We start from the raw sequence: 53,036 nt of genomic DNA, 5'->3' as shown, positions 1-53,036 counted from the left end.
CCTTGATCCACCGACGTGATGTCTGTGGATGACTCTTCCGGAAACGAGGAAGTGCCTTGTGACCTGTGATGATGGGAGTTCTTCAGGCTTCCAGCACGCACGATCGGCAAGGCACTTCCGAGATGCAAGTTTCCCATACGCCGGCGGCGGTCTCCGCTGCGTTCGATGATCCGAATCTGGTCGCGCTGGCCGGGCTGGTTCCGGTGATGCGGCTGGCCGAGCGGTGTGGTCTTTCGCGTCTGGTGGCCCAGAAGGTGAGGCTGACCGGGACAGCGAACGGCGCGGGGGCCGCGGCGGGTGCCAAGGTCAGCAGCATCGTGGCCGGCATGGCGGCGGGGGCGGACAGTATCGACGACCTCCACGTGCTGCGGCACGGTGCGATGCCGGCCCTGTTCCGGGGGATCCGCGCGCCGTCCACGCTGGGCACGTTCCTCCGCGCGTTCACCCACGGCCACGCACTCCAACTCCACGCCGTCCACCGCAGGTTCCTCGCCGGTCTGGCCGCCCACACCCCCCTGCTGCCCGGCTCCGGCACGACGGCGTTCATCGACGTCGACTCCACCCACAAACGGGTCTACGGCCGGGCCAAGCAGGGCGCCGAGTACGGCCGGTTCAAGGGCATCCGCACCATGCACCCCCTGCTCGCCACGATCTGCACCCCACAGTCGCGCCCGGTGATCGCCGCAGTACGGATGCGCCGCGGCAAGGCAGCCGATTCCCGTGGAGCCCCGAAATTCGTCAGCGAGGCACTCGCCACCGCCGCCGAGGCGGGCTGCACCGGCACCCGGATCCTGCGAGCGGACTCGCAGTTCTACAACGGCGGGGTGATCGCCGCCTGCCGCCGGGCCGGAGCCCGCTTTTCGATCACCTGCGGGATGAACCCCTCCATCAAACGGGCCGTCCTGGGCATTCCCGACGGGGCATGGCAGCAGATCACCTACCCCACCGCGGTGCCCGACCCGGAGACCGGCGAACTCATCTCCAACGCCGAAGTCGCCGAGATACCCGCCTACACCGCGTTCACCGGCCGCAAGAAGAGCGAACGGGTCACCGCCCGGCTGATCGTGCGCCGGGTCCGTGACCTGGCCAAACCCGCCGTTGTGGGCGAACAGGGCGAGTTGTTTCCCGTCTGGCGCTACCACCCGTTCTTCACCGACCAGCCCGCCCCGACGCTCCAGGCCGAGCAGGAACACCGTCACCACGCCGTCATCGAGCAGGTCATCGCCGACAGCAAAGCCGGGGCTCTGGCCCACCTTCCGTCCGGAAACTTCAACGCCAACGCCGCCTGGCTCACGCTGTGGGCGATGACCTACAACCTGCTGCGGGCCGCCGGCGCGCTGGCCTCCACGTTCCACGCCAGGGCCACCACCACCACGATCCGCACCCACCTCGTCCACGTTCCGGCCCGGATCGCCCGCTCAGCACGGCGCATCACCCTGCACCTGCCACGCAACTGGCCCTGGCAGCACGCCTGGACACACCTGCTCGACACCGCCCACGGGCCACCCGGCTGACACGAACAGCCCCCGTCCACCCGCCCGCAAGGGCCCGACCGGAACCACACCGTGGAAAAGCTGGGCAAACCAGCGGATACAACCTGCCCATACCCAGCCACCGACCCGAACCGGCCCAGAAACCGATCAGAAGATCACACTCAAACCACTTCGGTGGATCAAGGCTAAGAGGTCGCGCACCGCGAGCAGTTCGACCGCTGCTCCAGAAGCCTCAAGCAGTGGTGCAGCGGCAGAACGCCAGGGATCCGCCCGGTAGGCAGCGAGATCCTCGCTGCCGGGAAAGGATATGAGGTGGGCCTCGACCTGATCGTCCAGAGTGCGCAGTCGACGCTCAAGACGCCCTCCATGCTCAGCAAGGAGAGGCAGGACAGCCCCTTCATAAGCGTCGAAGGCGTCCAAGCCCCCTTCAGGTAGCCGCGCGAGCATCAAGTAGGTGACAGCCATGGCTCCCTCATAGCGCTCTGTAACCGGTGTCTTCTGAGCCCAGCTGGAGTACACACCCTCAACGCCGTCCCAGCGGCCGCCTATCTGCGCGACCTCTTAAACGCATCACCTGCTCAGCACCCGGTCACGGCCTCCCGGAGTGCACCCCGCCCACTCGGTCACCACCCCTCCCTTGCCCTTGTCAGTCACACTCCGTGTCGACCAGGCGCCTGCAGGCCGTGGATCGGGAGCTTGTCCTGAATCGTCGTTGATCTTGGCGGGGCCGCTGGGAAGTGCCAGGCTCAGCGTGGGTCATCGGTTGAGATCTACCACCTCGTCCAGCGTCGGCACGGCGGGGCTCGATCTCGGCGCCACCCACACGGTGCTGCTCGCGTTGATCGTCGTCGGCGCGCTGACCGTGGTGCCGGGCCGGGCACTCCGGGCCTTTCCGAGGGACGAAGGACAAGGGTCGGCACGACCCTCGCACCCGGCGGCCGAGCCGGTCGAATACCCAGTTTCCCCGGGTTCGAGACGCCTGGCGTCTCCATCGTCCGGCCCGGTCCCCCGGGCGTTCTCAGACCCGCGCCTGCGTCGCGAGCATCGCGCGCAGGGCGCGGGTCATGGCGTTGTCCGTGCCGAAGTCCACTCCGGCGGGCACCTCGACGAGGTCGCCGTGCGCCATGACCAGGACGCCGCAGGTCCCGGGGCGGGCCGTGCCGGGGCCGTCCAGCCAGTCCCCGTACGCGCCGGACGTGGTGTCGAGGTGCGTCCTGCTCCTGCGGCTCACCTCCGCCATCAGCTCGTCGACGCCGGTCAGTTCGTCGACGGAGGCGAACGGGACCCTCACCACGGGCTCCTCAACCAGGCGGACGCGGGGCTCCACCTCGCGACCGGACCCCTCGGGCGCCTCGGGCAGTAGTCCCCGGCCGAAACGCGCGTAGTAGAGCAGGCTGTGCGCGGAGTCGATGCCGCCGACGAAGGGGCGGTCGAAGCTGGTCCTGCAGTGGCCGGTGATGTACTCGCGGGGAATCCGCGGGTCCTCCTGCGCCGGCCAGTGGACCTCGCCCGTCTCCCGGTCCCGCCAGGGCACGTAGCGCCGGATGCCGTCGGAGGCGGACAGCGGCATCAGCTCGATCCCGAAGCGGCCGGGGTCCTTGGCCACGATGGAACCGGGCGTCAGCGAGAACACCCCGATGCCCGAGGTGGTCCACAGCTTCTCGTGGTGCTGGAGGAACTCGTACGTCGCCAGCGCCTCCACCCGGGTCTCGGTGGGGAAGCCGGTGAAGCCCATCATCTGGGCGGCGATGCCGTTGCGTGCCAGCTCGGTCAGGACATCGGGGACGACGTCGATCCCGACCCCCTTGTCGATGAGGTCGAGGATCCGCTGGCTGCCGGACTCGTAGCCGAAGGAGATCGCGACGCAGCCGGAGACCGCGAGGAGTTCACCCACGGCACCCTTGGGGAACGTGCGTTCCAACCGCAGTTCGGCGGCCCACCGCAGGTCCAGGGTCGATTCCGCGAGGGCGGCGGCGAGGGTGCCCAGATAGCGGGGAGACATGGCGTCCACCGCGAAGTACAGGGTCCTGCCGTAGCGGCTCGCCTCCCGCAGGTCCTCCAGCACGGCTGCGACGGGGCGTTCACGCGACGGCGAGGTCGGCCGGTCGGTGTTGAGGCCGTAGTCGCAGAAGGTGCACTTGTTCCAGTAGCAGCCCCGGGTCGGGCTGTAGAGAATCACCGGCTCGGGTGCCCAGTATCGCTCCCAGTCCCACACGTCGTACGCCGGTGAGGCGAGCGCCGCCACGCTGCCGTACGCGATGTCGGGGGCCGGCCGGCTCCTGGTCATCACGCCACCGATGGCCTCGAAGGCGTCGCCGCCCCGGACCGCGCCGTTGCCGACCGCGTCGAGGATGCCGATGAGGGCGGTCTCGCCCTCGCCGGGGACGATCAGGTCGGCGTCCTGGAAGACCCGCCACGGGGCCGCGGGGTCCGGGGCGTACTTGGCCACGTCGCCGACCTCGGTGCCGCCGAAGACGATCACCGTGTCGGGTCAGCACGGTCCGGATCAGGCGCGCCATCCTCAGGGCGACGGGCAGCTGGCTGGTGTAGTTGACCGACAGGCCCACCACCGCCCAGGGGCGTTCGCGCAGTTTCGGGACGAACTCGTCGGCGAAGTAGCCCTCGAAGGGGCGGGCCACGGCCGCCGGGACCGCCGAGTCGGACAGGTCCGCCGTACTGCACAGGTTGACGACGGACTTCGCCCGCATAGAGAAGCCGTCCGCCGTACCGGGCGGCATCTCCAGGGCGATCAGGTCCCACCACCGGCTCATCACCGCAACCGCCTGGGCATAGGTCGGGGGGTGGCAGAAGTGCTCGGGGTCCTGGAACACGCCGATCGCGTCGCGGGCCGATGTGGCGGTCAGGCCCTCGGCGGCCAGCGCCTGCCGGTAACGGATCTCGTCGTGCCGACGCGGGGCGGCGGACCTGGCCTCGATCTCGGCGCGGGCGCGGCGGGCGGCGCCGAGAGCGGCGCCGAAGCGCTCGGGGTCGGCGAGGTAGGTGAAGGTGTCGAGGTTGGCGTCTACACAGCCGTACTCGGTGTGGCCGGCCTCGCGGGCGGCACCCACGAGGTACGGGATCGAGTGGTAGGCGGTAGTCGGGTCGGTCACCGGCGGATTGACCAGCAGGTAGGCGGTGTTGCCGGTGCCCCGGCCCGGCCGCCGACCGTGGTCTGACTCCCCTGCGAACTGCGGCCTGCCCAACGGGACGAACACGCTCATTGCTGTGACTCCTGACTGTTTTCCTGCCGTGGATGCGTGGCACGGGCGGCCGGCACGCCGGATGCGGGCCCGCTCTGCGGGGCTTCCTCCGGTACGGAGACCGGTGGGGCGTACTCGGTGCCGGCGCGGTGGTCGCGGAAGGCGCGCTGGGTGAGCGCGCCCAGTACGGACAGGGCGATGGCCGCGCCCGCCACCGGAAAGAACGGGGCCGCGCCGAGGTGGCGGACCCCGAAGCCGGCCACGGCCACGGAGACCGGGAAGGCGCCCATGACGGCCAGCATGACCAAGCTCATGACCCGGCCGATGAGTGCCGGGGGGCCCAGACCTGCAGCATCGTCACCACGACGATGTTCTGCCAGCCGCTTGCCAGCGCGTAGACGCACACGCACACCGCGGCGCCGACCAGGCCCCCGGCGTACGGGACGGCGCCCAGAGCGATGCCCATGACGACCGCGAGGACGGCGAAGAGATAGGCGGGCGACTCCACCGGCAGGCTGCGGGCGGCCACCAGCGAACCGGCCAGACCGCCCAGGCTCAGGCAGGTCAGCAGGACGCCGTAGCCGGTGGCGCCCATGCCCTGGCGGGCCAGTTCGGGCAGGGCCACCTCGATCGTGCCGGCGAAGGCCAGGTTGCAGACGAGGGCCACCACCAAGACAACGTGCAACAGCCTCCCATGGCGAAGCAGTTCGCCGAAGGACGTCTTGCGGGCCGGGGATTCGTCGGCACCCGCGGGCCCGTCCTGCTGCGGCGCCTCCGCGGTCGCGCCGGAGCGTATCCGGGCGAGCACCAGCGCCGACACGAGGAAGGAGGCGGCGTCGACCGTGAGCGCCAGGCCCACGTCGAAGGCGGCCACCAGGGCGCCGCCCGCCGTCGGCCCGAGGAGTCCGCCGACCTGGTTGACCATGGTCGACAGGGCGTTGCCCCGGCCCAGGTCCTTCTTGGGCAGCAGTTCGGGCAGAAGGGTGTACGAGGCGGGGATGAAGATCCCCGAGCAGGCGCCCAGGATGACGGCGATGGGCGCGAGCTGGGCCAGTGTCGGTGTTCCGGCCGAGGCGAGCACCGCGAGGATGCCCACGGCCACGGCCCGCACCAGGTCTGCCACGAGCATCACCCGCCGGCCGCCGATCCGGTCGGCCACCAGGCCGCCCAGCGGAATGGTGACGACGCGGGGGATGCCGTAGCAGGCCAGGACCGTGCCGAGCAGGACGGGACCGCCGTCACCGGAGAGAATCAGCCACGGCAGCGCCACGGCGTAGCAGTAGTCGCCGACCGTGGAGAAGAGCTGCCCGACGAGCAGCAGCCGGAAGCCGCGCACCGACATCGGTCCGCTGGTCAGTGCCTTACGGAACCTCTGTCCGGTGGGTGCCACGTGTCCTCCTCGTGCTGGTGCCGATGCTCAGCCGCCGAGCGGGCGGACGTTCATGTCCAGGAACTCGCGGATCACCGCGGTCACGGTGGTCGGCGGCGGCAGCCCGAGGTTCTTGCGTACGTCGCCTGCGGAGATCTGCCAGGCGGGGGCGGGCACCGGGTCCACCACGGCGTGACCGTCAGCGCGCAGCCGGTCCACGTTTCGGCGGACGGCGGGGCGCTCCCACATCAGGCTGTTCATGCTCGGGAAGAACAACACCGGGCGCTCATGGGCGAGCAGTGCGGAGCTGAGAAGTCCGGAGGCGAGTCCGTTGGCGGCCTGGCCGAGCATGTTGGCCGTGGCGGGCAGGACGACGAACCGCTCCGCCCAGACGGCGGGGGCGACATGGCCGGTCGTCAGTTCGTCCTCGCCGTCGCAGTAGACGTCCCGGCACAGCAGCCGCATGGTGGCGGCCGGGACGAGCACGGCGGCGGAGCGGGTCATGGCCATGCGGATCTCGACGCCGGGTCCGAGGCCGGTACGCAGGGCCATGAGGTACTGCGGAACGGCGAGTACGTTGCCGGAGCCGCACACCCCGATGAGCAGCCGGCGAGGGGAGTCCGGGCCGGTCTCCGCCGTCATCACCGGGCTCCGGCGGGCTCACCGGCCACTTCGCGCAGGCCGCATTGGGCGGCGATGAGATCGAGCCTGTCCTGAACGTTGTACTTGTAGCTGGGGCAGGGCGGATGGCCCTCCTGCCATGCCTTGGGGCAGGCGCCGCCGCAGGTGGGCATGAAGACGCAGCCCTTGCACCAGGTGGTGCCCTCGGCGATCTCGTCGTTCCAGCCGTCGAAGGGGCCCAGCGGCCGGACCGGTTCGGTGCCTGCCCGGTCGATGTGCGTCAGCGCGAGGGTGCGCTCGGCCTCGGGGACGAGGGGGTACTCGCTGCACGAGAAGATGTTGCCGGTGCTGCTGATGATCTCGGACGAGCGGGTCGTGGCGGGGCAGAGGACCTTCCGCGCGGTGGTCGGCATCAGCTGCGTGTGCAGCCCGTGCTCGGCGAGCAGCCGGAGCCACCCCGTCTCGCGTGCGGCGAACTCGTGCTTGGACACCTCGATCGCCGATACGTCGTTTCCCCACGAGTGGACGGGAAAGATCGAGAAGGACACGCGGGGGTGACTGAAACCCAGCTCCGCCATCAGCTCGACATAGCGGGGGATGGCGTCCTGGTTGTGCACATCGAAATTCGTTCGGAACGCGAAATGGGTGGGACCCAGATCCGGTTCGTCGAGTACGGAACGCACGGCGCGCACGATGTTCCAGAAAGATCCGCGGCCGCTTTTCAGTGGCCGGTGTTCATTATGTATATCCGGCGGCCCGTCGATCGTGATCTCGAAATGGGTGACCCCGCAGGAGTGGATGAGCGTGTTGATTTTCTTCGGGGTGAGGAGGGAGCCGTTGGTGACGATCACAGAGGAGTAGGCGACCCCGCGCTCGGCGGCGGCGGCGACGAACCGGGGGGCGAGGTCGCGGATGACCGCGTAGCCCATCATCGGTTCGGCCCCGAACCAGTCGATGCGGGCGCTGCGCGTCTCCGGGGCGGTCACGGCGCGCAGCACGCGGTCGCGGACCCGGCTGCGATGGGTGTGGGACAGCCCGCCTCGGGTGTGCTCCTGGCCGCAGTAGGCGCAGCCCATGTTGCAGTAGGAGGTCGGCAACAGAGCGATGTGCACCGCCGAACGCTCCGCCGACGCCCGCCGGTTGCGGTCGAGTACGGCGGACAGCTCGTCCTCGCCGGCCGGCACGAGTAGCTGGGCCGCGCGCATGGCGCCGGTCCAGGCCGGGGTGAGCGCGCCGGCGTCGCCGGCCTCGAGTGCCCGCGCGGTGGGGAGGTCCACCGCGATGGTGCTCGCGGTGCGGGTGCTATAGGCAAGCCGGACCGGGACGCCGGTGGTGTCGGCATACGCGCGGTCGCTCAGCACCAGGTATCTGCTGACTTGGTCCATCATCACGCTCCACTGGGTGTCCGGGTGCACGGCGGTCCGGCGCATCTTCTCCGGTGGGTCCGGCGGTCGCTGCCGCCGGACCCGCCGGGGCTGGAATCAGCAGAGGACGTTGACCTGGTTGTCCTTCACCTGGCCCTCGACCGCGGCCGACACGGCGTTGAGCCGGGTCTGGATCGAGCCGAGGACCGCGACCTCGTCCGGGCTGAGGGCGTTGAAGACCTCGCGCTCGGACACCGACAGCAGGTCGACCGGGGTGCCGGCGCTGCGCAGCGCGTCGAGGGGTGCTTGCGACATGGGTCACTCCTTCATGGAGACGGTCACGGCCAGGTGCAAACGCAAGGCTGCTCCGGCGCTCCCCGGCTTTCATATCCCTCGATCGACTATGAACCCGGCGGCGTGTGATCCCGCTCAAGGCGTGCTTGTCCGGAGCATGACCCGCAGCTAATCTGACGCCCGGGAGCGCGGAGCTTCTCTGCCGACCCATGCTTCGCTCCCCGAAATGGGGTCAAAGAATTTGACCAGGCGTGAGATTCTGATCGCTTCGCTCGTGGCCGCCGGCTCCTCGAACCGGGACATCGCTGAGGCTCTGTGCATCAGCCCGCACACGGTGGCGGCTCACTTATGCAACATGCTCCGAAGAACGGGCGCATCGAATCGTACGGAAATGATTGCGCGACTGTATGCCCAGGGTGTTCTGGTCCAGGGGATCTGGCCGCCGCTGCCCGCGGACGAGCGGAAGCGGCAGGAGGCCATCGGCGCCCTCGCGGCGGCAGCGGTCGTGGAGTGCTCCATCGGACCGGCCGGCGTCACGCTCGACTGGCCGCACTACGGGAACGAGGTACCGGTAGCCATGCCCTTCGATGCCCTGCACGCACTACGTGAGGCCGGCCACCCGGTGGACCTGCTGGCGGCCGAGCAACGCTCGGTCCTCTCGGGGCTCAGCGAGCACGAGGTCCAGGTCCTCAACTCCGTCAAGGATCGGCTGGAAGCGGTGACCGGCGAGGTGGAGGGACAGGACCTCAAGCTCCTGTGAACGGTGCCGCTCGGTGCGGCGGTTGCCGTGCCACGGTGCCGGACGGAGCCCGGTTCTGCCCCGGGTGCGGCACACCGGTCGTCGTGGGGGCGCCGTCGTCGGACAGCTGCAGAATCGTCACGGCGGTCTTCATCGACCTCGTCGGCTCGACGGTGCTCGCCGAGACCCTGGACCCCGAGGCGCTGCGGCGCACGATGGACCGGTACTACCGGGCCTGCACGACGGCGGTCACCGAACACGGGGGTGTGGTCGAGAAGTTCATCGGCGACGCCGTGATGGCCGTATTCGGGGCGTTCGTCACCCATGAGGACGACGCGCTGCATGCGGTCCGGGCGGCGTGCGCCGTCCGGGAGGCCGTGACGGCCATCGGGACCGGTGCCGGAGGGTCCGGTGCGGGGGTGCCGCTGGACACCCACTGCGGGATCGCTTCGGGAGAGGCCGTGGTGGCGGGGGCACTCGGCGGCGCGGCCAGGGTGGTCGGGGACGTCGTGCACACCGCCGCCCGCCTCCAGTCGCACGCCGAGCCGCACGAGATCCTGATCGGCGAGGAGACGACCCGCCTGGTCGGCGGCCGGATCCGCATGGAGGCCGTCGCACCGATGTGGGTGAAGGGCAAGCGCGAGCCGGTCGCCGCCCGGCGGCGGGCGGATGGTGTACCGGGACGCGTGGACCGCGCTGGCCCAGCAGCTGACTGCTGCCTCCCTGGCCTCCATCGGCGGCGCCGATCCGGGGCAGTTGGTGCAGCGGGCCCGGGCCCTGGAGCTCGGTGTACGCATCCCGCGCGGGCTGGTCACCACCGACCCGGCGGACGCGGCCGGACTGCTCCCCGCAGAGCGGTACGTGCTCAAGGTCCTCGACCGGCATTACGTGGAGCAGGAGCCCGGCCGGCTCGACTGGTACCTGCCGCGGGTCCTGGACCGGGACCGGCTCGCCGGCCTGCCCGGCCTGCCCCGGGGCACACGGTCGCCGACTCCAATCAGACACTGCTGTGCACCTACCTGTCCGCCGTGCTGCTTGCCAGCCTGGTGCTGAACGCCACCCTCGGCTGGTCCTGGGCCGACCCGATCGCCGCGCTCGTCATCGCCGCGATCGCGGTGAAGGAAGGCCGCGACGCCTGGCAGGGCAAGGGCTGCTGCGCACCCACGGCCGCAGCTGTACCGTCCGCGGACGCCATGACAGACACGTGCGGCTGTGGTCCCGGATGCGACTGCTGCATCTGACCACATCTTGGTGTCGCCCGGCAGTGTCCGAACGGGGGCTCGGCCTCGGGGCGCGCCCGGGCGGAGACCGGCAGACAGCCGGCGCCACGGTGGTGTTCAGGTTCGACAAGGAGTTCAGGACCCGTGTGCGTGACGCGTGTTCGTGACTGCCTCCAAGAGCCCGGATCCCTCCGAGAAGGTAAGTGAGGGCGGGATCCCCGCATGCCCCTCGATCTGTACGACCTTACGAGCTGGTCACCATTGGTTGCCGCCAGCTGAAGTAGGTTGACCCACGGACCGACCGAGGGGACAGCAGAGCATGCGGATCGTCATGTACCGCGTAGGCATCCACCGCACCTCCTATCACGTCAACAGCGAGTGCCCAGCCTTGACTGGAAAGCGGGATACCGTCGAGCAGTGGGCGGCCGCACCGGAGGAGGAAGCACGGGAGGAACTGGGCCTTGAACCCTGCTCCCGCTGTACTTCCTGACCGCTCGGCGTTCGTGAAGTTTCGGCGACTCCTCAAAGCTCGTAACGCGATCATGATCGAGCCTTCTTGAGTCTTCTCCAGCAGATGAGACTGCAAGCGAGGGAGGCGAATGCGTTGTGGAGTTCGGTGCGGCGCTCCCAGCGGACGACGAGGCGTTCGAACCGGTGGAGCAGGGCGAAGGTCTGCTCGACGACGTAGCGGAGCTTGCTCAGGCCCTCCAAGTTCGGGGCGCCTCTGCGGGAGATGACCGGGAGGATCCGGCGCTCACGGAGTTCGCGCCGGTTGGGGTCGGAGTCGTAGCCCTTGTCGCCGCCGAACCTCATCTCCAGGGGCAGAAGTTGCCAGGCTATGTCGTTGTGCAGCACGTACAGGATGCCTTGCAGGCACAGCCTGTCCGGCACCGGCCGGGGGCCGGGAGCCTTCTCGGGCGAGGGCGGCAGCAGCGGCTCGATCAGCGCCCACAGGTCATCGTCCACGATCCACAGCCGGGTATGCACACCATCCCGAGCGGCCGAATCATCACACCGGTCACGGCCGACCAGAAACGTTCAACAAGATCGTATGACGAGCTCGAAGCAGGGTCGGCCGACAGCATGACGCCCAGCGCGGACCACGCACAGGAGCTTCATCGAACTGCACAACCGACCTGTTCGCGCGCCGGGCCGGCACGTTGACGAGACTTAGCGAACCGGCCGCTACGAAGTTCGGGGTTGCTCATTCCGGCCAACTACCCCCTGGCCAATACGTCGTTTCCAACCCGTGTTCTGCACGCCGGAACCGTGCTGATCGTGGTTGTTTGGTGACGTGATCAGCAAAGTTCGCGCCCGAGTTCTGCCTGCCTCCCAGCGCCGCTCGCTGGACGAGCTGAGCCATGATCTCGACCTGTCGTCCGGGGACACCACATCCAAGCGCTCAGCCTTCTGGACGATGCTGACGCTGTCGTCGGTCATCGCGGGCGGCGGAGTGCTCACCGACTCGACAGCGACGGTGATCGGAGCAATGATCATCGCCCCCCTGTCCACGCCGATCATGGGCATCGCCCTAGGCTCGGTACAGCGCCGCCGCACCGGATCGGCCAGGGCCGTCCTTTTCGCATGCCTGCTGGTGATCGCGGTCGGGATGGCCATGTCGGTGGCCCTCCCCGGCGACTACGACCTGCTGTCCAACAGTCAGATCTCGTCACGGACCTCGCCGGGTCTGATGGACCTGATCGCCGCGCTGGCCACCGGCTTCGCCGGGGCGGTGGCACTGGCCCGGCGGGATGTAGGCGCCGTGCTCCCCGGGGTCGCGATCGCCATCTCCCTCGTCCCGCCCCTGGTAGTGGTCGGGGTGTGCCTGGGACAGACTTCGGGATGGCTGGCGCTGGGTGCGCTGGTGCTGTTCGTGTCGAATCTCTTCGCCCTGGTCTTCGGGGGCATGGTGATCTTCGCCTCGCTCGGATACGGAGTGGAGGCCGAGAGAGCGGCCCGGCGGCCCGCACGCAGGGCTTACGCCTCCATGACCCTGCTGTTCACCGTCGTATTCGTGCCCCTGACGGCCAACACCGTGGTCACGCTCCTGCTCAACGCCTGGATCGGCCAGACGAAGGACGCGGCGGAACAGTGGCTCGCCGAGGAGCCCGGCGCATCCGTCACGAGCGTCGACGCGAAATCACGCACGATGTACATCCAGGTTCGTGTCCCCGGAGACCTCCCACCGGTGGACTCCCTGCTCGAACGGCTGGAGGGCCGGATCCCGGAGGGCATCCCCGTCGTGGTGGACGCATCACGTGGCCGGCGCATCGACGCCGGAGTCGTGGGTGACTGAGCGGGTGGCTCGGACGGGCCCAGCACCCGCAGGAGCTTCGTCAACTGCACACCTGACGAGCTCGCGCGAGCAGTTGGATTGCAAACAGCTCAACGGTCGTCGGGGGAACGGCTGACCCCGCGGGGTCAGTGGCTGGCCAGTTCGCCGGTGAGGCGGCCGTGGAGGTCGGCACTCAGGCTGTTCAGGCCGATGATCCTGACACGTGCATACTGTCGACCCGGATACCGCCTCTTCTCTTGCCCGGCGCAGTCACACTCCGCATCAGCCGGGCACGGGACTGCCTGAGGACGGATGAGCAGAACGGCACATCGTCGTTGCGGATCGTGTCGCTGTTCGGTCGGTTCATGGGGCGGTCGGCGATGTCTTGAAGAAGCGCTGTGCAGTGGGAGGCGAGCTGTCCCGCGAGGTCGGTCACCGCGTCTTCGGCAACGCCTACGCCATGTCGCCAACCGACCCCAACCCACGATTCCCTGAACTCCGGATTCGCTGCACCTCGGAAGGTGCCGACACTCGCTGCTGACATCAAGGTGCTGGCGCGGTTCGGCCGTGTCCTCGCGGGCTTGCTGTGCCGCTCAAGGAGAGCCGCTGCGTAAATGCCGTCCCGGACCGCGGGTGCTCGCTCGCCACAGCACGCACGGAACAGAGTCGCCAACGGCATTCCCCAGGCGCACGAACCGAAGCCGGTTGTGGCTGGATCTGATGAAGGCAGCTGGCGGTCCACCACTTACCGTCCTAGCATGATCACCCTGCGCGACACCGTTGCGCTTTCACAGATCGGGTTTCCATGCAGTCTCGGCAGCATTCCCTTTCCCGGTTCACGTCCCGGCTCGCCGTCTGCGCGGCGGCGCTCGGGCTCGTGCTATCGGTCACCGGGCCGGCCTTCTCCGCGCCCAGCGCTCCGGGCCCGCCCTCGGCTCCGCCGCTGATGGGCGTCGAGACCGTGAAGACCACACGGACCGTCGCCGACTTTGAACAGGCGAAGATCTTCTGCCCGGACGGGAAGGTCGCCATCAGTGGTGGCGCGGAGGCGACGGCACCGGACTCCGTGTACGACTCCGTCGCCCTGGTCGGGAGCTTCGTGGAGCCCTACCGGGACACGTCGCTGTGGGTCGCCAGTGCCCGGAACTTCGCGGGACAGCCCAGCACGGTGACGATCTGGGCGATCTGCGCCTGGAAGCCCAGCGGCTACGAGGTCGTTCAGGCGCCGCTGAGCCAGGTGCCGGTGGACCAGCCGGTCACGGTGTCCTGCCCGGCGGGCAAGGTCGCGCTCGGCGGCGGCGGCGAGATCCAGGGCGACAGGAGCACCCTCACCAAGTCCTACCCGGCAGCCTTCAACTCGGCCAAGCAGCCCACCCAGTGGGTGGTGGCCGGCACGAAGTCCGCGAACACCACGGTCGGCGTCGTCGCCTCCGCGATGTGCGCCGACCCGATCACCGACGTGACCTGGTCGACGGGCAGGGCAACCTCGAACAGCCCGGCCGGAGGGTTCCTCGTATGCGCGGACGGGCGGCAGGTCGTAGGCGGCGGTGCCTCGGTTGGTGGGCGCGACGCCGCGCTGATCTCGTCAAAGCCCGGCTTCAAGAGTGAGGGTGCCCGCAGCGACGGCTGGTGGGCCCAGGCGGGCAGCTTCTACGAGCCGGTCACCGCGGACGTCTACGTGACGTGCGCCGGCCGGTAGCAGCCGGCAGCGTACGAGGGCCCGCCGACCTGACCGGTCGTGCGGGCCCTCTGCTGCGCCGGGGAGCGGCGCGGGTATCCAGAATGTCGAGCGACGACCACCACCTCGGTGCGGTCCGCGCCGGTGTGCGGACCGCCAGCGGAGGGGGCGGGGTGGCATGAAGGAGGCCGCACCTGCGACTAGCCCGGGATGGGCCGCCTCATCTCCGTGGGGTCGCCGACGGAGGTGTCCGCGGATGGCGACTGCGCTGTGTACATCGATTTTCGCTTTGGGTAATGTCTCGCCCGGTATCGGGATCGGATCGCGCTGTCAGAGCCGTTCGCGGATCGCCAGGCCGGGCTGACGTGGCGCGGTCTGCCGACCGCCGGGCCGGGCGTACCGGTGCCAGGGGGTTTGTCTTGTTAGGTTCTCTTTCCGGCAGAGGGGCGACCCGCCGCTTCCTGCGCAGGACCGGATTGGTGTTGTGTGCCGGTCTGCTGACCGCGACCGGGCTCGGTACGGCTACGACTGCCACGGCCGCTTCTGCGGAGACCAGTTCGGTCCGGCCTCTGTACGCCCTTGGAAACAAGGCGGTTCAGGTGGTGGACCCGGCCACCGGTGCGAGCACCGCGACCATCCCTCTCGGCGTTCGTCCCTGGGATCTGGCGGTGAGTCCTGAGGGCTCCACCGTGTATGCCACGCACCGGCTCGAGGGCACGGTCTCGGTGGTCTCCACCGAGACGGGCACGATCACCGATACCATCGCCGACATCTACCTCCCGTGGGCGGTCGCGGTGTCCCCGGACGGGAGCCAGGTCTACGTAGGCCACTACGTCTCGCAGGGTATCCACGCGATCGCGGTGATCTCGGCCGCGACCAACACCGTCATCGCGGATGTTCCCGCGGGCAACGGGGCCGAGGCCATCGCCTTCACTCCCGACGGCAAACGGGCCTACGTGGCAAACTACTACGCCAACTCGGTCACCGTCATCGACACCGCGGCCCAGGCCGTGACCACGGTCATCGGTCTACCCAACAGCGGACCCAGCAACCTGGCGGTCACCCCCGACGGCTCGGCCGTGTACGTGCCCGCGTACGAGAACAACACCGTCCAGGTCATCTCGACGGCCACCAACACGGTCACCGCCACGATCAACACCGGCGCCCGCCCACGAGGCATGTCCATCTCCCCGGACGGCACGAAGGCGTACACCACCCTGCCCACAGAAGACGCCCTCACGGTGATCGACACCGCCACCAACACCGTCAGCACCACCATCCCCGTCGGCGACAACCCGGTGGAGGTCCTGGCCGATCCGTCGGGCAACGCCGTATACGTCTCGAGCTCCTACTCCCGGTCCGTCTCGGTGATCGACCCGGCCACCAACACCGTCACCAGCACCGGCACCCTCAGCACCGGGTCCGCCGCCCTGCGGACTGCCCAGGCGCCACCGGCCGTGACCTCCATCAGCCCCGCCACCGGAACCCCCGCCGGCGGAAGCACCGTCACCATCACCGGCACGCACCTATCCGGCACCAGCACCGTCTCCTTCGGCACCACCCCGGCCACCGATGTCACCGTCGTCAACGACTTCACCGTCACCGCGACCGTCCCCGCCCACACCGCGGGCGCTGTCGATGTCACCGTCACCACCCCGGGCGGCACCAGTGCCGCCTCACCCGGCGGCCAGTACACCTACCTGGCCCCGCCCGCCGACATCGACGTCGACCTGACCGCGCAGCCGCACCTGGGCATCCTGGTCCCCTACCTCACCTACACCCTCACCGCGCACAACACCGGCCCCGACACCGTCACCTCGGCAACCCTCACCACCACCCTGCCGCCCGGCGCAACCGCCACCCACCTGTCGCCGGGCTGCACCGCCACCGCCTCCACCGTCACCTGCGCCTACGACAAGATCGCCAACGGCGCCGCCCCCAACAAGAGCTTCCGCGTTCCGCTGCACCTGCTCTCCCTGGGCAACATCCAGGCCACCACCACCCGCACCACCTCCGCACCCATCGACCCCGACACCGCCAACGACACCGCGAGCGCGAACTGCACCGTCATCTCCGTCATCCTGGCCACCTGCTCCTAGAACCTGCACGCAGACTCATCCGAAAACCACTGGGGCCTGCATCGCGTCACCCATGGGGGCGAGACGTACTTCAGCAGGGCCGCCGGCCCTGGGCCGACCATGGCGACAGGCCACGAGTACGCGCGTCGGCCACACAGCACGGACGAGCACCAGCTCCGGACAAGTGGAATGCGTCTGCTGCCGACAACCGCCGCCAAGGGTGGCTCGGGCACACCGAGCCACCCTTGGCGGCACGCCGTTCACGACCCCCCGCAGATCTCAGGTCCCGCGGACCCCGGTCGCCGACCGCGCCACCCTGCCCTGCATCCAGACCGTCATCGGCTCAATCAACGCCCACTGCGCGGCCGGCAAGTCGCGCAGATACGGTCCTCGCTCCATGACCGCATCCCTGCATGCGCATGACGAGCGGTCGCCTCGTACGGCGTTCAGTACCACGATCGATCAATCACGAACCGAGGAAGACCGGACTCACCACACCGCAGGCGTCCGTCAACGCGGAACAAGCTCAGCCCGGCTTGTTCGTCGAGGGATTGACTGAAAACAGCAACCGCCCTACGCACAGGCAAAGTTGCCGCATAGAGTGCACCGACGGACCGACTGGCTCGATCTAACTGCCCCGTTCTTATGGGCAGATGCTCTGGTCCGGCCTTACATGGGGGCGCCGGCCAGCGTCTGATGCACAGCATTGCCGCGATTCCTCTCCAGTGCTCATTGAGTGCTGGGTCGAGGGTTCGATCGCCCCACCGAGGGCGTGCACATTCCGACTTGAAAGGTCGGCCGTGGCGCGGGCGTCGCGGCCGCAGTAGGCAGGGGCGGGAACTTGCGGAACAAGGCACTGGTGAAGTCGTACCGGGATCGAACATACGTCTCGACGACGATGGTGCGGCACGGCGGGACGACTGTGGCCTTCGCCATGGACGATATGCGACGGATTCACTACAGCGTGCTCGACCTGGAACAGACGCAGCCTGGCAAGGGGGAGCTGGACGCGGCGTACTGGAACGCCGAGCCGACACTGCTGCGCTTCCCGTCGGAGATCGTGGACCCGTACACGGACGTTCCCGCCGTGTATGGCATGCCAACGGTCAAGTCCGGTGGAACGGCCGAAGTTCGGCCGCAGGACCTGTACGGCGCGGAGACGGATCCGTTCCTGTCGAGCACCGCGCGGCTCACGGCGGCTGTGCCTGTCCAGGTCGTCTCGGACGGCCGGTACATCCTGGTGTTCCGGCAGTCGGTGGCTGCCGGAGAGCAGGGCGCGGTGTACAGGACGTCGGGGAACGGGCTGTCGGGCGATGCCGCCCTGGGAGCCGCGGGGGCGAAGGCCGCAGCGGACGCGTCACTGCTGTGCGACCGGTTCGTGTTGGTCGGATCCGTGCTGAAGCCGGTGGTGCAGTCCCGTTACCAGCGCTCCCGCAGCAAGTACCTCCCGGCGGCGGGCGGCACCGACACGCTCGGGACCCGCGACATGGACGGCAAGCAGTTCTACGAGCCCACCACCGTCCTGTCGTTCGTGCCCAGGCTGACCGGCGGCGGGTTCGCGGTGCTGCTGCTGCCGACCGAGGTCGAGGGTGTCTCGCGCTGGCAGCTGTTCGTCAACAACGCCGTCGGCAAGCGCATCGAGTCGTTCAACTGCGAGCGCACCTCCAACGGCCTGTTCGACATCGTCGGCACCCAGCTGTACACCAGCCCCGATCCGCGGTTCCGTAAGTCGGTGCTGGAGCGGGAACCCGGAACCGACCCGAATACCGGGCGACCGCTGGTGCCCGTACCAGCGACGTCCGACCGGGCCGGCACGGCGCTGCGCTTCGACGCCGGCACCGTGTCCGAGGTGAGAATCGGCACCGGCTCCCTGCCCGCGCCGGGCGGCGGGGCCACCTTCGAGGTATGGGTGAAGGCCACAGCGCCGGGTGGCACGGTGTTGGCGTCCCAGGACGACAGCGCCCCCACCGGCTTCCGCCTTGGTCTGAACAGTCAGTACCAGCCGTACGCCGCGAACGGTTCCAGCGGCTGGCAGCTGACCAGCGGTCCGGCCCTCGCCCCTGGCGCGTTCGCGCATCTGGCCCTGGTCGTCGACGGCAAGCAGGCGGTGCTGTTCATCGACGGCGTCGAGACCGCCCGCACCACGGTGCCCACCCTGCCGGTACCCGCCTCCGCGGTCCTGCTCGGGCGGACCGGCACCTGGGACGCAGCCAGTGCCCTGAGCGGCGACATCGACGAGGTCCGGATCTGGAACCGGGCCCGGAGCGCCGCCGACCTCGCTGACCGAGGCCGCCGCCTGCTGGGCACCGAAGCCGGCCTGGTCAGCTACCTGCGCCTGGACGAGGGCTCCGGCACCATCGCCGCGAACATGGTCGACCGGCGCCGCGATACCACCGTCGACCGCGCCGTTTGGGTTGGCTCGGACGCGCCCGTGGGCGACGGGCCGGGCCTGTCCCGCGACATGCTCGCCGTCAAGGGCCGCGAGGTCGTCGGCGGGCTGACCGCGACGCTCTACTACCAGCAGGAGGAGCAGCCCTCCGGCTACGGTGTCGTCGCCACCGAGAAGCGCCAGGCCCGGGTACTGCTGGCGTGTGCCACCTCCGGCCCGCCCCCGCAGGGGGGCGCGGCGGGCCGCAACCACCTGTGCGCGCTCGATTTCGCGCTCGGCCGCGGCGGTCGGCTGGCCTCCGTGCCCAGGGAGTTGAAGCTCGACGCGATCGGTGCGCCGGAGCCGACCAGGGACCTCGACCGGCTCGCCGCTGCCGAGGCCAAGGTCGCCGCCGCCCGCACCCGGCTCGGAGCGGACCAGAAGCTCGCCGACGACCTCCCGGCCACGCTGAGTTACCTTGCCGAGATCTGGCACATGGGCTTCCGCCGGGCGCAGCGTGACCAGCTGGCCCAGAGCGTGCTGGAAATGTGGATGGCGCAGGCGCGCCTGGCCCAGGACCGGGCTGAGGTGGCGGCGTCCGAGGCGGAGTTGGCGACGCTGTCAGGGGGAATGAGGGGCGGCGCGGACGTGGTGCTGCCGATGCCGAAGGTCGCGGTCGACCGGGCGGGGCTGAGCACGTACGGCGCGCTGCTCTCCTTCGCGTGGACCGACAGGGCGCCGTCCTTGCTGGACAGTGCCAACGGCGACGTGGTGCTGTATTACGCGGGTGCGGACGGGCAGTTCTTCTCCCTCTACTACCCCACAACCGTGTCGCGGGCGACCCGTAGGATCGCCGTGAGCGTCGGAGCCGTGTCCCTTGTCTCGCGTGACCCGGCCGCCCGGCCGGTGGACTTCGCGGTCACCGTCACGCCTGGCAGCACGGCCGAGGTGTGCACGGTCGAGGTGGCCTCGGGAACGGTGAGAGAGCGCTTTCCCGACGTGCCGCGCGCGGTGGGTGACTTCGCCCGGGTCCTCAACGGTCGCCGGGCAGGTGGACCGCTGCTGGGACGGGTCGCCACGGCGCGGGACGCGGTGGTGGAGCTCGCCGAGCCGCTGACGCGGAGCCTGGCAGCCGGTGAGGCCGTCGCGATCGGCGGACGTCTGCGGACGGTTGAGACGGTGGCCGCCACCGGCAGCAGGAGGATCACACTGACCTCCGGCGGGCTCGCCGATACGAGCGGTGTGAACGTGCACGGGATGCTCTACGACTACGCGCGGGCGACCTGCACCGTGCCGGGCGTCTCCCTGGCCGCGGGTTCGCGGATCGTAGGTGCCTCCACCACCGGGGTCGCCGCCGACCAGAGAGTCCCCGACGGGACCGCGGTCGAAGGCGCACAGCCGCTGTTGCCGCGCTGGCGCGGCAACGCTCCCGGCCGGGCCCTGACGTTCGGCAGCACCAACCAGCACCTGACGCTGCCCCAGGCGCAGTGGCCGAAGATCGCCCCGGAGGGGGACGTGACGGTGGAGGCGTGGGTCAGACCCGCTGCCGTGGACGACCAGAGCCGCGTCTGGCACGCCAACACCGGGCAGGTCCCGTACTCGCTCGCGCTGGAGGAGGCGTCGGCGACCAGCGCGATGCGGGCCACCGGGACCGGCAAGGTTGACATCGGCAAGGAAATCCCCCTGGCCGGAAAAAGCTTCACCATCGAAGCCTGGGTGCGCCGGGATGCGGGCACCGTTGTCGCTCCGATCATGCACAACATGGATGTTCAGGGGGATTCCGCGCTGGCGTTCAGCATCGCGCCCGACAACCGGTTCATAGCCGGGTGGGGTACCACCGATTCAGATCTGCTGGTCGGTGGCCAGGACGACTATGGCTGGCACTGCTGGTCGCTGGTGTTCGACGCGCCCACTCTCCGCCGCACTCTGTACTGCGACGGCGTTCAGGTCGCCCAGGACACCGCCCGGACCGCCTACCACGGCGGCGGTAAGACCGCTCTGTGTGTGGGCACAGGCTGGTTCGACGAGATCCGGGTCTGGGGGCAGGCCCGCTCCGCTGAGGAGGTCAAGGCGTTGGCCAGGCGGCGCCTCACCGGACGTGAGAAGGACCTGCTGGCCTACTGGACGTTCACCGACGGCGACACCACGGACCGGACCGGGAACGGGTACAACGGAACCGGGAGCGGTGGGTACTCCATCGAGGCGTCCGCGCCCTGGAGCTTCCGGGTGGCCGCCGTCCTGGGTTCCCAGGCGGTGGTCAGCCAGAAGGCGTTCCCGCTCGCGGACTGGTCGCACGTGGGGGCAGCGTTCCGCCAGGACTGGGCGTTGAAGCTGGACGGCACCGGCTATCTGGACGCCGGCGGGCCCGACGGCCTCGACCTCGCCGGGGACTTGACCATCGAGGCGTTCGTGCAGATCGACGCGTTCGGAGGCCCGCAGGGACTGGTGAGCAAGGGCGCGCTGGAGACCGGGGCGGGCGACGCGGTGCCGTACGCGTTCTACGTCGACTCCGATGGGCAGTTGGCCTTCAGCTTCGAAGGCGGCGACGGCCGGGACAAGTCCCGGCAGACGTTCAGATCCGGGACGACGGTGCCGAAGGGGCAGTTCACCAAGGTCGCGGTCACCCGCCGGGCCGCCGAGGACAAGGAGGGTGCTGCCGGGATCCGTTTCTACGTCGACGGCCGGCTCGTCGGCAGCAATCCGTTCACATACAAGGGCGCCAAGCCGGTCGGCAATGACGCGAACTGTGAGATCGGCCGGTTCCGTGTCCGCACCGATGCCTTCGGGCTGCGCGGCACCGTGGCGGAGGTGCGGATCTGGTCCACCGCCCGGCCGGTGGACCACATCGGCGTGCCGATCGCCGCCGACGCCGAGGCACTGGTCGCCTGGTGGCGCTTCCCGGAGCGTTCCGGCGCGGTCACCGCGGACGCCTGCGCCACCTATCCCGCGCAGATCCGTGGTGCGGTGCGGGTCCGCACCCCCGACCCGGACGGCAACCGGATCACCCTATACCACAACGGCGTCCCTTCCACCGCTGTGTCCAACTTGAACGGTCCTCTGGCGGACTTCGGCGCCCAGCAGGTCGTCGTCGGCGCGATGCAGCGTTCCGACGGCAGTTGGGACGATCTACTGAACGGCGGCCTGGACGAACTGCGGGTGTGGCGGACCTGCCGCAGCCAGGAACAGATCCTCGACACCATGTTCACCCGCCTGCGCGGTGACCAGAAGGACCTGCTCGCCTACTATGCGATCGACCCCGACTCGGCAAAGCCCGGGGCGAAGGTGCTCGACGCCGGGCCGGCCGGCTGTCACCTGTATCCGTCGAACTCGGCACCGGGCGTGGCGATCTCGCACGCGCCGATCAGCGACGACACCGCCGAGGTGCGCTCCGCGCTGACCGGGGCGCGCACCGTCTTCCAGAGCTCCATCGACGCCACCCCGCACGCCGGGGAGTACGCCGACCTGCAGAGCGACAGCGAGGGCCTGCGGTTCGGCGTGATGAAGCGCGCCTACTCCTCGATCCGGGACGGCGCCTGGACCCTGACCACCGGGTTCAAGGTCGGTGACCTGGCCACCACCTGGGTCGGCCAGGCCCAGTTCGCCCCCCAGCTGGTCGGCTACCTCGAGGGCGCACCGCCCGTCCCCTCCGAGAACCTTGTCAAGGGCACGGCGGACACCTACAAGGACGCCTCCTCGGTCAAGTTCGTCCAGGCCGACACCGTCACCCACACCCTTGCCTCCGAGAGCAAGACCAGCTTCGACGCCTCCGCGAAGGCATTCCTCAAGGCCACCATCAGCAACGACACTTTCCTGGTCACCGCCCCGCTGGGCGTCGGCACCGCGACAGCCGCCACCGCCGGCACGCTGAACATCGGCGGCAGCGTCGAGTTCAAGACCAGCGGCGGCTGGAGCAACGACGTCCAGGTCACGCAGGGCGCCACCACCACCCGCACCAGCGAGGTCAATCTCACCGGCCACTGGGAGCCCGACGACGCCAAGAGACAGGTCAACCCCGCCGTCGGACGGCGCTGGGCACCGGCCAACACCGGCTTCGCGTTCGTCCAGTCCGACACCGCCGACCAGTACGCGCTGCGCCTCAAGCACAACGGCGCGCTTGTCGCCTACCGCATGGTCCCCAACCCCGACATCCCCCGGGACTGGAACATCATCCCGTTCCCGATCAACCCGCAGTACACCAAGCAGGGCACTCTCGACGGTCTGATCGGCTGCGCCCCCGACCCGGCAACCGGCGTGCTGAAGCCCTTCCCCGACCCGGACTTCCCCAACGCCGGGGACGGAAACGCCTACAGCTTCTACCGGCCCCGCGAGGCATATGCACTCAAACGCCGCATCGAGCGCGAGGAACTACAGCTCCAGGGCTTCTACGACTCCGTCAGCACCAACCCCACGACGCCCGACCCGGTCGCCGCGGCCGCCGACCGCACCCTCAACGGCATGATCGGCGGAAGCGGCACCAGCACCGGCGTAGCTTCCCGGAGCGCCGGTGACGCCGGGGCGGCCCGCGCCGCGGCGAAATCCGCCGCTCGGCGCAACATCGCCAACACGTACGTGTGGACCGCAGCCGGCGGCCTGTTCTCCGAGACCACCAGCACCACCGATCAGGTGACGCAGACCACTGCCGGCGACTTCAGCGTCTCCGGCAGCGCCACCTACAGCGAGGACATCGGCTTCGAGGTCGCGGGCATCGGCCTCAGCGCCGGCTTCGAGATCACCCTCGGAGCCGGGTACAGCATCACCCGCCGCAAGACGAAAGAATCGCAGCGCACCTTCGCCCTGGAGGTCGCCGCCAAGCCCGGCTCCGACCTCCAGAAGCACGTCGCCGGGGAGCCCGTCTTCGACGCCACGAACCGGCCGGAACTGGTTCCCGGCCGGGTCGACGCCTACCGGTTCATGACCTTCTACCTCGACACGTCCACCGACAACTTCGAGGACTTCTACGGCAAGGTCGTCGATCCCGAATGGCTGGAGAAGGACATGAGTCCGCATGCCAGGGAGCTCGCCCGCGCCCGACAGAGCGACCGCAAGCCGCCGTGCTGGCGCGTCCTGCACCGCGTCACCTACGTCAGCCGCGTCCTCGACACCACCTCCGGCTCCACCGGCTACGCCAAAGCGCTCGGCGCGCTCGGCATCACCAGCGACCACCAGCTCTTCACCAAACTCCAGCCCCACCTGGCCGGCTCCACCGGCACCCTCGCCGACCTGACCGCCGCCACCACGGCCGCGCTCAGAACGCACTACCCCGCCCTCGTCCCCCACACCGCCACGATCACCGAACGCCTCGCCGGCTACCACCAACTCCCCGACACCAAAGACCCGCTGGTTCTGCCCGCCCTCATCACACCCACCACCCCCCCGGCCTCACCTGCCACCACCCCCACGGCACCCGCGCCCGCGCAAGCCGCCCTCACTCTCTCCGCCCCGACCATTTCCCAGGGCACCTCGATCAGCGTGGGCTACACCATCGCCCCGGAACTCGTCATGCCCAAGAACTGGGTCAGCGTCCTTCCCACGGGCGCCGCGCTGAACTCGGGCTCCAAGGGCTGGCAGTACGTCCCGGACGCCGGCGGCACCGTATCCATCCCCAACTCCGAGAATCTCCCCGTCGGCAGCTACCAGCTGTGGATTCTGGCGAACGACGGCTACGTCCCCCTCGCCGGCCCTTACGACCTGAAGATCCTCTGACAGGCCGCCGAACGGGGAGGCCCTGGGCACCGCCTCGGCGCGGCACCCAGGGCGGGCGGCACGGCAGACGCCGACCATCCCGGCGACGACCACCGTCCGGACGTGCTGCTGAACCTGCCTGCATGGCAGGGTCAAGGCCCCGCTGCGGCTAACTGACCCGGGAACGCGTCCTCGACATGCTCACAGGGTGCGTCCGGGCGCCGGGCACGACAGGGACGCTGACGCGCGTCATGGCGCGCAGCTGTCTGAACCGCGGTGCGCGACGGGCTCGAGGACGATGTCAGCCGCACGGAAGGTGATGGCGCCACCCTGCCGAGCAGAGCGTCACAGACGCAGTCGCCCCTCTCCTGGCACCCACCCGCCATGGAGGCGGGACCCACCGGACCAAGGCCGTGGGAGCAACAACCACAACTCCCTCTCAGGCGATCGCCACTAAAGGCCAGGTCAGACGCACCTACAAGTGCGTTGCCACATCTGACAGCGGTTCAGTACCGCACGGCGCGCGGCGAATACCGCACGGAAAGCGGCCGCGAAGACCACGTTTCCGCAGGTCAGAACGTTTCCGCAGGTCAGAACGTTTCCGCAGGGTAAATCTGGTGGGGCGGGTGGGACTCGAACCCAAAAGAGAGACGCACCTCACCTGCGGAAACGTCGCAGAGGCGGACATTCACATCCTGCTGCGTCCTGCTCCGTCCTCCTCGATCCCTGGTGACGGCACTGCCGTGCGGTACGTACCGCACGGCTACAGGGCACCCCGGGGCCCGCAGTGTGAGACGGTCCGCCCGGCGTATCCGCTTGAAGGCAGCCAACCGCACGGCTCACCCACAGTGCATGCTGCCGACTCCGTTACCGTCTCTCCCCTTGCCCGGCGCAGTCACGCTCCGTATCGGCCGGGCCCGGGGAGCCGCAGGCTTACTGGTTCTGGCTTCCTGGCGACGCAAGTAGCAGAGAGACTCAATGAAGCTACTGTCGACGGGGACCGGTGGGGCGGGCATCGCTCGTTCCTCCTCCATTGTTGGGGGCACTGTTTCATGTGCCCCGGACAGGCGGCGCCGAGCGGAGTTGGTGGCATGCGATCGGGCCCGGGATGAAGGGCGGCGAAGCGACGTAGAATCGGTATCCGATATCGGTTTCGTCACTGCCGGGCAGGCAGGGAAGGCGGGTTGAGGGTGCGGGAGTTCCAGCGGGGCGCTGTGCGGCTGCACATCCTTCATCACGCGGCCGAGGAGGAGATCCACGGCGCGTGGATGACCGAGGAACTGGCCTCTCACGGGTACCAGATCAGCCCCGGCACGCTGTACCCGACGCTGCACCGGCTGGAGGCCGACGGGCTACTGGTCTCTGAGCAGCGAGTGGTGGACGGCCGCATGCGGCGGGTGTACCGGGCCACCGAGGCCGGAAGGAAAGCCCTGGCCGAGGACCGCAGGGCGCTCAAGGAGCTGGGCCCACGAAGTCCTCGGCGACGACGCGCCATAGGGCAGTGCGCCGCTCACCCCCCGACCGGCTCCGCCGCTGCGCGGGTGACGGCGGCGCTGCGGTGCAAGCGCGCGTCGATCGAGTAGACACCTGCGCCGACGATGAGCAGGAAGAGGCTTCCGCACAGCTGGGCGAGGTCGGTGCGGGACTCGTGGATGAAGTCCCACCAGCCTGACTCGCCGGCAAACAGCGTGGCGTCGCCCCACAGGATGGACAGCTTGGTGATGAGCAGGGCGCCGAGCATGTTGACCACCATCGGTGCGGCGGCGAGCCGGGTGAGCAGCCCTGCCAGGATCAGCGCGCCGCAAAGGATCTCGAAGGCCCCGTCCAGGGGGCCGAAGAATCCGGGGAGGGGATGCCGGCCTTGTCGAACCGGCCGGTGCCGAGGTCCTCGGGGTAGAGGAACTTCTGGATGCCCTCGAAGAGGAAGACCGCGCCGACATAGGCACGGATGAGGACCACCGCGGCGGGCGCGTTGGTCGAGGTCAGCCGAGTCTGCCAGGTGCTGAGCCGCGTCATATGAGGGTGCCCTTCTGCCTTCGCGGTGTATCGGAAGCCGATATCGTCCCGCGGGGCAGGGCACCAGGGGTTTCACGCCGTTTCCGGGCGCGCCGAAGGCTCCTACGACGCTTGACGGGAGATCACCGCGCGGCGGATGCCATAGGCGGCAGCGCCGACGGCCAGCACAGCCGCCCCGGAGATCACCGAGGAGATCGGAAGAGCGAAGGCCAGGACCATGCAGCCGGCCAGCCCGACGACGGGGATGATCCGTACGGGACGGCCCTCTTGCGGGGTGAGCGTCCACGCGGAGGCATTCGCGACGGCGTAGTACGCCAGCACGCCGAAGGAGGAGAAGCCGATCGCCCCACGCACGTCCGTGGTGGCCGCGAGCACTGCCACCACGGCGCCGACCGCGAGTTCGGCGCGGTGGGGCACCTTGAACTTCGGGTGGACGGCTGCCAGCGCGTGCGGCAGGTGCCGGTCGCGGGCCATGGCGAGGGTCGTGCGGGAAATACCGAGGATCAGCGCCAGGAGCGAACCGAGCGCGGCCACGGCGGCACCGACACGTACGACCGGGGCCAGCCAGTCCACGCCCGCGGCGCGCGCGGCGTCCGACAGCGGCGCGGTCGCACCCGCCAGCTCCCTCGGCCCCAGCACCAGCAGGACGGCGACGGCGACGAGGGCGTAGACGGCCAGGGTGATACCGAGCGCGATGGGGATCGCCCGGGGGATGGTGCGGGACGGGTCGCGGACCTCCTCCCCCAGGGTGGCGATACGCGCGTATCCGGCGAACGCGAAGAACAGCAGCCCCGCCGCCTGGAGCACGCCACCCAAGGTGGCATCCGAGCCGATGTCGAGGCGAATGGTGTCCGCCTCGCCGGAGGTGAGCATGGCGACGACCACGGCGGCCAGCACCGCCAGGACGACCGCGACGATCGCACGTGTGAGCCATGCCGACTTCTGCACCCCGGCGTAGTTCACCGCGGTCAGCGCCACCACCGCCGCAACCGCGACCGCGTGGGCCTGACCGGGCCACACGTAGGAGCCGACGGTCAGGGCCATGGCCGCGCAGGACGCGGTCTTGCCGACCACGAAGCTCCAGCCAGCGAGGTAGCCCCAGAAGTCGCCCAGCCGCTCGCGCCCGTAGACGTAGGTGCCGCCCGAGGCCGGATAGCGCGCGGCAAGCCGGGCAGATGACGTCGCATTGCAGTAAGCGACCACCGCCGCGAGGGCCAGGCCGAGCAGCAGCCCGGACCCGGCCGCATCCGCCGCCGGAGCGAGCGCGGCGAAAATGCCCGCCCCGATCATCGCCCCCAGGCCGATCACTACCGCATCGACCACCCCCAGCCGTCGCCGCAACTCCTCCGGAACCGCTGCTATTGATGGCTGCCTACTCATGGCCCACTCCCTCGGCAGCGGCGCCGCAGACACGTGACGGAACCCGATATCGGCATACGATATACGGGCTGCGACCAACTGGCTCCGGCGGTCCACGCTTCTCCGGAGCAAGGTCGAGAAAGGTCCGCGAGAGCATCTCGGAGCGTCGATCGACTGTCACGACTCGGTATCACTCAAAAAGAGGCAGGGGGCTGTTCTCCAAGACGCATGTGACCTTATGGCGGGCCCTCAGCCGACCTCCGCATCCGTTGCCGACGACTTCGAGCGCCGTCTCCCCGGTCGCGGACCGGGAACCACTGCTCATCGGCAGCACCACTGACCATCGGATGGGAGGTGGCGAGATCGCTCTACGCGGGTCAGGACTCCCACACCGCGACGACGGACGGCCTGGGTACCGTTCCTGGTCCGTCGGGCCAGGCCGAACCAGGGTTCTCCGTGGTGGCGCCGTCGGTTTCACCCGGGTGCTGGGCGGCGATGAGGATGCGGTCGTTGGTGATGATCGGGCCGCAGGTCTCGGCACCCTTGGGGACGGTCAGGAACTGCTTGATGTGGCCCCGGTGGGGTCCCGTGACCGGGACGGCGAAGAGGCCGTCGTTGGCGCCGAGGGCGGCACCGTCGGTGGCGAGCCAGAGGTTGCCGTGCTCGTCGAAGGCGATGTTGTCGGGGCAGGAGATCTGGCTGACCTGGCTTTTATCGAAGCCAGCGAAGTAGGTGGAGGGGTCCTTGGGGTCGCCGCAGACGAGCATGAGGCGCCAGTTGAAGGATGTTGCGGCCGCGTCTGCGCGGCGTTCGTCGAGTTCGAGGATGTGGCCGTGCTTGTTGCCGTTGCGCGGGTTGGCCTCGTCGGGGCCGGTCTTGCCGGCGGCTCCTCGGTCCTTGTTGTTGGTGAGTGCGACGTAGAGGCGGCCCGTGTGGGGATGGGGCTCGACGTCTTCGGGGCGGTCCATCTTGGTGGCGCCCACCTATCGGCGGCCAGGCGGGTGAAGACGTAGACCTCGTCGGCGGCCATGCCTGCGACGAGGGAGGTGTTGCCGGTGACAAGCGGGATCCAGGTACCTGAGCCCGCGAAGTCGCCGTCCTCGGGGAGGATGCCGGTGCCGTCGATCTCGGCGAGTGGGCTGTCCCCGGTGAACTTGGCGAAGCAGAGGGTGCCTTCGTCGAGGAGGCGGAGGTTGTGCTCTCGGGCGGCCCGGCTCTTGCCCTTCTTGAACCGGTGGGTGGAGACGAACTTGTAGAGGTAGTCGAAGCGCTCGTCGTCACCCATGTAGAGGGCGACCCGGCCGTCGCTGGTCAGGCGGGGTTCGGCGGCCTCGTGCTTGAACCGGCCGAGGGCTGTGCGCTTGCGCGGTACGGAGTCGGGGTCGTACGGATCGATCTCGACGATCCAGCCGTGCCGGTTGGCCTCGTTCGGTTCCTTCGCCAGGTCGAAGCGGTCGTCGAAACGCTCCCACTTGCGCTGGCTGGCTCCGGTCGGCAGGCCGTAGCGGGCCAGGCGCTGCCTGGCGGTCGGGTCCGTGACAGAGGCGGCGTTGGCGAAGCACTGGTTGAAGTTCTCCTCGCCTGACAGGGCGGTGCTCCACGGAGTGACGCCGCCGCCGCAGTTGTTCAGCGTGCCGAGGACGGTGCGGCCGGTGGGGTCGGCGCTGGTCTTGAGGAGGTCGCTGCCGGCCGCCGGGCCGGTGAGCTCGAACGGGGTGGTGGCGGTGACGCGACGGTTGAGGGCGTCGCCGTTGATCGGCCACAGTCGGCCGGAGCGTCGATCGGTGCGGACGCTGAGGACGGTCAGGCCGTGGGCGGCCCAGGCGATCTCGACCTGCTCGCGGGTCGGGTTGGCGGAGTCGTAGCCGAAGAACATGATCTCTTCGTTGGTGTACTCGTGGTTGACCACGAGCAGCTGGTCGCCACGGCAGTGCGCCGGGAGGTCGAGCAAAGCCATGTAGTCGCAGTTGTAGCCGAACTGTCGGGACTGGGCCGCGACGCTCTGGCGGCGGGCGTCGAAGCGGGGCGCGCCGCGCAGGACGGGGTCGCCCCAACGGATGACGACTTGCTGGGCGTAGCCGACGGGGACGGTCACGGCGTCGGCGGTGTTCGGCGGCACCGCTTCGAAGCGCAGACCGCGAGGCAGGCGGCCCGCACCCCGGTCCGGACCGCGGTGGGCGGCGGAAGTGGTGGGCTTGCCGGACGCCACCGCGGGTGTGGCGACCGCCGTCCCGGCGGCTGCGGCGAGGGCGAGGACCGCTCCGCTTTTGAGTGCTCCGCGGCGTGACACCTGGTGGACGATGTCGCCGAAGTAGGTGTTGAGCGAGCGGTTCGGAGCCTCGTGGGAGCAGGCGTCGCCACACCGGTAGCGGCAGGTAAGAGCCGAGCGTGCCGTGTTGTGGCTGGGCAGCACGGGCAGGTCCACTCTTTCGGCCACGCGGCCGGGGTGGCGAAGGTCGGACGTTGACTGGGAAGGGCTCCGTGTGCGTAAACATCATCATCCGTCTATAGAGATGACTAGCTATCATTCATGCTCGATGAGGCCCTCGTACACCCCATGTTCATATAGGCGGACTTCGATGAAGGAGTCCGAACGGGGTGCGCTGCGCACCTGATGCAGACAGCCGGGTGTACCGGCAGACACGAGGGTCGAGAGTCGTGAACATTTCCACTTCGTTGCGCCGGGCCAAGGCTCCCTTGGCTCTGACGGCTGCTGTGATGTTGGCCGCGAGTGCGTGCGGCGGTGCTGACGCCGGTTCAAGCGGTGAGGGCGGCGACAAGCTGTCCGGGACCGTCAAGGTGGACGGGTCGAGCACGGTGGCCCCGCTGTCCACCGTGGCTGCCCAGCTTTTCCAGCAGGCGAACCCCGGCGTGAAGGTCACGGTCGGCACGTCCGGCACCGGTGGTGGCTTTGAGAAGTTCTGCGCCGGCGAGACCGACATCTCCAACGCCTCCCGGGAGATCAAGGACGAGGAGAAGGCCCTCTGCGAGAAGAAGGGCGTCAAGTTCGAGGAGTTCTCGGTCGCCAACGACGGCCTGTCGGTCGTGGTGAGCAAGGACAACGACTTCGTCGAGTGCCTGACTGTCGAGCAGCTCAAGAAGATCTGGGAGCCCGGCTCCAAGGTGAACAACTGGAACCAGGTCGACCCGAAGTTCCCGAACCAGAAGATGGAACTGTTCGGCGCGGGCACCGACTCGGGCACCTTCGACTACTTCACCGACGCAATCAACGGTGAGGAAGGCGCCTCACGCACCGACTACAACCCGAGCGAGGACGACAACGTCACCGTCCGCGGCGTGTCCGGTTCCAAGGGCGGTATCGGCTACTTCGGCCTGTCCTACTTCGAAGAGAACAAGGACAAGCTGAAGGCCCTCAAGATCGACGGCGGCGGCGGCTGTGTCGCCCCCGGCATTGAAACGGTGCAGACCGGCACCTACACGCCGCTGGGCCGGCAGCTGTTCATCTACCCGAAGGCATCCTCCCTGGAGAAGCCCGAGGCTGAGGCGTTCGTCGAGTACTACGTCGAGAACAGCGCCGAGATCGCCGAGAAGGCGCAGTTCGTGCCGCTCAACGCTGAGCAGCAGAAGGAGCTGGAGAAGGACCTCGCGACTCTGCGGGAGCAGCACTCCTGATGAGTTCCACCCTCTCATCACGGCGGGCCGCTTCAGGAAGCCCCGGCTTCCTGAAGCGGTCCCAGCCGCGCTACGGCGAGAAGGCCATCAAGGTTCTCCTGGTGACCGCCTCCCTGGTCTCGGTGCTGACCACGATCGGCATCGTCATCGCCCTGATCCCCCCGGCCGGCGAGTTCTTCTCCAAGGTCGACTTCGGTGAGTTCATCACCGGAACCAACTGGGCGCCCCTGTTCAAGCCCGCCTCCTTCGGCGTTCTGCCGCTCGTCGGCGGCACCCTGATGGTCACGCTCATCGCCCTGCTGGTGGCCGTTCCGCTGGGCCTGGGTGCCGCGGTGTACCTGAGCGAGTACGCGAACAAGCGCGTGCGGAAGATCTTCAAGCCTCTGCTCGAGGTTCTCGCGGGCATCCCCACGGTCGTCTACGGCTTCTTCGCCCTCAAGGCCATCACCCCGGTCCTGCAGAGCATCTGGCCCGCAGGTGACGGGCCGCAGATCTTCAACGCCCTCGCCGCAGGCTTCGTCATGGGCATCATGATCATCCCCACCATCGCCTCGCTCGCCGAGGACTCGATGAGCGCGGTGCCACGCGCGCTGCGCGACGGCGCGTTCGCCCTCGGCTCCTCCCGCATGCAGGTCTCCACCCGCGTCGTGTTCCCCGCCGCGCTGTCCGGCATCGTCGCGGCCATCGTCCTCGGTATCTCCCGGGCGCTGGGCGAGACGATGATCGTGGCCATCGCGGCGGGCGGGCAGCCGAACCTGTCCTTCAACCCGCTCGAAGGCATGCAGACGATGACCGCGTTCATCGCCGCGGCCGGCATCGGCGACCTGCCCACCGGCTCGACCGGCTACCAGACCATCTTCGCCGTGGGTGCCCTGCTGTTCGTGATGACGCTGGTGATGAACCTGCTGAGCATCCGTCTGGTGCGCAAGTACCGCGAGGTGTACGAATGAGTTCCGAAGTTATCGACCGCGACGCCGCCCTCCACCAGGACGCTTCCCGGCTGAAGGGCAAGGGAACCTCTCTGCGCGAGCGGGTCTTCCACCTGAGTCTGTGGGGCTCGCTCGCCGTCGCCGTCGTCTTCCTCGCCTCGCTGCTCGCCTACGTGCTGAGCGAGGGCTGGTCGCGGCTGGACCCGCGGCTGTGGATGAACTTCCCCGACTACATCGACCCGACGCAGGGCGGGGCCCAGTCGGCGATCATGGGCACGGTCTGGGTCATCGGCTTCACCGCCCTCTACTGCCTCCCGACCGGCATCCTCACTGCCATCTACCTGGAGGAGTACGCCGACCCGGACAAGTGGTGGAACCGTGCGATCGAGATCAACATCCAGAACCTGGCTGCCGTGCCCTCGATCGTCTACGGCATCCTCGGCCTCGGCATCATCTCCCGCGGCCTCGGTTTCGGGCAGACCGTGCTGACCGCGTCCCTGACGCTGTCCCTGCTGGTCCTGCCGGTGGTGATCATCTCCTCCCGGGAGGCGATTCGCGCGGTACCGCAGTCCATCCGGCAGGCGTCGCTCGCCCTGGGCGCCACGCAGTGGCAGACCATCTGGCGCCAGGTCCTGCCCGCGGCTGTTCCCGGCATGGCCACCGGTTCGATCCTTGCCCTGTCCCGTGCCATCGGCGAGGCGGCCCCGCTGCTTCTGCTCGGCGGGCTGACGTTCATCACGTTCAACCCCAGCGGCGTGCAGAGCCAGTTCACCGTCCTGCCGATCCAGATCTTCAACTGGATCAGCCAGTCCCGTGCCGAGTTCGTCTCGCTCGCCTCCGCCGCGATCGTGATCCTGCTGGTGATCCTGCTGGTGATGAACTCCGTGGCGATCTGGCTCCGCAACCGCTACTCCCGCACCTGGTGACCGCCATGACCTCCGCACCCTCCGCGGCCCGACACCTCGACCCCACCGCCGACTCTCCGCAGGAGACCGCCATGACCCCTCCCTCCGACGCCACCGGCGGCACGAGGATTCCGCAGGTCGCCTTCCGCAGCGCCCCGTCGCTGAACAGCCCCGTCTTCGAGGTCGGCAGCCTGTCCGTCTTCTACGGCGACCACGAGGCCGTACGCGACGTCAACATGACCATCGGGCACCGGCAGATCACCGCGATGATCGGTCCCTCCGGCTGCGGCAAGTCCACCGTGCTGCGCTGCTTCAACCGCATGAACGACCTCGTCCCCAGCGCCCGCGTGGCCGGCAAGGTCCACTACCACAACGAGGACCTCTACGGCCGGGACGTCGACCCGATCGAGGTCCGCCGCCGGATCGGCATGGTCTTCCAGAAGCCGAACCCGTTTCCCAAGTCGATCTACGACAACATCGCCTACGGCCCCCGCGTCGGCGGGTTCCAGGGCAACCTGGACGACCTCGTCGAGGAGACCCTCACCCACGCGGCCCTCTGGGACGAGGTCAAGGACAAGCTCAAGACCTCCGCGCTCGCCCTCTCCGGCGGTCAGCAGCAGCGGCTGTGCATCGCCCGCACCATCGCGGTCAAGCCCGAGGTCATCCTGATGGACGAGCCCTGCTCGGCCCTCGACCCGATCGCCACCGCCAAGATCGAAGACCTCATGACGCACCTCGCCCGTGAGTTCACGATCATCGTCGTCACCCACAATATGCAGCAAGCCGCCCGCGTCTCCGACCGCACGGCCTTCTTCACCGCCGACGTCGACGACGCGGGAGTCCGCCACGGACGCCTCGTCGAGTACGACGAGACCGAACGCATCTTCTCCAACCCCTCCGACCAGCGCACCGAGGACTACATCTCGGGTCGCTTCGGCTGACCCCGAAGCCAATGCTGCTCTTTGCGCCGCCACGTAAAGGAGTACCCGGGTGACCCCCGACGCACGACGACCACCGGAGACCGCCGCACGCGTGTCTCCGGACGGCCCGGACGACAGCAAGACCCCGGCCCTGCTGATGGCCGAGCCCGACGAGGAGCTGGCAAAGCAGGCCATGGCTCGCTTCTCGGCCGCAGGCGTGAGCGTGATCGCCTGCCACGACGGCGCCGAGGCCCTGCTCCAGGTCGGAGCACAGCACCCCGGCGCCGTACTGCTCGGCGCACCGCTGCCGGTGGTGAACGCCGCAGACGTCACCCGCCTGATCAACCGCCTCAGCCCCGTGCCCGTCATCGTCGGCGCCGGACCGGACGGGACCCAGGAGGCAACCGCCGCCCTCGCCGCGGGTGCCGTCGCCTTCGTGGCGCGGCCCTACCGGATCGAGGAAATCCTCCCCCTCCTCACAGCGGGACTCACACCGGACGACAAGGCGGCCGCAACGCTGGTCGTCGGTGACATCGAGCTTGATCCCGTCGGGTTTCACGTCTACGTACGAGGACGCTCGCTCCAGTTGCCGGTACGTGAATTCATGTTGCTGCGATACCTCATGGAGAACGTCAACCGGCTCGTCTCCCGACCGGAGCTGACCCAGGTCCTGTGGGGCACGAAGAGCCTGGACAGCAACACCCTCACCGTGCACGTCCGCCGCGTACGGCAGCGCCTGCGGGAAGGCGCGGGAAGCTGCTGCACCATCGGCGCGATCCGCGGCATGGGCTACCGCCTGGAGTGCAGGCCATCCGATTCCGTGCGGCCACCGCTCTCCTCCTCCCGGCCGGCTGCCAGGGCATAGGCAGCCGTGATGACCGAGAGGCAGGAGGACGACTCGTACATCGACCTGCCTCCCTGGGCAGTGCACTATCCCCGCTGCGGCGCGGTGCACGGGCAGCATCACATTCCTACGATTGGCACGCTCTTTCACCGAAAGCGGTGGTGGTCGGCGAAGGTTCGTGTCCGGTTCCAGGCCACCGGCCAGTCGACCTCGCGGACGTTCACCACCGACTCGCAGACCATGAGGGAGATCATCGCCGCCCGCACCCTCGCGGAAGCCCGGACGTTGATCTCCCTCTGTCTCACCGATGGGCACCCGTAGCGGGGGCGCATCGTCCCGTACACCGGCCGGCGGGCTGCTTGGCGGTGCCCCGCCGGCCGGTTCACATCCTCCGAGGGCCAAAGCGGCTTTCTGCTCGGGGAATTCGGCCGAACGACAACCGCTGAGCTGAGCACGCTCCCGCGCCCTGGCGGAGCACCGGTGCCTGACCAGCCCTAAATCTCGGCGGGTCACACAGAGGACGGGGACGACTCGGTCAGCTCTGCCAAGAGGCGGTCGATGCGCATGTGCAGACTGTCCCGCACGGCGCGTGCACTTTCGATGTCAAGGCCACTGAGGTCTGGCAGATCCCAGTTGAGATAGCGGCGGCCAGGACGCACGGGGCAGGCGTCGGCGCAGCCGAGGGTGATCACCAGGTCCGCCGAGTCGACGACCTCGGTGGTGAGCGGCTTGGGAAAATCCTCCCCGGTATCGAGTCCCTGCTCCGTCAGCAGCCGGACCACGACGGGCGAGATGTCGGCCGCAGGCCCCGATCCCGCCGTCATGACCATGACCGCACCGAGCGCACGCCTACGCAGCAGCGCGCTGGCCAGCTGAGAGCGCCCGGCGTTCTCCGTGCAGACGAAGAGCACCGCAGGCGGGGATTCACCGGACAGCCCCTGGGCGCGGGCGAGGCCGCGCAGTCGCTCGTCGGCGAACCGCTCCACGAGGACCGGAAGATGTTGGACGGCACGAGCCCGGTCGGCGAGGAGGGTGGCGCACTCGTCCACGTACTGCGCAACGGTGGTCTGCGAGAAGGCGTGGCGGTGACGCACGGTGAGCCGGGCGGTGATCCGCGCGAGTACCGCGCTGGCGCTCCGCAGGGGCGGGGTGGCCCGGCCGAGTGGCGGCTGCTCATCCATGATTGCGCCCCTTCCGAAGCCGACCTCCAACTATAGGTATCCATCTATATCTAAGTGGATCGATGCGGACGAGAGTGAACGATAAGTGAATTCAAAGTGGCAACCGTCACAGGTGCCCTGGGGGCGGCCTTCGGGCCCATATGGTGAATAGATGTCCATCACTGCCTACGAGGCGACGAAGACGGTCGTGGACGATGAACCGGCCACATGCGTGTCACAGCTGTCCTGCCTGCTCATCGACCGCGAAGAGGCCGAGCGCATGGCCGGGGCCCTCAAGGCCATCGCCGACCCCACGCGGCTGCAGATACTGCGCCTGATCGAACGCTCTCCCGCCCGCGAGGCGTGCGTGTGCGACCTGACCGACTGCCTCGGTCTGCGCCAGCCCACGGTGAGCCACCATCTGAAGGTCATGACGGACGCCGGGATCCTCACGCGGGAGCGGCGCGGAACGTGGGCCTGGTTCTCCGTCGACCCCGAAGGGCTTCGTCGGATCCGGGACATCCTGGAGCCGACGACCGACTGACAGCCACCCGCCCCGGCCGCGTCGCAGCGTCGGCCTCCTTGCGGCTCGCCGCGCATCAGGACAGCGCGCTCACCACGTGCCGCACCCGCGAGGCCACCTTCTCCGGCAGCGGGGCGTAGTGGATGCGTGCCAACCCCGCCTGAACCTCCTCACTCGCGGTGTAGGTCAGGAAGGACTTCAGCGCGGGCAGCACGTCGGCCGGGGTGCCGTCGGCGCAGACGATTTCGTAGGTGACCAGCACGATCGGGTACGCGCCGGGGGCCCTGGTGCGGTAGTCGAACTCCAGCGTCAAGTCCTGGCCGCTACCGGCGACCCTGGCGGCCGCAATGCCGGCTGACGCGCTCTGCGCGGAGACCGCGACCGGGTCGGGGGCGCCCGTGTCCAGCTTCACGGTGGGTACGTCCTTGGCCTTGGCGAAGGACAGCTCGAAGTAGCCGATCGAGCCGTTCTGGCTGCTCACCGTCGAGACGACCCCGTCGGAACCGGGCGCTGCATGGCCGCCCCTGGCCTGCCATGCCTTCACCTTCTCGTACGGCCACTCCTCCGGTGCCGCGTCCGCCAGGTAGGCGTTGAAGTTCTGTGTGGTGCCCGAGTTGTCGGAGCGGTGTACGGCGCTGATCTCGGTCTCGGGCAGCCGTGCGCCGGGGTTGAGGCGCTGGATCTCGGGGTCGTTCCACATCGTGATCCGTGAGTCGAAGATCCGAGCGAGCGTCGATGCGTCGAGGACGAGGTTGTCCAGGCCGTCGACGTTGTAGCCGATGGCGACGGGGCCGCCGACCATCGGCAGGTCGATCGCCCTGCTCCCGGGGCACGTGCGGCGGGAGAACTCGACATCGTCTTCCGACAGTGGGGTGTCGCTGCCGCCGAAATGCGTGGCTCCGCGCAGGAACTGGGCCACCCCTCCGCCGGAACCGATGGGGCTGTAGCGCAGCTGCACCCCAGGGCAAGCTCTCTGGTACCCCTGGAGCCAATGCTTCATCGCGTTCTGCTGGGCGGTCGACCCCGAGCCGGCCACCTTGCCCTCCTCGGCGCAGGTGATGTGGCTCGGCCGTGAGGGGGAAGGGGCGGCTTCACCTCCGCCGCCCCTTCCGCAGGCCGAAAGGAGCAAGGTGCCGGCTGCTATGGCCGCGGCGCTTTTCAGCGGAAGGTGTCTGTTCGACCGTCGATGATGCACCAGTGTTTCCTTCCAGATGGCCAGCCAGCTGGATAGATGCTTGCCGATGTAAACGCCGTGGAGGCAACGCAGCGGAGAACATCAGCTGACGGAACGCGACTGGATGGATGGCCTGCGCGTGACATGCACGCGCCGCGAGGAAGGCCCCGCCCGGCGCCTCGACTCGGCAGGACGCAGCATGAGGTCAGCATCGCGCGCTTCATCACCGCGCGGGAGACTCCCCCCGAGGATCGCGGTCGGGCTCGTTCCGCCGAGAGGCTCAGACGGCCGCCGGCGTCATTTCGGGCTCCGCGACCGCTTTGGCGTCGGTGAGGGCCGCGAGGTAGCGCTCGGCGTCCAGGGCTGCTGCGCAGCCGGAGCCCGCGGCGGTGATCGCCTGGCGGTAGGTGTGGTCGACCACGTCTCCCGCACCGAACACACCGGGGATGTTCGTGCGGGTCGAGGGGGCCTCGACCTTCAGGTATCCCTCGTCGTCCAGGTCCAGCTGACCGGTGAAGAGTTCCGTGCGGGGGTCGTGGCCGATCGCGATGAACAGGCCGGTGGCATCGAGGTCGCGTGTCCGTCCGCTGAACGTGTCGCGCAGGACGAGGCCGGACAGTGCGCCGTTCTCCTCCTTGATCTCGGCGATCTCACTGTCGAAGGCGAAGGAGATCTTGTCGTCGGCGAACGCGCGGCTCTGCATGACCTGGGAGGCCCGCAGCGCGCTCCGGCGGTGGACGACCGTGACGGAGCGGGCAAACCGGGTGAGGAAGGTGGCCTCCTCCATCGCGGTGTCGCCGCCGCCGACGACCACGATGTCGCGGTCGCGGAAGAAGAACCCGTCGCAGGTCGCGCAGTAGGAGACCCCGCGGCCCGACAGTTCGTCCTCGCGCTGAAGGTTCAGCTTGCGGTGCTGCGACCCGGTGGTCACGATCACGGCGCGGGCCCGGTGGACCGCTCCGCTGCTGTCGGTGACCGTCTTGATGTCGCCCGTGAGGTCGACGGCGACGATGTCGTCCGCGATCAGCTCGGCGCCGAACCGTGTCGCCTGGGCCCGCATGTTGTCCATGAGGTCCGGGCCGACGACGCCCTCGGGGAAGCCGGGGAAGTTCTCGACCTCCGTGGTGTTCATGAGCGCGCCGCCCGCGGTCACCGAGCCTTCGAAGACCAGCGGCTTGAGGTCGGCGCGCGCCGCGTAGAGGGCGGCGGTGTACCCGGCGGGGCCGGAGCCGATGACGATGACGTTCCGGACGTCCGTGCCGGCGCTCACTTGGCCGTCTCCGGCGCGATCTCCTCGATCAGGCCCTCGACCATGACCTTGATCTCGTCGCGGATCGGACGCACCGCCGCCACGCCCTGGCCGGCCGGGTCCTCCAGCTTCCAGTCGAGGTAGCGCTTGCCGGGGAAGACGGGGCAGGTGTCGCCGCAGCCCATGGTGATGCAGACGTCCGACTCCTTGACCGCGTCGACCGTGAGGATCTTCGGCTGCTCGGCGGAGATGTCGATGCCGACCTCGGCCATCGCCTCGACGGCGGCCGGGTTCACCGCGTCACCCGGATTGGACCCGGCGGAGCGGACCTCGACGCGGTCCCCGGCGAGGTGGGTGAGCCAGGCGGCGGCCATCTGGGACCGGCCGGCGTTGTGGACACAGACGAACAGAACAGAGGGCTTCTCGGACATCAGGAGGTCTCTCTCGTCACACAGTCGAATCAGGCACACATGACATCAGCACCCGGTGGCATCAGCAGCCACTGATGTGAGAGTATCAGCCCATGATGACGTCAGTCGACACTGAACTGATCCGGGTGCTGGGCGATCCGCTCCGGCTCCGGATCGTGACCCTGCTCGCCCGCGAGACGCTGTGCACCAGCCACCTGGTGGAGGAGACCGGTGCGAAGCAGACCAACCTCTCCAACCACCTGAAGGTCCTGCGCGAGGCCGGGGTCGTGGAGACCGAACCGTGCGGCCGCTTCACGTACTACAAGCTCCGCCCGGACGTCATCGCCCAGCTCGCCGGCCAGTTCGCCGACCTGGCCGAGTCCGCCCGTACCGCAGCCGAGAACAAGAGGGCCTGTCCGTGACCCCCACGCAAGCACCCGCGATGGCCGAGGAATCCTCGGTCGTGCAGAAGCTGTCCACCCTGGACCGCTTCCTCGCCGTCTGGATCCTCCTGGCTATGGCCCTCGGCCTCGGCCTCGGCCGGCTGATCCCGGGCCTGAACGACGCTTTGGCGAAGGTGGAAGTCGGCGGCATCTCGCTGCCTATCGCCGTGGGCCTGCTGATCATGATGTACCCGGTCCTGGCCAAGGTCCGCTACGACAAGCTCGACGTCGTCACCAGGGACCGCAAGCTGATGGTCTCCTCGCTGGTCATCAACTGGATCATCGGCCCGGCCGTCATGTTCGCCCTGGCCTGGATCTTCCTGCCGGACCTGCCGGAATACCGCACCGGCCTGATCATCGTCGGGCTCGCCCGCTGCATCGCCATGGTCATCATCTGGAACGACCTTGCCTGCGGCGACCGCGAAGCCGCAGCCGTCCTGGTGGCCCTCAACTCCGTATTCCAGGTCATCGCGTTCGGCCTGCTCGGGTGGCTCTACCTCGACCTGCTGCCCGGATGGCTCGGTCTCGGCGAAGGAGAGACGCTCGACATCTCCATGTGGAAGATCGCCCTCAACGTCGTCATCTTCTTGGGCGTGCCCCTGCTCGCTGGCTTCCTCACCCGCCGCATCGGCGAGAAGAAGATGGGCCGCGAGTCCTACGAGGCGAAGTTCCTGCCGAAGATCGGCCCCTGGGCCCTCTACGGCCTGCTCTTCACGATCATCATCCTCTTCGCCCTCCAGGGGAAGACGATCACTTCGCAGCCGCTGGACGTCGTCCGCATCGCGCTGCCGCTCCTCGTGTACTTCGCGATCATGTTCTTCGGCAGCTTCCTGATCGGCAAGGCCATCGGCCTGGCCTACGACCGCACCACAACGCTGGCGTTCACCGCCGCCGGGAACAACTTCGAGCTAGCCATCGCCGTGGCCATCGCCACCTTTGGCGTCGCCTCCGGCCAGGCCCTCTCCGGCGTCGTCGGCCCGCTCATCGAGGTCCCGGTCCTGATCGCCCTGGTGTACGTGGCCCTGGCCTGGCGCAAGAAGTTCGCCCCGTCCGCGATCGCCACCAGCACCAAGCAGCACTGATGTACCATCTCGGCTCCCGCCCGCATCCCACCCTCCGCGCCTCGGCCCGCCTCGCCGTCCGCCCGACGGCGGAAGCGGTGGTGCGCAGGGTCGGGGCGGGAGCCGAGGCGCCCGACTCCGCTACGGAGATGGCCTGGTGACACGCGTGGTGGATGTGGATGTGGTGGTGATCGGTGGCGGCCAAGCGGGCCTCGCCACCGGCTACTACTTGCGTCGCCAGAACCTCGGCTTCGTCATCCTCGACGCCCGGCCCGCACCGGGCGGCGCGTGGCAGCACGCATGGGACTCGCTCCACCTGTTCTCACCGGCCGCCTACTCGTCTCTTCCGGGTTGGCTGATGCCCGCCCAGGACGGGGCGGAGTACCCGGACGCGCACCACGTCGTGCGGTACCTGACCGCGTACGAGGAGCGCTACGCCCTGCCGGTCCAGCGACCGGTCCGGGTAGAGGCGGTCCGTCGTGACGGTGAGCGGCTGCGGGTGGAGACCGACGCAGGTGCCTGGTCCGCCCGTGCGGTCGTCTCGGCGACCGGGACATGGTGGCGGCCCTTTCTCCCTGCCGTACCCGGCCGGGAGACCTTCACCGGCCGTCAGCTGCACACCGTGCAGTACCGCAACCCTGCCCAGTTCTCGGGCCGACGGGTCATCGTGGTCGGCGGCGGCAACTCCGGAGCGCAGATCGCTGCCGACCTCGCGCCGCATACCGACCTGACCTGGGTCACCCAACGGCCCGCACGTTTCCTGGCCGACGACATCGACGGCCGGGCCCTCTTCGGCGCTGCGACCGCCCGCCGCAGAGCGTTGGACTCAGGGAACCCCGACACGGGAGGCGTCGCCTCCCTCGGCGACATCGTCGCCGTCGCACCGGTCCGCGCCGCACGGGATGCCGGCCTTCTCAAGGCCCGGCCGATGTTCGCCCGCCTCACCGAGAACGGTGCGGAGTGGGCGGACGGAACCGGAGCGGAAGCCGCGGCGGTCATCTGGTGCACCGGCTTTCGCCCCGCCCTCTCTCATCTCGCCCCGCTGGGCCTGCGCGGCGAGCACGGCCACATCCCCACCCACGGCACCCGGGCGGTCGAGGAACCCCGCCTGCACCTCCTCGGCTACGGCGACTGGACGGGACCCGCCTCAGCCACGCTGATCGGCGTCGGCCGCCCCGCCCGGGACGCCGTCCGCGAGATCGCCGCTCTGCTGCGCTGACGCCCCCCCCAGCCGGGCTCAAGGTGCGTCGAGGGCCGCGCTCTCCACCCAGCGCGCCAAGACTCTGAAGGCCGCGAGTTGTTCCAGGGCTTCGTGCTCCGGCAGCTCCGGCAGCCCGTCCTCGTGGCTGTTGGGGTTCCGGATGCCCGCGAAACAGCCCTCGGCGAAGGACATCGCGCCCCGGTGCACACTGCGGAAGGTGTCGCTGTTGTCGTCCGCCATCAGACGAAGGCGAGGCTGACCGGGCTTCGCGGCGTCCTTGGAGAACACGCTCTGGAACAGAGCGGTCTCGCTCACGTCGCGTCGGGCGACCTTGTTCTGGGTCTCCGCGTTGACCTTCCGGGCTGCGGCGGTGACCGCCTCACGGAAGTGCCCGCTGCGCCACAGGGACTTGGCCCCGTCCCACACCCACTAGTGCATGGCCGCCGCGCTGAGCTGGGGCGCGTCGTCCCCGAGCCGCTCGCGCACCTCCGCGTCCCGCAGCAGGACGGCGTCGGCACGCTGGACCGCTTCGCGGTGCTGGCACCAGCGGTTGACGGACTTGTTGCGGTCGTCGGAGACCTCCGTGCGCCATCGAGGAAGGACCCGGTCCAGGATCTGCTCCACAACCTGGGCGCTGGCCACGATCTCGCGCTCCCCGCCGCGGTTGGACATGCGGCTGCTGGCCGAAAGAAGGCCAGGGGGTGAGCGCAGCTCGGTCAGCTCCAGAAAGCTGGACAGCTCGGCGCGAGCCCATGCGATATCGATGCTCATCAGAGCATCATCCCCGCAGCCACTGACATCGCCCAGGTGCTTTTCCCAGCAACAGTGACGACTGCGGGGGTGTCAGGCCGCAGCAGACAGCAGCTGGCCCATGGCCGCAAGCACGGAGGGCTCCACGCGGTAGTAGACCCACGTCCCGCGCCGCTCGGAGGTGAGCAGGCCCGCCTCCCGCAGTTTCTTCAGATGATGGGAGACAGTCGGCTGAGATACGCCCACGTCAGAGATGTCGCAGACGCACGCCTCTCCGCCCTCGTGCGAGGCGACAGCCGAGAAAAGACGCAGGCGGACAGGGTCACCGAGCGCCTTGAACATCTTCGCCGTCCGCTCGGCTTCCTCCGCACTCAACGGCCGTTCGGTCAGCGGCGGGCAGCACGGCACGACGTCCGGCTCCAGCACGGGCAACGACCTGCTTTTCGACATACACCTATGTTGACACACATCGAATCAACGGGCGAAAGGCTAACAGTCCACGCCCCTACAGATGGCCCGAAGGCGGGCGGAGCAGGAGCCGCCTCGCCGCCCACCCCGCCCGCATCCCGGCGCACCGATCGCTCAGAGACCGGCGACGACCGGCGCCTTGCGGATATGGGCAGCCAAGGGCGGAATGACGTATTCGGCGTCGCGACCCACGCCACGCAGGGTGTTGGAGGCGAAGGACCGCTGGAGTTCCAGGCCCAGGTAGACCAGGCCGGGATGGGTCAAGGACAGTCCACCGCTGTGCAGCGGCATGCCGTCGGCGTCCAGGGCGCCGAGGGCCCTGAGATAGTTCAGGCTGGGCCGGTATCCGGTGGCCAGCAGCACGGTGTCGACCTTCTCGCGGGTGCCGTCGGCCCACACAACCGCTTCACCCTCAAGCGCTGTCAACATCGCGCGCCGGGCCAGATGCCCGCCCTCCAGCGCCTTCCGGTAGCGACCGCCGTCCAGGACGAGGGCGCCGCCGACGTAGTGGATCAGCCAGGCCGGCGGCAGCTGGTCGAACCCGGTGGACGTCAACCAGTGGTGCACGTCCCGGCCCTCGCGTATCTGCGCGAGGAACTGCACGGGGTTGCGACTGGCGAGCGTCACTTGGGCGACTTTCGCGAGTTCGTAGCCGATCTGGACAGCTGTGTTGCCGCCGCCCACGACAACGACCCGCTTGTCCGTGTACGGCTCGGGGCTGCGGTAATCGGCGGCATGCACCACCTCACCGGCAAAGCCGTCCTGGCCGGGCAGGACCGGCAGGAATGGATTCCCGAAGGCCCCCGTCGCTGCGACGATTCCGGCCGCACCTATACACCGACCGTCAGCGGTGGTCACCCTGAACCCGCCTCCGTCTCCCTCGACGCTGACGACGCGGGTGCGCGTGCGGACCTCGGCCCCCAGGCGGTCCGCGTAACGGCGGAGGTAATCAACCACCTCGTCCCGATGGGGGTAGCGGTCCCCGTCCCCGCCCAACGCTAGACCGGGCAGGGCGCTGAACCGGGCAGGGGAAAACAGCGTGAGGCTGTCGTAGTACCGCGGCCACGAGCCCTCCGCATGATCGGAAGCTTCCAGGACCACGGGCCGAAGGCTCTCCCGCACCAGAGCTTCGGCGGCGGCAAGGCCGGACTGGCCACCACCGATCACCACAACATCGAGCTGCTCCATCGCCCTCTCACACCCACTTCAGTTTCGACGAATGCCTAAGTTGACGACTATCAATACAGGTGTCATCCTGGCTGCGCAAGCCATCGACAGCCGTCGAAACAACCTGGGGAGTCACCGTGAACGCGCCCGCCACCGCCCTGCCCGCCGTGGTGATCGGAGCAGGCCCCGCCGGCCTGGCTGCCGCCGCCCACCTCACCGAACGCGGCATGGAAACCCTGGTCCTGGAGGCCGGTCCCGCAGCGGGCACCGCGGTACGCGAGTGGGGGCACGTACGACTGTTCTCGACGTGGTCCGAGCTCGTGGACCCGGCCGCCGAGAAGCTCCTGTCCCCGACCGGCTGGACCACGCCCGACGGCGGCACCTACCCCTCCGGCGCGGACTGGGCGGAGAAGTACCTCCAGCCGCTCGCCGACGTCCTCGGTGACAGGGTCCGCTACGGCACGACCGTCACCGGTGTCTCCCGCCTCGGCCGCGACCGCATCGTCGACGCGGACCGTGAGCAGCAGCCCTTCACCGTCCGCACCAGGAGCGCGGACGGCACAGAGGCGCGCATCCTCGCTCGGGCAGTGATCGACGCCTCCGGCACCTGGTCCACGCCCAGCCCCATCGGCGCCGACGGACTTCCCGCCCTCGGTGAGCACGCCGCCTCGGTCCGCATCTCCTACCGCATCCCCGACCTCAAGGACCCCGCCATGCGCGCCCGGTACGCCGGCAAGCGCACCGCCGTCATCGGCTCCGGCGCCTCCGCATTCACCGCGCTCGCCTCGCTCGCCAACGTCGCCAAGGACGAGCCCGGCACCCACTCCGTCTGGATCCTGCGCCGTGGAATCAGCGGCTCCACCTTCGGCGGCGGCACCGCCGACCAGCTCCCCGCCCGCGGCGCCCTGGGCCTGGCGGCGAAGGCCGCCGTCGACGCCGGGCACGCCGACGCCGTCACCGGCTTCCGTACGGAAGTCATCGAACGCGGTGACGACGAGCGCCTGACCCTGGTGGCTGAGGACGGGCGCCGCCTCGACCCGGTGGACGAAGTGATCGTCCTGACCGGCCTGCGCCCCGACCTGTCCTTCCTGTCCGAGCTCCGCCTCGGCCTGGACGAGCGCCTCCAGGCACCCACCGAACTGGCCCCGCTCATCGACCCGAACCAGCACTCATGCGGCACCGTCTACCCGCACGGACATCGCGAGCTGTCCCACCCCGAGCAGGGCGTCTACCTCGTCGGCATGAAGTCCTACGGCCGCGCCCCCACCTTCCTCGCCATGACCGGATACGAGCAGGTCCGCTCCGTGACCGCCGCTCTCGCGGGTGACATTGAGTCCGCCGACCGCGTCGAACTCACCCTCCCCGAGACCGGAGTCTGCGGCGGCGCCGGACTCTTCGACACCCCTGCCGCGGCAGAGACGGACGGCGGAGGCTGCTGCGCCCCTGAGCCTTCCGTGGTCCAGATCGGTGCTGCCGCGCCCGCCGGCACCGCGGCCGCCGAGGAGCCCACGCCGGCCGGTGGCTGCTGCGCGTGACCGAGACCGACGCCCGCAGGGCCGCGACCGGAACAGGGGACCGGTCGCGGCCCCGCGCCGTACTCCCAGCCCTGTGCGCCACACAGATCACCAGCTGGGGCATCGTCTTCTACGCCTTTCCCGTCCTCAACCCGCAGATCACCGAGGACACCGGCTGGTCGACCGGGGCGACCACGGCCGCGTTCTCCCTTGCTCTTCTCGTCTCCGCGTTCGCCGGAATCCGCGTGGGCCGGATCATCGACCACCGCGGCCCCCGCACCGTCATGACGGCCGGCTCCGTCCTCGGCGTGCTGAGCATCCTCACCGTCGCCGCCGCCCCGAACCTGCCGCTGTTCTTCACCGGTTGGGTGCTGGCGGGCTTCGCCGTGGCGGCCACCTTCTACCAGCCCGCGTTCGCCGCCATCACCCGCTGGTGGGCCCCCGACCACGTGCGCGCGCTGACCATCGTGACGCTCGCGGGCGGACTGGCGTCGACCTTCTTCGCACCTCTCACCGCAGCGCTGGCCGACCATCTGTCATGGCGCATGACCTACACGGTGCTCGCCGCCGTCCTCGCCGCCGTCACTATTCCCGCCCACGCGCTGGCACTCAGAGCCCCCTGGCCCCCAGCACCATCGCTCTCGACGGCCCACGCCGACCAGTCCGCGAAGACGGCGGCTCGCAGCCGTCCCTTCCGCATGCTCGCGGTGGCACTCACGCTCTCCGCGTTCACCGTCTCCGCCGCAGTCGTCGCCCTTGTCCCTCTCCTGCTGGAACGCGGCTACTCCACCAGCGAGGCAGCATGGGCACTCGGTCTGGGCGGCGCCGGGCAGACCCTGGGACGCACCCTGTACGCGGCCATCGCCCGCCGCACCGAAGTCACCGCGCGCACGACCACACTGATCGCACTCGGCGGCCTCACCACCGCAGCACTCGCGATCTCCCCCGGCCCGTACGCCCTCCTGATCGCTCTCTCGATCGTCGCCGGGATGGTCCGCGGCAACCTCACCCTGCTCCAGGCCACCGCGATCACCGACCGATGGGGCACAACCAACTACGGCCGTCTGTCGGGGCTCCTCGCGGCGCCGACCACCACTGCCTCCGCCCTCGCCCCCTTCGCCGGTGCCGCACTGGCGATACCGCTGGGCGGCTACCCGCAACTGTTCGGAGCACTGGCAGTTGTCTCCGTGCTTGCCTCCGTAGCCGCGCTCCGGGCAGCTACGGAAAGCCCTGTTCCCCGTCAGTAATGGCGACGTCGCACTGAGGGATCCGAGATCGCAGCCGCGTCAGGCCAGAAGACGCCGCAGGACCGACGACCGGAGAACGAGCCACGTGCGGAGGGGCGGATCCCCGATAAAGCCAAGCGGGGCGGAGCATCTCGCTCGACGGCCGTGGGACCGCACCACGACGCTCTCTCAGGAAGCTGCCGCAGAAGGCCAGGTCAAACGCATCCAAGGTACGCCGACACGCTGCGGCAGCGGGTCAGTACCGCACGGCGCGCGGCTAGTACCGCACGGAATACCGCCGCAAAATCCGCGTTTCCCCAGGTCAGAACGATTCTGCCTGGGGACGCTCGGTGGGGCGGGTGGGACTCGAACCCAAAAGCGTGACGCCTCTCACCTGCGGAAACGCCACAGAGGCGGACATTCACATACTGCTGGATCCCGCTGCGTCCGGCTCGATCCCCGTCAGCTGCACGGCGGTGCGGTACGTACCGCACCGGTTCATGGGCGGCCCCTGCGCGAGCAACGGACGGAGGTCCGCCAAGCGCATCTGCGGCTTAGTCGGCACGGAAGGCGCACCTTCCCACCGTGAGAGGAACACCTGAACTCACCAGCGGCTGAACCTGGACGGCAACTTCCCGCCCTCGGTGATGGCGGCAACCCGCGCCCCCGTAAGTGGAGACACACTGTCGACCGGGTTCGCGAACGGGCCGGACGCCCTTCCGCCCTGTTGCCTGCACTTCCTTCAGGACCGCCCCCACCGTGGCGAAGTCGTTCTCCACGTGAAGCACCGTGTGACCGTGATGGACCGCCGTCGCACACACCAGGAGGTCGATGGCTCCGGCGGCACGGTGCTGCCCCCGCTGGGTGAGCTTGTACTGCGCGGTGTCGACCCAGCGCCACGCACTCTTGGGAACCGGGGCGAGATGGCAGAGGTCATCGATTCGTCGGCCAACTCGTCCCGGTGAGCAGGGCTTGTGGCCGAGTAGAGGAACTCCGCCCTCGTGGGCTCGCAGATATGGAACACACCGGCGGCGATGTGTCCCTCCCAGGGACGCAATGCCCCCGTGAGTTTGTTCCGCTTCGACGGACACAAGGTCGAGGTTCCAGCGCCAGGCCTGGGTCTTGGCGCGACTGGAGAAGGTGGTTCCGGACGAGTAGCCGGGTTCACCGGAGTCGTCCCCGAAGACCGGAACGGTCCAGACCCTGTCTCGGTGGACTCCACCGTGGTGCGCGCACACCAGCACGCGGCCGGGGCCCGCAAAAAAGGGGGCTCCAACAGGCGAACCCCCAGACCACACCATCGGCCGGTCCCGCGGCGGACTGAGCACAAAGATCCACCTGGCCTCCGATGCCCAATGCCGGCCACTGGCCTTCGTGCTCACCGCCGGTGACGCACCCGCCTTCGCTCACGTCATGGCCCGCCTTCGCGTTCCTCGTCGGCGAGGACGGCCACGCACCAGGCCGGACGTGGTCCTGGCCGATAAGGCGTACTCCTCCCGCGCGATTCGCGAGCACCTGCGCAAGCGTGGTATCCGGGCGGTGATCCCCGTCCCGGCCGATCAGCGCGGCCACCGGCTGCGGCGGGGCAGCCGGGGCGGCAGACCACCCGCCTTCGACCGCGAGGCATACAAGCAGCGCAACACCGTCGAACGCTGCATCAACCGCTTGAAACAGTGGCGAGGCATCGCCACCCGCTACGAGAAGACCGCGGCCATCTACCTGGCCGGACTCCACATCGCGGGCATCTTCCTCTGGTCTCGGCGGTAGTCCAAACGAAACGGCCTAGATCGGTCGTGGTCACAGAGTTCCGTCGGTGCCCCCGTTCTCGCGCATCCACCTTGCACAGAGCTGCCGCTCACGGGAGGGAGGGCATTGCGCCGGGTCAGGTGGTGATCCGACCCCTGACTTGTTGACTCGGCTCCCAGGCGCACAGCCTGCCGATGCGTCAGCTGCACCGTCCGAGCGCAGGTTGAAAGAGGATCAGTCAGTCAGCGAGCCGGTGAAGATCTGCCACGCCAGGAGTGACTTCGCCACGAGGCTGAGGACCAGGTAGGCCTTTTCACCGTATACGTAGACGGACCACCGGCCGACTCCGCGGTACTGGAGCCACTGGTTGAGACCGAAGCTGAAGAAGAGGACGGCCTGGACGAGAACGATTCCGTACACGAAGCCAGGGACGGCCTCGGCCGCGACGATGTTATACGCGATCGAGACCCACGGCGTGACGCCGACCAGCGCCCCGAACCAGAACGGCAGCATCCTGGTCCTCGCCCGCCCCGGCGGGTTCATCACCTCCTCGAGCCAGCCGAAGAGAATCATCCCGACGTTGGCGCCGACGACGGCGATGACGGCATTGATGCTGGTAATGCCCGAGTAGAAGCCGATGAGGAGCACCATCAGGGTCGCGCTCAGCGCGTACTCCAGCCACCGGAAACGGTTGATGCCACGGCTGAGGTCGCGTTCGTAGATGCCGCGGTACACCGTCGCCGTCAGCAGGTGGTCCACTGCCGCGAGGGTGAGGAAGGCGGCGACGGCCCAGCCGATCGGCACGTCGAACAATGCTTCCGGGGCGGGCGCTGCCGTTCCCGGTGGCCCGGGAACGGAGGAGGTAACGGTGATCGAGAAGCTTCCGGCGAGCAGGACGATGGCCGTGGCTTGGAGCAGGTGCAGCAGCGTGAGCCCCAGGTTCCACCTGCGGAGCCCTGCGAGGCGCTCGGCGGTGACACCTGTGGCCACCGATGTGCCGTCCTCTCGCTTCACAGTTCCTCCCCAGTGGCCGGCGCCGCTGTACGTCAGCATGGTCGTACCCGTCCGGCCGGGAATCACGGCATTCACGCCACCGCCCCGCCGGAAAGTCGCCCGAGTGGCGCCCGCAAGTTCGCCCCGCTGGTCTCCGGACGGCCCGTGGACCCTTCCCCACCGAGATCTCCCCCGGGACCGTGTGGCTGCGGGTTGCGGTTGCGCAACGGCAGGAAGTGATCACGGCTGATGCCGTCGATGGCCCACATCCGCAGCCGGTTGTAGACGCCTCGCCAGTTGCCGTAACGACTCGATTCGCGCCCACTGCGCGTCAGCCAACGGCACACACGAACAACGACCGGCGGGGCTGGTCGGAACGGCACTGTTCGTCAGGCGGCCGGCCCAGCACGGAGCTGACGTACGTCCCGCACGAGCGTGCACGAAGCGCTGAGGAAGATCACAACTCCAGCCCCTATCCAGAGGGCCGATGCCCCGGAGCGGTACTCACGAACGGCAAGAATCAGCAGCATCGTGCCGGCAAGGACGCCGAAGGCCGAAATCAGAGCGCTGATGCGGTGTGTCACACAGACATCATCAACGACAACCTCGGCCAGCAGCAGTGATCCAACCGAAACGGCCTAGGCGGCCTCGATCCGGAGGCGGTGTACGGCATCGACGACGACAGCCGGGTGCTGGTGGCCGGGACCGAACGCAGTGGCGCCGCACTGGCCACGTACGGGCCGCCGGCGGCGGTCCCGCCAGGGGCGTACGCGAGCCGGATGCTGACGCTGCACCGGGTGAAGTGACGGTCAGCCTGCCCGGAGCCCTCGCACCCTGTGCCGAGTGGTGGGAGTTGTGGATCCGCTGCCCTCGGTCGGCGAGCGGAGCTGGTTTGTGATGTCGGAAGTCCAGCGATTCCTCGGGGCGAAGGGGTCTCGCTGTACGGCCCTGGGCGGGCGCGAGACAGAAGCCGCTCAGGACGCTGAGCGGACGGCTGTCACGATGAGGTTGCTCTGATAGCCGCCTCGGTCGGCGTCGTACGGGGGCGCGCAGGTGATGAGGGTGAGGACGGGTTCGCCCTCACGCCGGAAGGTATCGGCAGGCATCCGGTCCTTCTTGACGATACGTCGGGCGACGATCTCATACGTGAGGGTTGTGCCGTCTCCTCGCTGGACATCGACGCGGTCGCCAGCGCGCACGTCATAGAGTGCTGCGAGCTCGCCGAGTTCTCCTGTGTGTGAGTCGACGTGTCCGACAAGGACGGCCGAGCCGTGAGCGTCGCCCGGCGCCGGCCCGAAGCGGTACCAGCCCGCCTGGGCGGGGTCGGCTGGCACCTCGGCCCCGCCATCGTCCCGCACTCCGACAGGAACGACGGGGGCGGACAGGCCAGCTCTCGAGATGACGACGCGAACCGGTAGGGCGCCTTGGGCCTTGGTGGTGCTGTTCCGGTGGGTGGCTCCTGTGGAGGGAACGGGCTTCTGCCCGGGCGGCGTTGCCGCCCGGGCAGAAGGGGTCGCAACTGTCCCCGTACCGCGGCCGGTTTCGGGCACTTGCCCGAAACCGGCCGGCGGTCCCGGATCACCGGAGGGGAACAGGAGCAACGCGGTGACTGCTGTCGCGGCCGAGCCGACGGCGACGGCAGACCAGGCCGATCCTGCCACTCCCGTGCGCCACTTCGCACGCTGTTGTGGGCGCTCAGGCATCCCGCCGTGCCCGGGACCTTATGGAGAGTGCCCCGGCCAGGGTAAGCACCCCTGCGCCCGCTGCCCAGGCCATCCACGCGTTGGAAGAGTTACCCGAGGCCATCGCACCGTTTCCGCCGGCGTCGACTCCATCGGGCGGCGAGTGCGTGCCACTGACCGTCTGGACCTTCAGGGCCAGGTTCTTCTCGTCGGCGCTGCCCCAGGCATAGACGACGTTGTTCGTGCCTTCCTTGAGGTTCAGATCAGCGGGGCCGATGGCGACGGTGTCGGTCCCGGCGAGGACCACGTCGGCGGAGACTGTGCCTGCGTCGACCTCGGCGGTGTCCTCCTTCGGGTTCTCCAGTCCCTTGAACACCGCCGTGCCGTTGGCGCGGACGTCCACGGCCGGAGCGGCGGCAACGTGCCGGACCGTCAGGCGCGACTTACCCGCTGCGACAGCGGAGGTGTCGTTGACGAAGGCGTTGAGCTGAGGCTTGCCGTCGGCCGAAAGATGGGCCACGACCGTGGCGTTGGCTCCGGCGGGTACCTCGACCGTCTTCTGGATCGCGGGCTCTGCCGTCTTGGGGTCGGCACCGGCCTTGAAGACCTTCAGGTCGTAGGAGCCCGCCGGCAGCTCTTGAGGGTCGGTGAGAGTGCCGGGCTTGAAGTCCGGCAGGAGTTCGTCGCCGTTCGCGTAGACGTCTACCGTCAGACCGGGAACTGCGTGAAAGACGGAGACCGTCGCCGTGTCTTCGGCCTGTGCCGCGCCGGCAGGAACGGCAGAACCAAGGCTCAGAGCCCCGGCTCCGAGACAGGCGGCGATCATGACGCTCGTACGGGATTTGCTCATTCTGCGCTCCATTCACGCACAGGGCTGCACGCTGCAGGCCCTATCGGTAGATCTCGGATACCGCGCCTGGCGGGATCTGTGGTGTTGGCTTCGAGAAGCCGCGGTCCGGCCGCGCCGGGTCCTCATGCTCGGTGGCCCCACGCCTTGTGGGCCGGCATGCCGGGCACGTGCAGAAGCCCGACAGGGTCAGACGCTTGTGTCATCGCCGACCTTCGTGGGGGTAAAGATCTCGTCGCGCTCGTGGTTGGCCAGGGCCAGCCCCAAGGCGAAGAAGGTCGGGGCCCACTCCCCGACGAAGATGCCCCACCGGTCAGCCCGCTCGACCCCACGGGACTCCGCCTTCACCGACACCACCCAGGACGCGACCGACAGAGCGATCGAGGCGAAGCCGGCGGTGTAAGCGTGTTCGCTGGTCATTCCGATGTCGTGCAG

General features: G+C 69.0%; 45 protein-coding genes and 7 pseudogenes (1 of these 52 only partly in view). 26 read left to right on the top strand and 26 right to left on the bottom strand.

The window, feature by feature from the left end; all coding sequences use genetic code 11:
* Positions 1-122: 122 nt before the first annotated feature.
* The gene (locus B9S58_RS21300; protein ID WP_103531556.1) at positions 123-1,514 is read left to right on the top strand and encodes an IS1380 family transposase; all 1,392 of its coding nucleotides are present in this window, start codon (positions 123-125) and stop codon (positions 1,512-1,514) included.
* 126 nt (positions 1,515-1,640) lie between these two features.
* Here the strand turns inward: B9S58_RS21300 and B9S58_RS21295 are convergent, their stop codons facing one another.
* Positions 1,641-1,958, bottom strand: coding sequence for a hypothetical protein (locus tag B9S58_RS21295; protein WP_103533686.1), 318 nt, complete (start codon positions 1,956-1,958; stop codon positions 1,641-1,643).
* Between the two features lie 553 nt (positions 1,959-2,511).
* Positions 2,512-3,975 (bottom strand): radical SAM protein, encoded by a 1,464-nt coding sequence (locus tag B9S58_RS21290; protein WP_258044809.1) that lies wholly within the window; start codon positions 3,973-3,975, stop codon positions 2,512-2,514.
* Positions 3,976-4,294: 319 nt separating this feature from the next.
* On the opposite strand from B9S58_RS21290, the gene B9S58_RS39310 reads away from it, so the two are divergent.
* Entirely contained in the window at positions 4,295-4,669 is a 375-nt protein-coding gene (locus tag B9S58_RS39310; protein ID WP_258044808.1) for a hypothetical protein, read from the top strand.
* 41 nt (positions 4,670-4,710) lie between these two features.
* Here B9S58_RS39310 and B9S58_RS39305 read toward each other — a convergent pair whose 3' ends face one another.
* From B9S58_RS39305 to B9S58_RS21270, 5 genes are read right to left on the bottom strand one after another with little or no spacing between them, the layout of a single operon-like run.
* Positions 4,711-5,007: a hypothetical protein gene (locus B9S58_RS39305; RefSeq protein ID WP_258044807.1), complete on the bottom strand. Its 297-nt coding sequence runs from the start codon at positions 5,005-5,007 to the stop codon at positions 4,711-4,713.
* Positions 5,004-6,083 (bottom strand): MFS transporter, encoded by a 1,080-nt coding sequence (locus B9S58_RS21285; RefSeq protein ID WP_258044806.1) that lies wholly within the window; start codon positions 6,081-6,083, stop codon positions 5,004-5,006. The genes B9S58_RS39305 and B9S58_RS21285 overlap by 4 nt, the downstream gene beginning before the upstream one ends.
* Before the next feature lie 27 nt (positions 6,084-6,110).
* Positions 6,111-6,704 carry a flavoprotein gene (locus B9S58_RS21280; RefSeq protein WP_103533685.1) on the bottom strand — a complete coding sequence of 198 codons (594 nt, stop codon included), beginning with the start codon at positions 6,702-6,704 and terminating at the stop codon, positions 6,111-6,113.
* Positions 6,704-8,113: a radical SAM/SPASM domain-containing protein gene (locus B9S58_RS21275; protein ID WP_258044804.1), complete on the bottom strand. Its 1,410-nt coding sequence runs from the start codon at positions 8,111-8,113 to the stop codon at positions 6,704-6,706. Before B9S58_RS21275 ends, B9S58_RS21280 begins: the two co-directional genes overlap by 1 nt.
* Before the next feature lie 51 nt (positions 8,114-8,164).
* Entirely contained in the window at positions 8,165-8,362 is a 198-nt protein-coding gene (locus B9S58_RS21270) for an aroma-sacti cluster domain-containing protein (protein WP_103533684.1), read from the bottom strand.
* A 205-nt stretch (positions 8,363-8,567) separates the two neighbouring features.
* Between B9S58_RS21270 and B9S58_RS39300 the strand changes: the two are divergent.
* The 5 genes and pseudogenes from B9S58_RS39300 to B9S58_RS21250 all read left to right on the top strand — a co-directional run.
* Positions 8,568-8,726, top strand: a pseudogene (locus B9S58_RS39300) (response regulator transcription factor); the annotation flags it as partial.
* 6 nt (positions 8,727-8,732) lie between these two features.
* On the top strand, positions 8,733-9,101 hold the full coding sequence (locus B9S58_RS21265; protein ID WP_258044815.1) for an aroma-sacti cluster domain-containing protein: 369 nt from the start codon (positions 8,733-8,735) through the stop codon (positions 9,099-9,101).
* Positions 9,098-9,664, top strand: a pseudogene (locus tag B9S58_RS39295) (adenylate/guanylate cyclase domain-containing protein); the annotation flags it as partial. The gene B9S58_RS21265 and the pseudogene B9S58_RS39295, both read left to right, overlap by 4 nt.
* 85 nt (positions 9,665-9,749) lie before the next feature.
* On the top strand, positions 9,750-10,133 hold the full coding sequence (locus B9S58_RS21255) for a hypothetical protein (RefSeq protein WP_258044816.1): 384 nt from the start codon (positions 9,750-9,752) through the stop codon (positions 10,131-10,133).
* A pseudogene (locus B9S58_RS21250) lies at positions 10,064-10,321 on the top strand (cation transporter); the annotation flags it as partial. The gene B9S58_RS21255 and the pseudogene B9S58_RS21250, both read left to right, overlap by 70 nt.
* Before the next feature lie 519 nt (positions 10,322-10,840).
* Here B9S58_RS21250 and B9S58_RS21245 read toward each other — a convergent pair.
* A complete protein-coding gene (locus B9S58_RS21245) occupies positions 10,841-11,275 on the bottom strand; it encodes a transposase (protein WP_103533701.1) in 435 nt (144 codons plus the stop codon).
* A gap of 319 nt (positions 11,276-11,594) precedes the next feature.
* Between B9S58_RS21245 and B9S58_RS21240 the strand changes: the two genes are divergently transcribed.
* The 5 genes and pseudogenes from B9S58_RS21240 (at position 11,595) to B9S58_RS21215 (ending at position 25,878) form a co-directional block, all read left to right on the top strand.
* Entirely contained in the window at positions 11,595-12,596 is a 1,002-nt protein-coding gene (locus B9S58_RS21240; protein WP_103533682.1) for a TIGR00341 family protein, read from the top strand.
* Positions 12,597-13,380: 784 nt separating this feature from the next.
* Positions 13,381-14,274, top strand: a complete 894-nt coding sequence (locus B9S58_RS21230) for a hypothetical protein (protein WP_103533680.1) — start codon at positions 13,381-13,383, stop codon at positions 14,272-14,274.
* A 275-nt stretch (positions 14,275-14,549) separates the two neighbouring features.
* The gene (locus B9S58_RS21225; protein WP_103533679.1) at positions 14,550-16,352 is read left to right on the top strand and encodes an IPT/TIG domain-containing protein; all 1,803 of its coding nucleotides are present in this window, start codon (positions 14,550-14,552) and stop codon (positions 16,350-16,352) included.
* An 820-nt stretch (positions 16,353-17,172) separates the two neighbouring features.
* Complete coding sequence (locus B9S58_RS21220) at positions 17,173-24,402, top strand: LamG domain-containing protein (RefSeq protein ID WP_146063544.1); 7,230 nt, start codon at positions 17,173-17,175, stop codon at positions 24,400-24,402.
* Between the two features lie 1,163 nt (positions 24,403-25,565).
* Positions 25,566-25,878, top strand: a pseudogene (locus B9S58_RS21215) (PadR family transcriptional regulator).
* Between the two features lie 13 nt (positions 25,879-25,891).
* Here B9S58_RS21215 and B9S58_RS39290 read toward each other — a convergent pair.
* From B9S58_RS39290 to B9S58_RS21200, 4 genes and pseudogenes are all read right to left on the bottom strand, one after another.
* On the bottom strand, positions 25,892-26,122 hold the full coding sequence (locus tag B9S58_RS39290) for a hypothetical protein (RefSeq protein WP_258044802.1): 231 nt from the start codon (positions 26,120-26,122) through the stop codon (positions 25,892-25,894).
* A gap of 50 nt (positions 26,123-26,172) precedes the next feature.
* Entirely contained in the window at positions 26,173-26,397 is a 225-nt protein-coding gene (locus tag B9S58_RS39285) for a hypothetical protein (RefSeq protein ID WP_258044801.1), read from the bottom strand.
* 102 nt (positions 26,398-26,499) lie between these two features.
* Positions 26,500-27,777 (bottom strand): APC family permease, encoded by a 1,278-nt coding sequence (locus B9S58_RS21205; RefSeq protein ID WP_103533677.1) that lies wholly within the window; start codon positions 27,775-27,777, stop codon positions 26,500-26,502.
* Between the two features lie 356 nt (positions 27,778-28,133).
* Positions 28,134-30,193 (bottom strand): annotated as a pseudogene (locus B9S58_RS21200) (PhoX family phosphatase).
* Between the two features lie 221 nt (positions 30,194-30,414).
* Here B9S58_RS21200 and B9S58_RS21195 point away from each other — a divergent pair.
* The 5 genes from B9S58_RS21195 to B9S58_RS21175 all read left to right on the top strand — a co-directional run bounded on the left by B9S58_RS21195 (position 30,415) and on the right by B9S58_RS21175 (position 35,008).
* A complete protein-coding gene (locus tag B9S58_RS21195; protein ID WP_103533676.1) occupies positions 30,415-31,389 on the top strand; it encodes a PstS family phosphate ABC transporter substrate-binding protein in 975 nt (324 codons plus the stop codon).
* Positions 31,389-32,339 carry a phosphate ABC transporter permease subunit PstC gene (pstC, locus tag B9S58_RS21190; RefSeq protein ID WP_103533675.1) on the top strand — a complete coding sequence of 317 codons (951 nt, stop codon included), beginning with the start codon at positions 31,389-31,391 and terminating at the stop codon, positions 32,337-32,339. The genes B9S58_RS21195 and pstC overlap by 1 nt, the downstream gene beginning before the upstream one ends.
* The gene (gene pstA, locus B9S58_RS21185; protein ID WP_103533674.1) at positions 32,336-33,244 is read left to right on the top strand and encodes a phosphate ABC transporter permease PstA; all 909 of its coding nucleotides are present in this window, start codon (positions 32,336-32,338) and stop codon (positions 33,242-33,244) included. The genes pstC and pstA overlap by 4 nt, the downstream gene beginning before the upstream one ends.
* A 71-nt stretch (positions 33,245-33,315) precedes the next feature.
* Positions 33,316-34,164, top strand: a complete 849-nt coding sequence (gene pstB / locus B9S58_RS21180; RefSeq protein ID WP_103512532.1) for a phosphate ABC transporter ATP-binding protein PstB — start codon at positions 33,316-33,318, stop codon at positions 34,162-34,164.
* A 49-nt stretch (positions 34,165-34,213) separates the two neighbouring features.
* A complete protein-coding gene (locus tag B9S58_RS21175; protein ID WP_258044800.1) occupies positions 34,214-35,008 on the top strand; it encodes a response regulator transcription factor in 795 nt (264 codons plus the stop codon).
* A gap of 125 nt (positions 35,009-35,133) precedes the next feature.
* Here the strand turns inward: B9S58_RS21175 and B9S58_RS38080 are convergent, their stop codons facing one another.
* The gene (locus B9S58_RS38080) at positions 35,134-35,292 is read right to left on the bottom strand and encodes a hypothetical protein (protein WP_181009397.1); all 159 of its coding nucleotides are present in this window, start codon (positions 35,290-35,292) and stop codon (positions 35,134-35,136) included.
* 204 nt (positions 35,293-35,496) lie between these two features.
* The gene (locus B9S58_RS21165; protein WP_103533699.1) at positions 35,497-36,168 is read right to left on the bottom strand and encodes a low molecular weight phosphatase family protein; all 672 of its coding nucleotides are present in this window, start codon (positions 36,166-36,168) and stop codon (positions 35,497-35,499) included.
* 151 nt (positions 36,169-36,319) lie between these two features.
* Here B9S58_RS21165 and B9S58_RS21160 point away from each other — a divergent pair, with 151 nt between their 5' ends.
* Positions 36,320-36,691 (top strand): helix-turn-helix transcriptional regulator, encoded by a 372-nt coding sequence (locus B9S58_RS21160; RefSeq protein WP_103533672.1) that lies wholly within the window; start codon positions 36,320-36,322, stop codon positions 36,689-36,691.
* Positions 36,692-36,746: 55 nt separating this feature from the next.
* Here B9S58_RS21160 and pstS read toward each other — a convergent pair whose 3' ends face one another.
* From pstS to B9S58_RS21145, 3 genes are all read right to left on the bottom strand, one after another.
* Entirely contained in the window at positions 36,747-37,865 is a 1,119-nt protein-coding gene (gene pstS, locus B9S58_RS21155) for a phosphate ABC transporter substrate-binding protein PstS (RefSeq protein WP_103533671.1), read from the bottom strand.
* A gap of 259 nt (positions 37,866-38,124) precedes the next feature.
* The gene (gene trxB / locus B9S58_RS21150; RefSeq protein WP_103533670.1) at positions 38,125-39,114 is read right to left on the bottom strand and encodes a thioredoxin-disulfide reductase; all 990 of its coding nucleotides are present in this window, start codon (positions 39,112-39,114) and stop codon (positions 38,125-38,127) included.
* Positions 39,111-39,524, bottom strand: coding sequence for an arsenate reductase ArsC (locus B9S58_RS21145; protein WP_103533669.1), 414 nt, complete (start codon positions 39,522-39,524; stop codon positions 39,111-39,113). The genes trxB and B9S58_RS21145 overlap by 4 nt, the downstream gene beginning before the upstream one ends.
* A 92-nt stretch (positions 39,525-39,616) precedes the next feature.
* Between B9S58_RS21145 and B9S58_RS21140 the strand changes: the two genes are divergently transcribed.
* Genes B9S58_RS21140 through B9S58_RS21130 form a run of 4 tightly spaced genes read left to right on the top strand, consistent with a single transcriptional unit; the run spans position 39,617 to position 42,226 of the window.
* The gene (locus tag B9S58_RS21140) at positions 39,617-39,925 is read left to right on the top strand and encodes a helix-turn-helix transcriptional regulator (protein WP_103533668.1); all 309 of its coding nucleotides are present in this window, start codon (positions 39,617-39,619) and stop codon (positions 39,923-39,925) included.
* Positions 39,922-41,028 (top strand): ACR3 family arsenite efflux transporter, encoded by a 1,107-nt coding sequence (gene arsB / locus B9S58_RS21135; RefSeq protein WP_103533667.1) that lies wholly within the window; start codon positions 39,922-39,924, stop codon positions 41,026-41,028. Before B9S58_RS21140 ends, arsB begins: the two co-directional genes overlap by 4 nt.
* Positions 41,028-41,168, top strand: a complete 141-nt coding sequence (locus tag B9S58_RS38075) for a hypothetical protein (protein WP_181009396.1) — start codon at positions 41,028-41,030, stop codon at positions 41,166-41,168. Before arsB ends, B9S58_RS38075 begins: the two co-directional genes overlap by 1 nt.
* Positions 41,165-42,226, top strand: coding sequence for an ArsO family NAD(P)H-dependent flavin-containing monooxygenase (locus tag B9S58_RS21130; RefSeq protein ID WP_181009395.1), 1,062 nt, complete (start codon positions 41,165-41,167; stop codon positions 42,224-42,226). Before B9S58_RS38075 ends, B9S58_RS21130 begins: the two co-directional genes overlap by 4 nt.
* An 18-nt stretch (positions 42,227-42,244) precedes the next feature.
* Here B9S58_RS21130 and B9S58_RS38490 read toward each other — a convergent pair whose 3' ends face one another.
* From B9S58_RS38490 to B9S58_RS21115, 4 genes are all read right to left on the bottom strand, one after another.
* Entirely contained in the window at positions 42,245-42,634 is a 390-nt protein-coding gene (locus B9S58_RS38490) for a TIGR02391 family protein (RefSeq protein ID WP_219818902.1), read from the bottom strand.
* Between the two features lie 3 nt (positions 42,635-42,637).
* Entirely contained in the window at positions 42,638-42,979 is a 342-nt protein-coding gene (locus tag B9S58_RS38485; RefSeq protein ID WP_219818901.1) for a hypothetical protein, read from the bottom strand.
* A 72-nt stretch (positions 42,980-43,051) separates the two neighbouring features.
* Positions 43,052-43,408, bottom strand: a complete 357-nt coding sequence (locus tag B9S58_RS21120; protein WP_103533666.1) for a helix-turn-helix transcriptional regulator — start codon at positions 43,406-43,408, stop codon at positions 43,052-43,054.
* 132 nt (positions 43,409-43,540) lie between these two features.
* On the bottom strand, positions 43,541-44,614 hold the full coding sequence (locus B9S58_RS21115; RefSeq protein WP_103533665.1) for an NAD(P)/FAD-dependent oxidoreductase: 1,074 nt from the start codon (positions 44,612-44,614) through the stop codon (positions 43,541-43,543).
* A gap of 116 nt (positions 44,615-44,730) precedes the next feature.
* On the opposite strand from B9S58_RS21115, the gene B9S58_RS21110 reads away from it, so the two are divergent.
* Positions 44,731-46,128, top strand: coding sequence for an FAD-dependent oxidoreductase (locus tag B9S58_RS21110; RefSeq protein ID WP_103533664.1), 1,398 nt, complete (start codon positions 44,731-44,733; stop codon positions 46,126-46,128).
* The gene (locus B9S58_RS21105) at positions 46,125-47,354 is read left to right on the top strand and encodes an MFS transporter (RefSeq protein WP_103533663.1); all 1,230 of its coding nucleotides are present in this window, start codon (positions 46,125-46,127) and stop codon (positions 47,352-47,354) included. Before B9S58_RS21110 ends, B9S58_RS21105 begins: the two co-directional genes overlap by 4 nt.
* A 710-nt stretch (positions 47,355-48,064) precedes the next feature.
* On the opposite strand, the pseudogene B9S58_RS39280 reads toward B9S58_RS21105, so the two are convergent.
* Positions 48,065-48,426: pseudogene (locus B9S58_RS39280) on the bottom strand (PIN domain-containing protein); the annotation flags it as partial.
* 112 nt (positions 48,427-48,538) lie between these two features.
* Between B9S58_RS39280 and B9S58_RS21095 the strand changes: the two are divergent.
* Positions 48,539-49,100 (top strand): annotated as a pseudogene (locus B9S58_RS21095) (IS5 family transposase); the annotation flags it as partial.
* A gap of 213 nt (positions 49,101-49,313) precedes the next feature.
* Here the strand turns inward: B9S58_RS21095 and heR are convergent.
* Complete coding sequence (gene heR / locus B9S58_RS21090) at positions 49,314-50,093, bottom strand: heliorhodopsin HeR (RefSeq protein ID WP_258044799.1); 780 nt, start codon at positions 50,091-50,093, stop codon at positions 49,314-49,316.
* A 641-nt stretch (positions 50,094-50,734) separates the two neighbouring features.
* On the opposite strand from heR, the gene B9S58_RS38070 reads away from it, so the two are divergent.
* Positions 50,735-50,878, top strand: coding sequence for a hypothetical protein (locus B9S58_RS38070; protein WP_181009394.1), 144 nt, complete (start codon positions 50,735-50,737; stop codon positions 50,876-50,878).
* A 168-nt stretch (positions 50,879-51,046) separates the two neighbouring features.
* Here B9S58_RS38070 and B9S58_RS40260 read toward each other — a convergent pair whose 3' ends face one another.
* The 3 genes from B9S58_RS40260 to B9S58_RS21070 form a co-directional block, all read right to left on the bottom strand.
* On the bottom strand, positions 51,047-51,472 hold the full coding sequence (locus B9S58_RS40260) for a class F sortase (protein WP_374935701.1): 426 nt from the start codon (positions 51,470-51,472) through the stop codon (positions 51,047-51,049).
* 295 nt (positions 51,473-51,767) lie between these two features.
* On the bottom strand, positions 51,768-52,604 hold the full coding sequence (locus tag B9S58_RS21075; protein WP_103533659.1) for a DUF4397 domain-containing protein: 837 nt from the start codon (positions 52,602-52,604) through the stop codon (positions 51,768-51,770).
* A 186-nt stretch (positions 52,605-52,790) separates the two neighbouring features.
* Positions 52,791-53,036, bottom strand: the 3' portion of a protein-coding gene (locus B9S58_RS21070) for a hypothetical protein (protein WP_103533658.1). It continues 15 nt past the right edge of the window; 246 of the gene's 261 nt are visible here — the last part of the coding sequence; its start codon lies beyond the right edge, outside the window; it ends in the stop codon at positions 52,791-52,793.

The sequence above is a fragment of the Streptomyces sp. SM11 genome, from assembly GCF_002910905.1.
GTDB lineage: Bacteria > Actinomycetota > Actinomycetes > Streptomycetales > Streptomycetaceae > Streptomyces.
This window is presented reverse-complemented; position numbering and strand designations above follow the sequence as displayed.

Excerpts from the sequence above, each read along its gene's own strand:
- B9S58_RS21300 (WP_103531556.1), top strand. The coding sequence starts at position 123 with ATGCAAGTTTCCCATACGCCGGCGGCGGTCTCCGCTGCGTTCGATGAT.
- B9S58_RS21295 (WP_103533686.1), bottom strand. The coding sequence starts at position 1,958 with ATGGCTGTCACCTACTTGATGCTCGCGCGGCTACCTGAAGGGGGCTTG.
- B9S58_RS39305 (WP_258044807.1), bottom strand. The coding sequence starts at position 5,007 with ATGAGCTTGGTCATGCTGGCCGTCATGGGCGCCTTCCCGGTCTCCGTG.
- B9S58_RS21280 (WP_103533685.1), bottom strand. The coding sequence starts at position 6,704 with ATGACGGCGGAGACCGGCCCGGACTCCCCTCGCCGGCTGCTCATCGGG.
- B9S58_RS21275 (WP_258044804.1), bottom strand. The coding sequence starts at position 8,113 with ATGCGCCGGACCGCCGTGCACCCGGACACCCAGTGGAGCGTGATGATG.
- B9S58_RS21270 (WP_103533684.1), bottom strand. The coding sequence starts at position 8,362 with ATGTCGCAAGCACCCCTCGACGCGCTGCGCAGCGCCGGCACCCCGGTC.
- B9S58_RS21265 (WP_258044815.1), top strand. The coding sequence starts at position 8,733 with ATGATTGCGCGACTGTATGCCCAGGGTGTTCTGGTCCAGGGGATCTGG.
- B9S58_RS21255 (WP_258044816.1), top strand. The coding sequence starts at position 9,750 with ATGGTGTACCGGGACGCGTGGACCGCGCTGGCCCAGCAGCTGACTGCT.
- B9S58_RS21230 (WP_103533680.1), top strand. The coding sequence starts at position 13,381 with ATGCAGTCTCGGCAGCATTCCCTTTCCCGGTTCACGTCCCGGCTCGCC.
- B9S58_RS21225 (WP_103533679.1), top strand. The coding sequence starts at position 14,550 with ATGTCTCGCCCGGTATCGGGATCGGATCGCGCTGTCAGAGCCGTTCGC.
- B9S58_RS39290 (WP_258044802.1), bottom strand. The coding sequence starts at position 26,122 with ATGCTCGGCGCCCTGCTCATCACCAAGCTGTCCATCCTGTGGGGCGAC.
- B9S58_RS39285 (WP_258044801.1), bottom strand. The coding sequence starts at position 26,397 with ATGACGCGGCTCAGCACCTGGCAGACTCGGCTGACCTCGACCAACGCG.
- B9S58_RS21205 (WP_103533677.1), bottom strand. The coding sequence starts at position 27,777 with ATGAGTAGGCAGCCATCAATAGCAGCGGTTCCGGAGGAGTTGCGGCGA.
- pstC (WP_103533675.1), top strand. The coding sequence starts at position 31,389 with ATGAGTTCCACCCTCTCATCACGGCGGGCCGCTTCAGGAAGCCCCGGC.
- pstA (WP_103533674.1), top strand. The coding sequence starts at position 32,336 with ATGAGTTCCGAAGTTATCGACCGCGACGCCGCCCTCCACCAGGACGCT.
- pstB (WP_103512532.1), top strand. The coding sequence starts at position 33,316 with ATGACCCCTCCCTCCGACGCCACCGGCGGCACGAGGATTCCGCAGGTC.
- B9S58_RS21165 (WP_103533699.1), bottom strand. The coding sequence starts at position 36,168 with ATGGATGAGCAGCCGCCACTCGGCCGGGCCACCCCGCCCCTGCGGAGC.
- B9S58_RS21160 (WP_103533672.1), top strand. The coding sequence starts at position 36,320 with ATGTCCATCACTGCCTACGAGGCGACGAAGACGGTCGTGGACGATGAA.
- B9S58_RS21145 (WP_103533669.1), bottom strand. The coding sequence starts at position 39,524 with ATGTCCGAGAAGCCCTCTGTTCTGTTCGTCTGTGTCCACAACGCCGGC.
- B9S58_RS21140 (WP_103533668.1), top strand. The coding sequence starts at position 39,617 with ATGATGACGTCAGTCGACACTGAACTGATCCGGGTGCTGGGCGATCCG.
- B9S58_RS38075 (WP_181009396.1), top strand. The coding sequence starts at position 41,028 with ATGTACCATCTCGGCTCCCGCCCGCATCCCACCCTCCGCGCCTCGGCC.
- B9S58_RS38485 (WP_219818901.1), bottom strand. The coding sequence starts at position 42,979 with ATGAGCATCGATATCGCATGGGCTCGCGCCGAGCTGTCCAGCTTTCTG.
- B9S58_RS21120 (WP_103533666.1), bottom strand. The coding sequence starts at position 43,408 with ATGTCGAAAAGCAGGTCGTTGCCCGTGCTGGAGCCGGACGTCGTGCCG.
- B9S58_RS21115 (WP_103533665.1), bottom strand. The coding sequence starts at position 44,614 with ATGGAGCAGCTCGATGTTGTGGTGATCGGTGGTGGCCAGTCCGGCCTT.
- B9S58_RS21075 (WP_103533659.1), bottom strand. The coding sequence starts at position 52,604 with ATGAGCAAATCCCGTACGAGCGTCATGATCGCCGCCTGTCTCGGAGCC.